This window comes from Bacillus sp. EB106-08-02-XG196 (assembly GCF_013396335.1).
In the GTDB taxonomy this organism is placed as follows: Bacteria; Bacillota; Bacilli; order Bacillales; family Cytobacillaceae; genus Neobacillus.
In genome coordinates, this window is record NZ_JABWSY010000012.1 from 173,015 (window position 1) to 215,518 (window position 42,504).

At 37.9% G+C, this 42,504-nt stretch carries 45 protein-coding genes and 2 rRNA genes (1 of these 47 running past the window's edge); 11 read left to right on the forward strand and 36 right to left on the reverse strand.

Annotation, left to right across the window (positions count from 1 at the left end; all coding sequences use genetic code 11):
• Together MLOOGBEN_RS19365 and MLOOGBEN_RS19370 are read right to left on the reverse strand one after the other, a co-directional pair.
• Positions 1 to 293: the beginning of an LLM class flavin-dependent oxidoreductase gene (locus MLOOGBEN_RS19365; RefSeq protein ID WP_179159914.1), read on the reverse strand. It extends 766 nt beyond the left edge of the window; only the first 293 of its 1,059 coding nucleotides appear in the window; it begins with the start codon at positions 291 to 293; the stop codon falls past the left edge of the window.
• Positions 294 to 536: 243 nt separating this feature from the next.
• Positions 537 to 692: a hypothetical protein gene (locus MLOOGBEN_RS19370; protein ID WP_179159915.1), complete on the reverse strand. Its 156-nt coding sequence runs from the start codon at positions 690 to 692 to the stop codon at positions 537 to 539.
• 158 nt (positions 693 to 850) lie between these two features.
• Here MLOOGBEN_RS19370 and MLOOGBEN_RS19375 point away from each other — a divergent pair, with 158 nt between their 5' ends.
• Positions 851 to 1,039: a hypothetical protein gene (locus MLOOGBEN_RS19375; RefSeq protein ID WP_179159916.1), complete on the forward strand. Its 189-nt coding sequence runs from the start codon at positions 851 to 853 to the stop codon at positions 1,037 to 1,039.
• A 57-nt stretch (positions 1,040 to 1,096) separates the two neighbouring features.
• On the opposite strand, the gene MLOOGBEN_RS19380 is transcribed toward MLOOGBEN_RS19375, so the two are convergent.
• The 5 genes from MLOOGBEN_RS19380 to MLOOGBEN_RS19400 all read right to left on the reverse strand — a co-directional run bounded on the left by MLOOGBEN_RS19380 (position 1,097) and on the right by MLOOGBEN_RS19400 (position 5,401).
• Complete coding sequence (locus MLOOGBEN_RS19380) at positions 1,097 to 1,273, reverse strand: DUF2187 family protein (protein WP_179159917.1); 177 nt, start codon at positions 1,271 to 1,273, stop codon at positions 1,097 to 1,099.
• Between the two features lie 89 nt (positions 1,274 to 1,362).
• Positions 1,363 to 1,518 (reverse strand): hypothetical protein, encoded by a 156-nt coding sequence (locus tag MLOOGBEN_RS19385; protein ID WP_179159918.1) that lies wholly within the window; start codon positions 1,516 to 1,518, stop codon positions 1,363 to 1,365.
• Position 1,519: 1 nt separating this feature from the next.
• On the reverse strand, positions 1,520 to 2,770 hold the full coding sequence (locus tag MLOOGBEN_RS19390; RefSeq protein WP_179159919.1) for a Ger(x)C family spore germination protein: 1,251 nt from the start codon (positions 2,768 to 2,770) through the stop codon (positions 1,520 to 1,522).
• A complete protein-coding gene (locus tag MLOOGBEN_RS19395) occupies positions 2,745 to 3,854 on the reverse strand; it encodes a GerAB/ArcD/ProY family transporter (RefSeq protein ID WP_179159920.1) in 1,110 nt (369 codons plus the stop codon). Before MLOOGBEN_RS19395 ends, MLOOGBEN_RS19390 begins: the two co-directional genes overlap by 26 nt.
• A gap of 5 nt (positions 3,855 to 3,859) precedes the next feature.
• Positions 3,860 to 5,401 (reverse strand): spore germination protein, encoded by a 1,542-nt coding sequence (locus tag MLOOGBEN_RS19400; protein ID WP_179159921.1) that lies wholly within the window; start codon positions 5,399 to 5,401, stop codon positions 3,860 to 3,862.
• Positions 5,402 to 5,551: 150 nt separating this feature from the next.
• Here MLOOGBEN_RS19400 and MLOOGBEN_RS19405 point away from each other — a divergent pair, with 150 nt between their 5' ends.
• Positions 5,552 to 6,481: a DMT family transporter gene (locus MLOOGBEN_RS19405; protein WP_179159922.1), complete on the forward strand. Its 930-nt coding sequence runs from the start codon at positions 5,552 to 5,554 to the stop codon at positions 6,479 to 6,481.
• Positions 6,482 to 6,569: 88 nt separating this feature from the next.
• On the opposite strand, the gene MLOOGBEN_RS19410 is transcribed toward MLOOGBEN_RS19405, so the two are convergent.
• The 4 genes from MLOOGBEN_RS19410 to MLOOGBEN_RS19425 all read right to left on the reverse strand — a co-directional run bounded on the left by MLOOGBEN_RS19410 (position 6,570) and on the right by MLOOGBEN_RS19425 (position 10,733).
• The gene (locus tag MLOOGBEN_RS19410) at positions 6,570 to 7,763 is read right to left on the reverse strand and encodes a M20 metallopeptidase family protein (RefSeq protein WP_179159923.1); all 1,194 of its coding nucleotides are present in this window, start codon (positions 7,761 to 7,763) and stop codon (positions 6,570 to 6,572) included.
• 427 nt (positions 7,764 to 8,190) lie between these two features.
• Positions 8,191 to 8,649 carry a hypothetical protein gene (locus MLOOGBEN_RS19415; protein ID WP_179159964.1) on the reverse strand — a complete coding sequence of 153 codons (459 nt, stop codon included), beginning with the start codon at positions 8,647 to 8,649 and terminating at the stop codon, positions 8,191 to 8,193.
• Positions 8,650 to 8,654: 5 nt separating this feature from the next.
• Entirely contained in the window at positions 8,655 to 9,443 is a 789-nt protein-coding gene (locus MLOOGBEN_RS19420) for a hypothetical protein (protein WP_179159924.1), read from the reverse strand.
• Between the two features lie 126 nt (positions 9,444 to 9,569).
• Positions 9,570 to 10,733, reverse strand: coding sequence for a DUF3800 domain-containing protein (locus MLOOGBEN_RS19425; RefSeq protein ID WP_179159925.1), 1,164 nt, complete (start codon positions 10,731 to 10,733; stop codon positions 9,570 to 9,572).
• Positions 10,734 to 10,932: 199 nt separating this feature from the next.
• Here MLOOGBEN_RS19425 and MLOOGBEN_RS19430 point away from each other — a divergent pair, with 199 nt between their 5' ends.
• Complete coding sequence (locus MLOOGBEN_RS19430; protein ID WP_179159926.1) at positions 10,933 to 12,717, forward strand: LysM peptidoglycan-binding domain-containing protein; 1,785 nt, start codon at positions 10,933 to 10,935, stop codon at positions 12,715 to 12,717.
• Positions 12,718 to 13,137: 420 nt separating this feature from the next.
• On the opposite strand, the gene MLOOGBEN_RS19435 is transcribed toward MLOOGBEN_RS19430, so the two are convergent.
• The 4 genes from MLOOGBEN_RS19435 to MLOOGBEN_RS19450 all read right to left on the reverse strand — a co-directional run bounded on the left by MLOOGBEN_RS19435 (position 13,138) and on the right by MLOOGBEN_RS19450 (position 16,525).
• Complete coding sequence (locus tag MLOOGBEN_RS19435; RefSeq protein WP_026568674.1) at positions 13,138 to 13,338, reverse strand: cold-shock protein; 201 nt, start codon at positions 13,336 to 13,338, stop codon at positions 13,138 to 13,140.
• A gap of 167 nt (positions 13,339 to 13,505) precedes the next feature.
• Positions 13,506 to 15,020, reverse strand: a complete 1,515-nt coding sequence (locus tag MLOOGBEN_RS19440; RefSeq protein WP_179159965.1) for a succinyl-CoA:acetate CoA-transferase ScpC — start codon at positions 15,018 to 15,020, stop codon at positions 13,506 to 13,508.
• Positions 15,021 to 15,140: 120 nt separating this feature from the next.
• Positions 15,141 to 15,785 carry a LytTR family DNA-binding domain-containing protein gene (locus MLOOGBEN_RS19445; protein WP_179159927.1) on the reverse strand — a complete coding sequence of 215 codons (645 nt, stop codon included), beginning with the start codon at positions 15,783 to 15,785 and terminating at the stop codon, positions 15,141 to 15,143.
• Positions 15,782 to 16,525, reverse strand: coding sequence for a DUF2161 domain-containing phosphodiesterase (locus tag MLOOGBEN_RS19450; protein ID WP_179159928.1), 744 nt, complete (start codon positions 16,523 to 16,525; stop codon positions 15,782 to 15,784). The genes MLOOGBEN_RS19445 and MLOOGBEN_RS19450 overlap by 4 nt, the downstream gene beginning before the upstream one ends.
• A gap of 201 nt (positions 16,526 to 16,726) precedes the next feature.
• Here MLOOGBEN_RS19450 and MLOOGBEN_RS19455 point away from each other — a divergent pair, with 201 nt between their 5' ends.
• The gene (locus MLOOGBEN_RS19455) at positions 16,727 to 18,295 is read left to right on the forward strand and encodes an ABC transporter ATP-binding protein (RefSeq protein WP_179159929.1); all 1,569 of its coding nucleotides are present in this window, start codon (positions 16,727 to 16,729) and stop codon (positions 18,293 to 18,295) included.
• Between the two features lie 193 nt (positions 18,296 to 18,488).
• Here MLOOGBEN_RS19455 and bioB read toward each other — a convergent pair whose 3' ends face one another.
• Together bioB and MLOOGBEN_RS19465 are read right to left on the reverse strand one after the other, a co-directional pair.
• The gene (gene bioB, locus MLOOGBEN_RS19460; protein WP_179159930.1) at positions 18,489 to 19,481 is read right to left on the reverse strand and encodes a biotin synthase BioB; all 993 of its coding nucleotides are present in this window, start codon (positions 19,479 to 19,481) and stop codon (positions 18,489 to 18,491) included.
• A 12-nt stretch (positions 19,482 to 19,493) separates the two neighbouring features.
• Entirely contained in the window at positions 19,494 to 20,090 is a 597-nt protein-coding gene (locus tag MLOOGBEN_RS19465) for a biotin transporter BioY (RefSeq protein WP_179159931.1), read from the reverse strand.
• Positions 20,091 to 20,312: 222 nt separating this feature from the next.
• Between MLOOGBEN_RS19465 and MLOOGBEN_RS19470 the strand changes: the two genes are divergently transcribed.
• Positions 20,313 to 20,753, forward strand: coding sequence for a GNAT family N-acetyltransferase (locus MLOOGBEN_RS19470; protein WP_179159932.1), 441 nt, complete (start codon positions 20,313 to 20,315; stop codon positions 20,751 to 20,753).
• Positions 20,754 to 21,133: 380 nt separating this feature from the next.
• Here MLOOGBEN_RS19470 and MLOOGBEN_RS19475 read toward each other — a convergent pair whose 3' ends face one another.
• From MLOOGBEN_RS19475 to MLOOGBEN_RS19490, 4 genes are all read right to left on the reverse strand, one after another.
• Positions 21,134 to 22,150, reverse strand: coding sequence for a S66 family peptidase (locus MLOOGBEN_RS19475; protein WP_179159933.1), 1,017 nt, complete (start codon positions 22,148 to 22,150; stop codon positions 21,134 to 21,136).
• Positions 22,151 to 22,220: 70 nt separating this feature from the next.
• A complete protein-coding gene (locus tag MLOOGBEN_RS19480) occupies positions 22,221 to 22,856 on the reverse strand; it encodes a GNAT family N-acetyltransferase (protein ID WP_256989185.1) in 636 nt (211 codons plus the stop codon).
• Positions 22,802 to 23,470, reverse strand: coding sequence for a phosphatase PAP2 family protein (locus MLOOGBEN_RS19485; RefSeq protein ID WP_179159935.1), 669 nt, complete (start codon positions 23,468 to 23,470; stop codon positions 22,802 to 22,804). Before MLOOGBEN_RS19485 ends, MLOOGBEN_RS19480 begins: the two co-directional genes overlap by 55 nt.
• A 152-nt stretch (positions 23,471 to 23,622) precedes the next feature.
• Positions 23,623 to 24,708, reverse strand: a complete 1,086-nt coding sequence (locus MLOOGBEN_RS19490; protein WP_179159936.1) for an FAD-dependent monooxygenase — start codon at positions 24,706 to 24,708, stop codon at positions 23,623 to 23,625.
• 349 nt (positions 24,709 to 25,057) lie between these two features.
• Between MLOOGBEN_RS19490 and MLOOGBEN_RS29400 the strand changes: the two genes are divergently transcribed.
• Positions 25,058 to 25,219 (forward strand): hypothetical protein, encoded by a 162-nt coding sequence (locus MLOOGBEN_RS29400; RefSeq protein WP_256989186.1) that lies wholly within the window; start codon positions 25,058 to 25,060, stop codon positions 25,217 to 25,219.
• A 45-nt stretch (positions 25,220 to 25,264) separates the two neighbouring features.
• Here MLOOGBEN_RS29400 and MLOOGBEN_RS19500 read toward each other — a convergent pair whose 3' ends face one another.
• The 5 genes from MLOOGBEN_RS19500 to MLOOGBEN_RS19520 form a co-directional block, all read right to left on the reverse strand.
• Positions 25,265 to 25,681 carry a DUF3147 family protein gene (locus tag MLOOGBEN_RS19500; protein WP_179159937.1) on the reverse strand — a complete coding sequence of 139 codons (417 nt, stop codon included), beginning with the start codon at positions 25,679 to 25,681 and terminating at the stop codon, positions 25,265 to 25,267.
• A 15-nt stretch (positions 25,682 to 25,696) separates the two neighbouring features.
• Positions 25,697 to 26,059 (reverse strand): DUF3147 family protein, encoded by a 363-nt coding sequence (locus tag MLOOGBEN_RS19505; RefSeq protein WP_179159938.1) that lies wholly within the window; start codon positions 26,057 to 26,059, stop codon positions 25,697 to 25,699.
• A 207-nt stretch (positions 26,060 to 26,266) separates the two neighbouring features.
• Entirely contained in the window at positions 26,267 to 27,199 is a 933-nt protein-coding gene (locus MLOOGBEN_RS19510; protein ID WP_179159939.1) for a D-2-hydroxyacid dehydrogenase, read from the reverse strand.
• Positions 27,200 to 27,224: 25 nt separating this feature from the next.
• Entirely contained in the window at positions 27,225 to 27,416 is a 192-nt protein-coding gene (locus MLOOGBEN_RS19515) for a hypothetical protein (RefSeq protein ID WP_095251783.1), read from the reverse strand.
• A gap of 72 nt (positions 27,417 to 27,488) precedes the next feature.
• Positions 27,489 to 28,934, reverse strand: coding sequence for a DEAD/DEAH box helicase (locus MLOOGBEN_RS19520; RefSeq protein ID WP_179159940.1), 1,446 nt, complete (start codon positions 28,932 to 28,934; stop codon positions 27,489 to 27,491).
• A gap of 361 nt (positions 28,935 to 29,295) precedes the next feature.
• Here MLOOGBEN_RS19520 and MLOOGBEN_RS19525 point away from each other — a divergent pair, with 361 nt between their 5' ends.
• Together MLOOGBEN_RS19525 and MLOOGBEN_RS19530 are read left to right on the forward strand one after the other, a co-directional pair.
• Positions 29,296 to 29,886: a guanylate kinase gene (locus tag MLOOGBEN_RS19525; RefSeq protein WP_179159941.1), complete on the forward strand. Its 591-nt coding sequence runs from the start codon at positions 29,296 to 29,298 to the stop codon at positions 29,884 to 29,886.
• A 183-nt stretch (positions 29,887 to 30,069) separates the two neighbouring features.
• On the forward strand, positions 30,070 to 30,522 hold the full coding sequence (locus MLOOGBEN_RS19530; RefSeq protein WP_179159942.1) for a S1 domain-containing RNA-binding protein: 453 nt from the start codon (positions 30,070 to 30,072) through the stop codon (positions 30,520 to 30,522).
• Between the two features lie 73 nt (positions 30,523 to 30,595).
• Here MLOOGBEN_RS19530 and MLOOGBEN_RS19535 read toward each other — a convergent pair whose 3' ends face one another.
• Positions 30,596 to 30,871 carry a hypothetical protein gene (locus MLOOGBEN_RS19535; protein ID WP_179159943.1) on the reverse strand — a complete coding sequence of 92 codons (276 nt, stop codon included), beginning with the start codon at positions 30,869 to 30,871 and terminating at the stop codon, positions 30,596 to 30,598.
• Between the two features lie 277 nt (positions 30,872 to 31,148).
• Positions 31,149 to 31,940, reverse strand: a complete 792-nt coding sequence (locus MLOOGBEN_RS19540) for an HAD family hydrolase (RefSeq protein ID WP_179159944.1) — start codon at positions 31,938 to 31,940, stop codon at positions 31,149 to 31,151.
• 245 nt (positions 31,941 to 32,185) lie between these two features.
• Between MLOOGBEN_RS19540 and MLOOGBEN_RS19545 the strand changes: the two genes are divergently transcribed.
• The 3 genes from MLOOGBEN_RS19545 (at position 32,186) to MLOOGBEN_RS19555 (ending at position 36,273) form a co-directional block, all read left to right on the forward strand.
• Positions 32,186 to 33,922, forward strand: a complete 1,737-nt coding sequence (locus tag MLOOGBEN_RS19545) for a sensor histidine kinase (RefSeq protein WP_179159945.1) — start codon at positions 32,186 to 32,188, stop codon at positions 33,920 to 33,922.
• Positions 33,923 to 34,654, forward strand: coding sequence for a LytR/AlgR family response regulator transcription factor (locus MLOOGBEN_RS19550; protein ID WP_179159946.1), 732 nt, complete (start codon positions 33,923 to 33,925; stop codon positions 34,652 to 34,654).
• Between the two features lie 170 nt (positions 34,655 to 34,824).
• Complete coding sequence (locus MLOOGBEN_RS19555; protein ID WP_179159947.1) at positions 34,825 to 36,273, forward strand: carbon starvation CstA family protein; 1,449 nt, start codon at positions 34,825 to 34,827, stop codon at positions 36,271 to 36,273.
• A gap of 53 nt (positions 36,274 to 36,326) precedes the next feature.
• Here the strand turns inward: MLOOGBEN_RS19555 and MLOOGBEN_RS19560 are convergent, their stop codons facing one another.
• The 8 genes from MLOOGBEN_RS19560 to MLOOGBEN_RS19595 all read right to left on the reverse strand — a co-directional run.
• Positions 36,327 to 37,013, reverse strand: a complete 687-nt coding sequence (locus tag MLOOGBEN_RS19560; protein WP_179159948.1) for a BsuPI-related putative proteinase inhibitor — start codon at positions 37,011 to 37,013, stop codon at positions 36,327 to 36,329.
• Between the two features lie 97 nt (positions 37,014 to 37,110).
• Positions 37,111 to 37,818 carry an ABC transporter ATP-binding protein gene (locus tag MLOOGBEN_RS19565; RefSeq protein WP_179159966.1) on the reverse strand — a complete coding sequence of 236 codons (708 nt, stop codon included), beginning with the start codon at positions 37,816 to 37,818 and terminating at the stop codon, positions 37,111 to 37,113.
• Positions 37,811 to 38,593, reverse strand: coding sequence for an ABC transporter ATP-binding protein (locus tag MLOOGBEN_RS19570; protein ID WP_368737808.1), 783 nt, complete (start codon positions 38,591 to 38,593; stop codon positions 37,811 to 37,813). Before MLOOGBEN_RS19570 ends, MLOOGBEN_RS19565 begins: the two co-directional genes overlap by 8 nt.
• A 1-nt stretch (position 38,594) precedes the next feature.
• On the reverse strand, positions 38,595 to 39,533 hold the full coding sequence (locus tag MLOOGBEN_RS19575; protein WP_179159949.1) for a branched-chain amino acid ABC transporter permease: 939 nt from the start codon (positions 39,531 to 39,533) through the stop codon (positions 38,595 to 38,597).
• Positions 39,534 to 39,546: 13 nt separating this feature from the next.
• Positions 39,547 to 40,425, reverse strand: a complete 879-nt coding sequence (locus MLOOGBEN_RS19580; protein WP_179159950.1) for a branched-chain amino acid ABC transporter permease — start codon at positions 40,423 to 40,425, stop codon at positions 39,547 to 39,549.
• An 86-nt stretch (positions 40,426 to 40,511) separates the two neighbouring features.
• Positions 40,512 to 41,693 carry an ABC transporter substrate-binding protein gene (locus MLOOGBEN_RS19585; RefSeq protein ID WP_179159951.1) on the reverse strand — a complete coding sequence of 394 codons (1,182 nt, stop codon included), beginning with the start codon at positions 41,691 to 41,693 and terminating at the stop codon, positions 40,512 to 40,514.
• A 494-nt stretch (positions 41,694 to 42,187) separates the two neighbouring features.
• Positions 42,188 to 42,303 (reverse strand): 5S ribosomal RNA (gene rrf / locus MLOOGBEN_RS19590).
• A gap of 75 nt (positions 42,304 to 42,378) precedes the next feature.
• Positions 42,379 to 42,504, reverse strand: a 23S ribosomal RNA gene (locus MLOOGBEN_RS19595); the annotation flags it as partial.

Below are 42,504 nucleotides of genomic sequence, written 5' to 3' on the forward strand. Positions count from 1 at the left end.
AGCGTTGCAAAATCCTGAAATACTCGCACTGGATCGGCAGAAGATAGAACCGTAACCGCACTGGTCAAACGAATTCTGTTAGTTTGAGCTGCCGCGGCAGCAAGCACGACAGCAGGAGATGACGCAGCATAATCCTCTCGATGATGTTCCCCTACTCCAAAGACATCTAGCCCTACTTGATCTGCTAATACAATTTCCTCAACGACTTCACGTATCCGTAGTGCATGACTTATGACTTTACCGGTTTCAACGTCCGGTGTTGTTTCTACAAACGTGCTTAACCCTATTTCCACAAAATGGCCTCCTACCTATATTGTCGACAACCAAAATAGTAGATTTCAATTATCATTTGATGTCAACAAAGCTATAGTGCTAGTAACACTACTCGAAGTTTATCATAGAGAATAGAGGCGTGCCAGGCAATGAGTTTGCTTCATGAAGATCACTTTTCAATTTCCCTTTGATTTTGTGCTGCATAAATCCCTGAAACCCCACCTCAGTTAACATAATATTATTACAGTAATCCAAAACACGCATTAGGGTCTATTCGCTGTCATATCGTTATATGGCAGGATTAGCTTTTTCACCTTATCATAGTTCATTGAACTAATTTCTCTCATTAAACGTGGAATTGCTTTTTCAGGGTAACCATAATCCCGAAGCAACTTTTCCATTTTTCTCATCTCTTCCATCCTAATACCTCCAATTACATTTTATTTTCATCTTTACTATTCCCTTAAATATGATTGAGCTAAATGGAAATATTTTATTCGATGGTTATTTCCAGCAATAAGACTGTATAGTCTAATCCAAAATACATAACCTATTGCTGTTTAGGAGGTGAAACAGGATGTCTAACCAAAAGCAAAACAACAAAGGTGTTGCAGATGGTATTAAAGAAACAGCGGGTGCTGCTTTTCACACACTTCATAGTGCCTTGGAAACCACGGAAAATGTCGCTATGAATGCTGTAGACGCGGCTAAAAATGCTGCAAATGATTTAACAGGAAATGGTAAAGATCAACGAAATTGTGATTAAAAAAAATCCCTTTTACAGGGATTTTTTTTGCTAGATGTATTATTTTTTTGTATCTTATTATTTTGTAATTTTGTAATTTTTATGGTTTACAATCGTGATCAGGGGTTCATCCTTTTCTTTCGATACACCATATTGAACCATAACAGAATTTTCCCTTACGCCAGTAACAATACCTTCGAAAGGATTTCCCTCCCGTTTAAAGGAAATCTTATCGCCAACTTTAGCATTAGCCATTCTATCACCTCGACTATATATTTTCCAAAAATAACTGTTAAAATACTTGTTTGCCAGTGCTTAGTTATCTATTTCGGAGTAATTAATTTTTATAAAATTGAAAAAAACGGCAGGATGATAATAGTAAGAGTTAGGAAAAAAACAGCTAGTGCACCTATTTTCTGTTTCTCCTTCCAAAGAGTGACACCAAAGCCAAAGGTATACACCGTAATCAAAAATAAAGAAATGATAATCAATATTTGCAACTTACTCCTCCCCCACCTTTTTAATACTCTTTGTTTGATTCCCAAAATCAACAATCTCGATCTCCGCTTTTACATTAATGTCTGCATGAATGTATGATTTTGCCCAATTGAATTTTTGATATTCCTGAAGCGTTGCAAAATATTTCCTAGCATAGAGGGATAGAGGGTATGGTACACCTTTTAATTTTGTTTGTGTCTTTTTAAACAGTTTTTCCATCACATCTTCAATATGATTCGCTATATGTTTTTTTAAGATTTGCCGATTTTTTTCGTTTAAATAGTTGACCACGGAGGGATTTGACATAATTTCCACCTTTAAAGGGATGGTGATGGTGATTCTTGGTGTAACCCCCTTTAAATTCATTCTTACTTTATTGTTTTCTGTTTTTAGAATTCTTGCTGCAAATTGTTTCGAATCGGCAGAAAATGGGTCGGGTATATTCACCAATATATCCTTTATATTCGTTGTATCATCTAGAATATTTACCGTACGTGTTTCTTGCCCGGTTAGTTTACTAATCATTACGCCATTCTTGAAAACAGCAGACCCAATGAATTGTGTGTTATCCAGTTCACCTGTTGCATTCAATTCACCTGCCAGATAGTCATCTTCCATTTTGATTTCAGGATTCTTCTCCCTTTTAGCCGTTGTGTACATTGCCAAAAAGAGATCAGTTCCTCTATCTGCAGTTAGAAAATAACGGAATAGTGTGGAATCGGGGATGAGCCCATTGTCAATTCCATGATTGACCATAAATTGAAAGTATTTATGTGGTCTTGTCTCCATTTTCGGACGATTATTTAGAAAATACTCATTCGCCTTTTCACTTGAAACCGCTAGATAACTATTTAGGCGAATTTCTTTATCTTTTAAAACTTCGGAAAAAATCACATGAAAATGGGAGTCACTCGCAAATTCCTCTGATACAACAAAAATTCTTAATAGTTCATAACTTATATTACGAGAGATAATAGAATTAGCAGTTGCTTTGGCTGCAATAAAATCATTGGCATCAAACGAGATAATTTCTCGCGGCTTCTCCGTTGATCCCCCGCCGCCTTGTATACTCCCCACTTCGGGATTGGCAAGTAACATGGTGACTTTTATTTTCCCATCTTGTTTAGAAAGATCAAGTCCTAGTCCAATGACATAGGATTTATCTTCCAGTTCTTCACGATCCCAACAGCCTGTTACTAAGCACACCATGACGAAAAGCAATAACATTCTACATACTGTTTTTGTTTTTTGCATGTTTAAATTCTCCCTTTATTAAAGCAGCCAGCCAAATACTAATCGAAATACCGGCGAACATAGGACCCGCAATATTTCTTATTATAGGTCTAAACCTTAGAGCGACATCAAGAGGTGCTTCTGGAATGATTCCAATCAACAAATAAATCGTTGCCAGCGACGGGATCAAGTATTCAAAATCTTTAATTTTAAAAAGATGACCGAACATAAGGGTATTTATGTATAAAAATGCAGTAAATCGAATAAATACGCACATAATCCAGACAATGAAAAAGATGATTTCGACATTCGGTATATAATCTCCTAGAGAAATAAAACGAATGGCTGTGTGGAATGGATAGGCAATTCCCGCTAATGAATGATCAAACATGCAGGTATAAATTAGAATGGCTGCACTAATTTGGATACTAACGTAAACAAACGCAATCCATGTGCCTTTTTTGAATGCTTTGTTTGACGTAAGATACGGGACTACCATGGTCAACAGAAAAAAATCAGCAAATAAAGTTAGATTTTTTGAACCTTCCTTTACTACTTCAAGTTGTCCTGGACCCCAAATGGGAAACATCGAATTTAAATTGCTATGCTTAGTAGCAAGCCATAACGCAAGATAAAAAGTAAGGATTGCTGAGAAAATGAGTAGATAGGAAGCCGAACCAATATGTTGAAGTCCTTTCTTAGCGCCATATGCGCTAACAAGCATTATAAGAACATAGATGATTAGATTAGGTGTTGTAGTAAAATAAAAGGTTCGAATGATATTTGTATACGTTCTTGTATCAAACGAAATAGCATATGAACTGATGATAAATATGCTAAGACAAACAATAAAACCAAGATATTTTCCGAGTAATAATTTAATAACGGAAAATAAGCCTTTATCTTGATACAACGATATCGTCTTTATTAATAAATAAAGAGGGATAAAAAAGAGTCCTGCTGATAGGATTGGGATCATCCAGGCTGCGTTTTGTACCTGACTATACAGATTGGCTGGCGTATCCTCTGTAGCTTTAGCACCCACCATTAAGATAGCGATCGAAACAAATTCACGAATTCCAAGTTTTCCAGGTTTCTGATTCATATGTTTTATCCCTTTCTTTGTTTAACCATATCCTTTGGTTTTAAATATCCTGGGCGAAACCTTTCTTTCATTGGTACATGACGGATAAGTAAGTCCTTTGACGATTGGGAATGTGGTGTCATCGGTGCAAAATATGGTGTTCCAAAGGATTTCAGTGAGAGTAAATAAAAGAGTCCAGCAATTAATAAAGCCATCACTCCATATATTCCGATAAATCCGGCAGAAAAAATAAATAAAAAACGGGTAATCCGAATCGCAAAATTCATGCTTATATCAATGATAATAAAAGAGCTTAGACCGCTTAAGGCAATAACAATAATGACAATGGGACTAATGATATTTGCTTGAACAGCCGCTTGACCCAAGATTAAAGCACCAACAATCCCAATTGTTGGACCAATTGGTGAGGGCACTCGTAGACCAGCTTCACGTATAAGCTCAAAGGCTATTTCCATCATTAAAACTTCCATAATTGACGGAAAGGGCACTTTCTCCCTTGTTCCGGCAATGGCCATTAATAAATCTGGCGGAATCATCCCAACATGAAAGTTTGTAATGGCAAGATAGAAAGGAGAGGTGAATAGGGCAACAAACAGAGCAAGAAATCGTAAAATTCGAATGAAATTACCATAGGGTGTACGTAAATAATGATCTTCTGGCGAATGAAACATCGCCCAGAAGGTTGCAGGCAGGATTAAACAACTAGGTGAATTTTCCATTAGCAAAATTATATGCCCTTCTTCGATAAATGCAGCCGCACGGTCAGGACGTTCGGTATAGACTATAGTAGGAAATAAAGACCTTGGTCGCTCTTCTAGATATTGCTCTAAAATACTTAAATCGATAATACTATCAACATCAAATGAATCTAGCTTATCTATTATGGTTTTTAGCAGTTCTTCATTTACAAGGTCATTTTGATAAACCAGAAATACATTGTTCCTGGATCGTTTTGAAATAGTCTGAGTTTTAACGAGAAGATTTTCATTTTTTATTTTTTTACGGATTAAAGCAATATTGTCGATTACCCTTTCATTAAAAGCTTCTTTTGCCCCTTTTACAATTACCTCATTTTCAGACTTTTCAATCGAACGGCCACTAATTTTGGTCGTTTCAAACAAATAACATTGGTCATCGCCATCCACAAATAAGGCGGTGTTCCCACTAGTAATAAATTCTGTAATCTCCCCAATATTTGTATTTGTAGTTATAATAGGATAGGAAACGATATCTAGAATTTTTTCTGACGGGTGCTCGTTATCAATTAATGGCTCCTGGATACTCTGCATAATAATTTGTAAATCTACCATTGTGCTCAAGTAAATAATAAAACCCTTGCGTTTAAGGGAAGTGATGGTGAACTCACGCACTTTGACATCAATATTATCGGGAACAGAAAAAAGAGACTTAAAAGTCGCTAAATTTCGCTCATAACATGTGCTTATGTCTTGTTCTTTTAATTCCAGTTCCTCAGTATTGGGTTTCTCCTTAAATTCTGGCTCTGTATTGAGACTTTTCATCAACAACTTGGAGATTTTTTTCCTCATCCTAAATCCCTCCCAGTTTTTATATCGTTTTCCATTTCTAGGAGTTTTATGTATGTATAGGGATTTAAGAAAAAATTGAAAATCATTATTTCGAATTACGAAAAAGATGGTACAATACATGTTATTAAATGATTGGATTAGGAGAATGTCATGAAAAAGAAATGGATGATATATGGGATGTTGTTTATCGCAACAGCTACATGGGGAAGTGCGTTTATAGCTGGTAAAATTGCGGTTCAAAGCTTTGAACCGGCAACGGTAGCATTTTTACGGTTTTTAGGGGCTGCAGTTCTTTTATTCCCACTTATGTGGATCATGGAAAAAAATCGTAAGAAACCTACACTCAAGGATTATGGATTATTTGCAATTCTCGGATTAACCGGTATTGCACTCTATAATATCTGCTTTTTTATTGCTACCAAGCAGGCACCCGTTATTAAGAGTTCACTATTTATTGCCTCAAACCCAGTTTTAATTGTTCTTTTATCTGGGTTATTTTTAAAAGAAAAAATCACGAAGAATCATATTATTGGCATGGTAATTGCCCTATCGGGAGCTGCCTTTATTATCACAGATGGACATATCCTCACATTGTTTCAACTTGGATTTGAAACCATTGATTTTGTTTTACTTGGTGCCGTCATTAGTTGGGCTTTATACAGTGTGGTGGGTAAAGTGGTGTTGAAAAAATATAGTGCTGTGGAATCCACTACTTACGCGGTTGCGTTTGGTACGGTATTTTTAGCACCGTTTGCTTTTTTAGAAACATCTTGGCAGGATATTACTCAAGCTAGTGTTTCAACCTGGGTAGCGATTGCCCATATGAGTATTTTTGTAACCGTCGTTTCCTTTATTATGTATTATTACGGAATCAAAGAGGTTGGTGCAGCCAAAGCTTCTATTTTTATTAATGTCATGCCGGTATCGGCAGTATTAATGGCTACCATCTATTTAGGAGAAACCTTCACCTGGGCACATGGGATTGGGGCTGCATTTGTATTAACCGGAGTTTATATTGGAACAAATACGAAGTTATTTAACCGGAAATTACCTGCTGCTAATGTGGTAGATTTCCATTAAAAAAACCAAGAATCAATGAAGTCCTTGGTTTTTCTAACTAAATTAACTATACTATTTATCTGCTAACTTCTCTAAGTGAGGTATCCTTCTATTCAGAATTTTCATTTCCTGCCAGGAGGTAGTTATAAACAAGACTCAAAAACGTTTTTCCGGCCATAAGCATTGCTCGTTCATCAAAATCAAAACGAGGATGATGGTGCGGGAAAACGAAATTTGGGTCTTCCATTGCTGCACCCGTAAAAAAGAACATTCCTGGGACATGCTGTAAATAGTAGGAATAATCTTCAGACGCCATTAAAATTGGCGGCTCCGTGACTTTACCTTCACCAAAATTATTTATAGCTACTTCTCTAAAAAACTCGACTTCTTTATCATGGTTTATAATAGCAGGATAGCTGCGTGTATAATTGATCTTTGCAGAAGCATGAAAGGCAGAACAAACTCCATTGATAATTGATTTGAATTCTCTTTCCATCAGGTCTCTAACTTCCGGACTTGTTGTTCGGACTGTTCCTTCAAATACAGCTTTATCAGCAATCACATTTGCTGCATCACCCGCATGAAAAGTCCCAATCGTTAACACAGCTGGTTGAAGTGGATCAACCTGCCGACTCACGACTAATTGTAATTGATTAACGATTTGTGTTGCTATAATAATAGAATCAACGGTTTCATGTGGGGAGGCACCATGTCCACCTTTACCCTGTATCGTAACTTCAAATCCGTCTATCGATGATGTTATAGCTCCTTTTCTCGTCCCTAAAATTCCTGAAGGAGTCATAGAAGATAAATGAGCACCGAAAATCACATCTACCCCATCCAAGCAGCCATCCTCAATCATTTGGATGGCGCCGCCGGGATGGTATTCTTCCGCGTGTTGATGGATGAGCACAACATTACCCGATAACTCTTCACGTACGTCGCTTAAAACTTTCGCAACTGCTAGGAGGGTCGCTGTATGTCCATCATGACCGCAAGCGTGCATGACTCCTGGAACAGTAGATTTATAAGGAACATCCTTTTCATCCTGAATTGGCAGGGCATCGAAATCTGCTCTTAATGCTACCGTCTTGCCGGGCTTACCGCCTCGAATCGTGCCAACAACCCCTCTTCCGCCGACACCAGTCCGGACTTCAATGCCATAACTTGTTAATATTTCAGCAATCATTTTAGGTGTTTCTATCTCCTCAAATGAAAGCTCTGGATGCTGGTGAAAGTGCCTTCTCCATTCCACCATTTGTTCATACATTTCTTCTAATTTCGTATGTAAGTTAGTCAACATTAGTAAACTCTCCTTAATAAAGACTTTTTCATGAATCATCAAAGGGCACGATATCGAAAGGGTAAAGGTCCTATCGTGTCATGCCCCAAGTTCTACTCAATAAAATGATTACTCAATATTTGACATATTTCGATTTTTGGCTGTCCTAAATAATACTCTTTAATTGCAGATAATTCAACATTTTGATCTTTAGCATATTTTTACAAACGTAAAAGCTCCATTCGTTTCATTTGGATTTTGAGGATTTGTGATACGCAGCAAATACGGATGGGGAATCGCCATTCATTTCAGCATATCAAAGGATTAGTTATAAAGTTACACACTCCCAAGTGAACCGTAATCCATAATATGGGAACAAAAAACTCGTGTAACGAACTTTTTATCGTGTCTATTAAACGGGTTATAATGTAAAAATAGTGATGCTTTTTCATTTTACCTTTGCTACTCCTAATGCAAAATAGTTCCAAAGTAAATTTTCAACTAATTCAGCTTGGGTTTCTTCACAATCAATAATGAGTATAACCTCTGAATGCTTTCCTTTTAAAACCCTGTTTTTCTTCTTTAAAACTCTTTCAGTAAAAAGTCGAATCGAAAGTCCTAGCAAAAATCCGATAAAGGCACCAATAAGTCCCCAGTAAATGGGACCCCAAGCTAATTTAAATCCGATACTAGCACCAATTACCGAAAAAGCAGTTGCGAGTGCCATCCCTATATCACTAAATGAGGTACCGTCTGAATGATGCGTGGAGTCAAAAATCTTACGTTCCTCTGTTCTATTATCTAGTGGGATCGCAAATATAGCTTCTTTTTTAATCCCCTTTTTCTCCAATTGTGAAATAGCTATTTCTAAAAAAGCGTTACTTTCAAAAGTGGAAAAGAGCTGCAAATGGATCACTTCACCTTTTGTCCTTTTAGTAGTCGAAAACCTGTTGCTTGGTAATTCTTTTTTAAATATTTCTTTTGTTCCTCTTTGTAGAGTTTATTGCTTTCGATTGCACTCATGTAAGCATCGAAAGCTGCAAAACCATAATGAGATGGAAGGAATAAGAGCCATTCAGCATTTAATACAGAGGTAGCCTGACTGACTTTACCTAAAAATAAGAGGGAAACGGCCTCTTGGGCATGCGAAAAATAATAGAAAGTAACCACCCAAAAGATAACAAAAAAGGAAGTCATAATCCTATGTGCATAAAGCTGCCCAAGACCAGGCACAAATAGCGACCATACTACGGCTATTATAGGGTTTCTTTTATCAAGATAATTTATTTCCACTGCTCCTAGGCTGAAGGTATTGAAACTGTGATCCTCACTGTCTGCCAGCAGATAAATTTTGTTCATATCAACCGTTGTTCGATAACTATCCCATATGGTAAAAAGGTAAACTGGAATATACATTAAAAGCCATCTTGTGTCTAATACTTCCTTCGCCATATCGATATTTCCTTGAAAGGAATAAATCATAGCTAGATTAACATGGGCTTTAATATTCACGATAACTTCCCAAATAAATAGTACATACCCTCTAAGGTACTTTGATAAAAGCAAATGTCCGAATCCTGGAAAGGCAGCGGACCACCAGGCAATTATATAAGGGTTACGTAAGTGAATTTGAGAAATGCCTAAAATGCTAACATGTGCTTTGTATCGTCTAGCAGTGTTATCATTGGTATAGTTGTTCATTTATGCACCTACAGAAAACAATTAATTTCCAATAGTTTCCCAAATAAAATATTTATTATCCTATTTTTACTTTTATCCTACTGACTTTAATCCAAAATAAAAACTCGTCCAAGTGAACGAGTTGTATTACGAATTATTTATCTTAACGGTGTTTTTTTCCATTTCAATCATTCTTTTTAAGTATTCATATTCTGATTTTTCGAGAATATCTATTTCCCTGTTTGTTGCCAGCAGGATTTGGTCCCTGCATTTAGCGACTCTTTGAATCATCGGATGTATGGTTAAACTTGATAGATTAACAAAGTCATATAAATCATTTAAACACACGGGCAGTTTATAGCCTTTATTGCTGGAGGCAATTAATAATCCCTGATCGCGCAGCTTCGAAACAATGTTGGAGCGAAAATAATGTTGTTTGATTTTGTTGATTCTGATGGCATTCAGGTTATCAAGAATTTCCTCAGTATACACATACTCATCCGGATTTTCCTTCAGATTAAATAGAAGAAACTTTAGTAAATCAATTCGGACTCTTTCATCCTCTTCTTCACTTTTTCGATGTTCCTCAATGTATTGATAAGCCAAATTAACAGCTTGTTTAATGATAATCTGATCGGTTTCTGAATCCGTTTTTTCAAAATGGTAGTCATAGAGATAGTGCTTATAATCATGCGGCCACAGATTTATGGTGATGATTTTGTTTTTCAAAAGTTTATAAAACGCTGGATACTGTTTAGAGTGATATTTTCCATCATACCCTTTTGCTATCGTCCCGGCAATAAACTCTGACAATTCAAGAAGAATTTGTGATTGGCTATTGTTAAAACCAAACGTTGAATAATTAAATAAATCCGGGATGCACCTCTGTTTTACGTAAGCGATAAATTCCTGCATAAACTCCTTTGGTCCATGTTCATCAGCGACAAGATCAAGGGTTTCAAAGGTACGATATAAATCTTCAAAAATCTTACGATTAAAAAATTTAATAAACGTCTTTTCATAGGTAACACCGCTGTCCTCCCTAATTTTCCGTTTATCAATGACATACGCATACACTTTAAAGGGTAAATCCTTTAGGTCTTTTAGGATTTCTATTCGAAGATTATCGTCTATTTCACCGTGTTGAAAGTGTTTTAATTTAATTCTTTCTACTTCTTGCTCAAGGATTTCTTTATCAGAACCTTTTAGTAAGATAGAAACGATTATAAAGTGGGTCGAAGTCTCTAGTTGCTCAAAATCGAATCCATAATGGCCATATTCATTTACAAAAGCATATTGGATATCATTCAATTTTATCCCACCTCGCCAATGGAAAAACTTATTATACTTAATTCAACAAAAAATCATCTAAACCCTTTTAAATCTGCTAATTTCCCCTTAAAACCCCTCCGGGACTTTAGTACCTATTGTAAAAAAAACTTATATTACAAATTTCTTGAAGGATACTATGGTATATATTTGTTTTTGCGAAAGGAGAATCATACGCAAGGTGAATGTTCAAAAATACGAAATTAGAAAGTTAAATCCTCATAGTGACGAATTTACTTTATTACTTTACCTGGATGATTCGTTAACTGAGTTTGCTAACGAACTGGGCAGCGAACCCTCTACAGATATAAGCCTGCAAGCAACAGCCAAGCAAATTATCAAAGAACGGTACCCTGGTTTAAAAGTAACGTTGATTAAGGTAATCCTAGGAGGTATGGCGGTAACATCAATCTCGTTAAGTACAAATGATAATAATTCTGCTCAAGCAGCAGAAACCCCTGCAATTGCAGCTCAAACCGATGGAGGTTCGATCACTTCCTACACCGTTGTGGCAGGCGATACTGTATATGGTATCTCGAAAAGGTTTGGAACAACACCTGCGGCTTTGAGAAGCACAAATCATTTAGTAACTGATTTTCTTAGAATTGGTCAAGTATTAACCATCCCTTCATCGGAAACTAAACAATACACTGTGGGCGCGGGCGATAATTTATATAGTATTTCGAAACGCTTCCGGTCGACTGTTGCTGCCTTGAAAAATGCGAATAACTTAACTAGTGAGATTCTTTCAATCGGACAAACGTTAACGATTCCAGGTGCCGGCGATACACCTGCTCAGCCGTTTGCTCCTGCACCTGCACCTGCACAATATACAGTAGCTGCTGGGGATACTTTATATAGTATTTCGAAACGCTTCGGGTCGACTGTTGCTGCCTTGAAAAGTGCGAATAACTTAACTAGTGACATTCTTTCAATCGGGCAAACGTTAACCATTCCAGCTGCTGGCGCAACACCTGCTCAGCCGTCTGCTCCTGTACCTACACAATATACTGTGGCGGCAGGGGATACTTTATATAGTATTTCGAAACGCTTCGGGTCGACTGTTGCTGCCTTGAAAAGTGCGAATAACTTAACTAGTGACATTCTTTCAATCGGACAAACGTTAACGATTCCGGCTGCTGGCGCAACACCATCCCAACCATTTGCTCCTGCACCCGCACCACTTAACAAAGAACAAAGAGATACCTTTACATATGCCGTCAAATCAGGGGAAAGTCTTTCCGTCATCGCGAAACAATTTGATGTTACTGTTGACAGTATTCGAGCCGCGAACCATTTAAATAGCGATTTTTTACAAGTGGGTCAAGCTCTAACAATTCCTGATGGATTGAATACACCTTCTCAGACAGGAATCAACACCATTACCTACACCACACATACCATTGCATCTGGTGATAACATATGGGATTTAAGCGTACGGTATGGAGTTCCTCAGGCCGATTTATTAAAAGCTAATAACCTGACAACGAGAAGTATGCTTTCAGTTGGTCAAAAATTGAAAATACCTGTACACAATATTGGAGTAAAAGAAGTTGTCAGTGAAAGACATGGGGAAATGATGGATTGGTGGACCGAGGCTCAATATATTTTTACCATTGGAAAGACAGCAAAAGTGACAGACTTTGAAACAGGGAAAAGTTTTTATATAAAACGAACGATTGGTGCAAACCATGCTGACAGTGAGACAGTTACTACGAATGATTCCAACATTGCAAGAAGTATTTGGGGAGGATTTTCCTGGACACCACGAGCAGTAGTCCTCGAGGTAGACGGGAGAAAGATTGCGGCCAGCATGAGCTTTATGCCCCATGAACGAGAGTATATTGCAAACAATGGCATTACCGGACATTTTGACGTTTATTTTGGAAATAGCACACGTCATGTCGATGGGAAAGCGGATGCCAAACATCAAGCGCAGGTTGAAAAAGCCGCTGGCATTCGGTAAATGGGGCGTTTTTTGGTTATTTTCAAAAATAATTAGGGATTGCGATGATTGTGTGCTATACTAAGTCTACCATTTGCTTTACGTTTTACGTTTTTCGATTACCCGCCCTGCTCAATTTTTGAGCAGGGTTTTTTGTTAAAATATTTTCTATTCGTGACCGTTTAAATTGTTTTTTTGAGATGATGGGAACGATTCGCTCCTAATCTTACCGCTATCCAGACAATTCCTTGTTCATGGTAACGAAAAACTCTTAATCGTTACTGATAATCCGACTTTTCCTCGTCCAAGGGCACGATTCACTCCTTATCGTTACCGCCACTCCTATTTTCCCTAATAAACGGGCACGATTAGTTTCAGAGCTTTTTCAGACATAAAAAAAAGACTCTCAATTGAGAGTCTTTTTATATATGTCGGTTCTAATTATGCCTTACGAACGTTAGTAGCTTGGGGTCCACGTTGACCTTGTTCTACTTCAAAAGTAACTGCTTGACCTTCGTCTAAAGTTTTGAAACCTTCGCTTTGGATAGCTGAGAAATGTACGAATACATCGTCTCCTGCTTCTCTTTCGATGAATCCGAAACCTTTTTCTGCATTAAACCATTTTACTTTACCTTGTTCCATTTGTTGTTTCCTCCTCGTGTGCTGTGCACACATTGTGTTACTATCCTTGCTCAGTTCTTTAGACGTAAAGTTTGAAAACTTTTTAATCCAACTGACAAACAAAAATAATTCTTCTTTACTATAACAGAGATATCCATTTAAAGCAAATTAATATCCCAAGATTTTTTCTACACTGTTTCCAATACCTTTTGTAACATTGTTCCCTGCTGAGAAAAATTGATATGCCAAGAGAAGGCTTTTTCTAATACATGCGGGGTTTGACCGCCTCTAGTCAAAGCTTCTTGGTAATATTCACGAAGCTGCTCACGGTACATTGGATGGGTACAATTCTCAATAATTAATTCCACCCGTTCTCTTGGTGCAAGACCACGTAAATCTGCATAACCCTGCTCCGTCACAATCACATCCACATCATGTTCCGTATGATCCACATGTGAAACAAAAGGAACGATACTTGATATGTTACCGCCTTTTGCAATCGATTTTGTTACAAAAATGGCCAAACGGGCGTTGCGGGCAAAGTCTCCAGATCCACCAATACCGTTCATCATTTTTGTACCTAACACATGGGTAGAATTCACATTTCCATAGATGTCTACTTCTAATGCTGTATTAATAGAAATCAATCCAAGTCGACGGATAATTTCCGGATGATTTGAAATTTCCTGCGGTCTCATGATTAATTTGTCACGGTACTTTTCAAAATGAGCAAATACCTCTTTCATTTTTCCATCCGAAAGAGTAATCGAGCAGCAAGAGGCAGTCCGCACTTTCCCGGCATCAATCAGATCAAACACCGCATCCTGTAATACTTCTGAATAGACCTCTAAATCTTGAAATTCGGAATCAATCATCCCATGAAGAACTGCGTTAGCGACGGATCCAATTCCTGACTGGAGCGGTGCCAAACGTTCTGTTAGTCTGCCAGCAGCCACTTCCTTGCGTAAAAACTGAATCAAATGCTGAGCCATGATTTCCGTTTCCTCATCAGGCGGGACGATTGTTGACGGAGAATCAAGCTGGTTGGTAAAAACGATGCCTTTTACCTTTTTGACATCAATATTAATACCGTATGTTCCAATGCGGTCATTCGTTTCGGTTAATGGGATTGGTTCCCTATCCCCTTGTTTCCCAGGTTCATATAAATCATGGAGTCCTTCAAGATTTTCATTTTGAGCTAAGTTGATTTCAATGATGATTGACTTTGCATTCAAGGCAAACGACAATGAATTTCCTACGGAGGTAGTTGGAATAACCATTCCATCCTCTGTAATTGATACCGCTTCCAAAATAGCAAAATCAATAGGGGCAATCACATTGGCACGTACCATTTCAGCAGTGTGTGACAAGTGTTGATCGACAAATAATAGCTCGCCGCTATTAATCTTCTTTCTCATTGTCGGATCTGCTTGAAACGGAAGTCTTTTTCCAAGAATCCCAGCTTCTGCAAACAATTTATCTACATCAGAGCCTAAGGAAGCGCCTGTATAAACGTTGACTTTAAAGTTTTCGGACTTAGCCCGATTTACCAATGCAAACGGAACTGCTTTCACGTCACCTGCACGTGTAAAGCCGCTTAGCCCCAATGTCATTCCATCTTCAATCCACTCCGCTGCCTCTTCCGGTGTCACGACCCTGTCCCAAAGTCTTGGATCCCTAATCCGTTTTAAATTGTTTTCCATCATCCATCCCACTCCCCTTTATCCTTATTTTAACTGAAGATGTTTATCAAAAAGGGAAATGGGGGATTAACTACGGAATTTTCAGACAAAACAGCGAATTCGATTTCTAAAGCAGCAGAATTAAAAACCAAGCAGTCTGCGAAAATAGCTGGAGTACGATTGACTGACTGGCACTCTGTCCCCGTTATCCATTGACAGAATAAAGGTGGAATGCGTATCAGGAAATATCTCTTTTATATGATCGACATTGACAATAAACGAGCGATGGCAACGGATAAAATGATCTTTTGGCAGCAAAAATTCAAAATCCTGTAAGGTGTTTTTATGGGTACCAGAATGTTCCTTACCATTTACAACCGTTTTTTTCTCCTTGGCTTCTAAATAAATTACCTCGGAAAAAGGCATGGGAATCCAGCCATCCTCCGTTTTAATCGTTACAACTAATTTTCCACTCGTTAAAGCAGGAAAAATCGCTGTAACACACCCTTCCAACTTCCCTTCATGGAAAAATGGCACCGCCATTCCATGATACGGGACGCCAAAGACATCCCGGTCGATAAATTCCGATACCTTCTGCCTAGAAAATATCGCTTTATGAGCAATGGTCCCTTCCTTCAAAAGGTCACCTCGCCGGATCTTCAAATCCACCCTTTTACTAGGGCGATAATAGATATACTCACAAGTATCCGAGACCGCAATCGAAATTTCCTCTGAAAATAATTCACTAATGACATCTAACAGGGAAACAACCGTAATACTCTTCAATTGGAATCTCCCCCGTCCCTTAATTCTAGTTTTTCTAAATAATATTTTATTAGATCCTGATACTCCTGCATCTCAAGTTTGCCTTTTTCATTAAGGATGTAGGTTCCCCTTTTAATCCTATCAAACCATCCATAATAGTTTTTTGTTAAGATAGAGGGTATTTTATCACCTGCTCCCAGATATTTTAATGCTTTCGGGGATAACGGTCCCATTTTATTTAGGAGACAAGCAATTTGAATGCAATTTTCTTTGTAGGCAGTCATGATTTTCGTCCGATTACTTCCCCCCACATTGAAATCGGCACTGCGTCCGCTAATTTCCTTCAAGATGGCTTCTCGTTTCAACTTATTTCTTGCAGTGCCTTTGGTGCGATTATAGGGGATTGGATGGATAAGAATATCTGCTGTTGAACGGTTTCCTGAGAAGGAAACGACAATTAAACCCAGCTCAAGCCTTTTAATTAACTGACATTTATCTGCCCATTGTTTAGATTTCATCCGAACTTTTGGTTTAGGAATCGCTATATATACTTGATTTGTTAACCTTTGCCGTTTGGCTGCTTGAATAAGAAGATCTACACTTAATGTGAGCTTTAATTCAATAATGACCAGCTCCTCCTCTTTAACTGCGACGATATCACAGTCCTTTACTTCACCATAAACTTCATAGCCCTCGCCTGAAAAGTACCTCTGTATCGGTTTATATAAATCTACCTCTTGTAGTTTTTTCTTCTCTTTCATTTGTATCTCCTACTAATCTTTTTCTCCTAGTAATCTTAACATGAATAGGTTAGAGGTTTAACTTAGATTTTAAAGGAATTACTATATAACAATTTTTTACAAGTCAATATTATTTGAAATAGCCTATTCTGTCAGAATTATGTTACTATTATTTTTGTTAGAATAAATAGAGAATTTGAAGTAGTAACATGGGGGTTTAAAATGAAGAATAAATTCTTAGCACAGCTACATTGGGTAATTCCTGGGTTTATCCTTATTTTTGGATTACTATTATTATTTTATCAAAACTTTACTAAAGTGACAGAACCGCCTGCCTCAGATTGGAGCAGGGCCTTAACGGTTGGAGTCACCGATCTAAATAAACTGCCTTCTGTACAAGTAACAGAAGATGGAGAATTTGTTTTTACTAGATTCGAGGGTGGAAAATTAGCCACTACAACACTTGGAAAAGACTACAAGGTTAAAGATCAGAATACATACGACATTCCAGTTGATAAATGGACACAATTATATCAGCAAGATGATACAATCATCTACTTTGATTTTAAAAATATTTATGATCAAGATAAGAATACTATTATTACAGATGTTGAGAAGTTTTATCCTATGGAAAACAGTATTCTGTATATAAAAGAAAACTCACTCTTTCAACTTACACCGGATAGTAAGAAATCCGAAAAGATTATGGATGTTGATTTAAAGAAACTAGATATTATTCCTCAGGAAAACGAAGAGGGAGTAAGTATACTAGCCTATGCTTCAGATCCAAACGGTGTCGATCTTACACTCCACCAATTCATTAACGGGAAAATAAATACCGTCTATCAAACAAGATTAAAGGTTGACCCAGGAAAAATTGTTAACGATATTTCCTTTGCATTGGAGGATCAAACCGTAGCATTTTTACTTCAGGAGGAGCTGCAATCCACTCAAGGAAATCCAGAGTTTTTCAATTATTTTATGCAGACAAAGGTTACGAGCCAGGATATGCCGCAGCTATTTGAATTACATTTTCAAGACCCAGCCGGTACAAAAAAACTGACTGAGGTTTCAGATGTCGTTCTTAAATTAAAAAATGATAAACCAACTATATTATTTCATGCTAATGGGCGAACAGAAACTCAATTCAATGATAGCTCAACCTTTAATATCTATACTGCTGATATAAACGAAGAAGGGAGAACGAAAACAGAGAGACGCAGCAATACTCCAGAAATCTCAACTAACCCGCAGTGGATGAATGATGAAACCATTGCTTGGGTGGATTTGGATGGTGACGGACATAAAATAAAAATTTCATCATCTAATAAAGACGCTATAAGTGATTTAATTGAGTTCACGCAAGACGTTTGGCTGCATGCACTTGGAAAAACACTTGGCATGGTAACTTCGTCATTTTTTGGGATTGCCTTTTCTATTACTTGGTTTATTTGGCCCATACTTTTCATTGTGTTTATGTATATGTTCAGAAATAGAATTGCTGACCGTGACCCTGCTTGGTACTTTTATACAGGAATTGGGCTTTATGCTGTAGCAGCAGTTATTTGGAGAGATCGATTTTTTGTTGACAACATTTATAGTAACGCACCGAATTACTTAACTTTTACCGGCGGCTCATTTTTTTACATGATTTTATTCGCAATCATTGCTTTTTGGTTAACGATTCAGACGAAAAAAACAAATCATTGGGCCGGTACTGTAAGAATTATGTATTTTGTTGGTGTTCACATCTTACTCTTAACCATATTCTTCGGTCCTTATATCATTTAGCATAATAAACTCCCCATTTTCAACTCTGAAATGGGGAGTTTATTTTTATATGGGTGAAGTTAACTTTCGTTGATTCCCTCATTTTTTCATCAAGAATTTTGAAAACCTTCGTCTGACCTTAAAGTAATTATGACACGAAAAAAGGACATCACCTAAAGGATGATGCCCAGATATATCTTCAACTATGTTTTAGTTAAGCATTAAGGGTTTCTTTAACAAAATCCACCTCAAAACCTAAATCCTCAAGCATTTGATGATCTGCAGTAGTTTCTTGTCCTGAAGTGGTTAAGTAATCCCCTACAAAGATGGAATTCGCTGCATATAATCCAAACGGCTGCAAACTTCCTAGGTTAACTTCTCGTCCACCCGAAATTCTGATTTCCTTCGTTGGATTCACAAACCTCATAAGCGCTAAAACCTTTAAGCAGTATCTAGGATTTAACTCCTTTGTTCCTTCAAGAGGAGTACCCTCTATTGCATGTAGAAAATTAACGGGAATGGAATCTGCATCTAATACCTTTAGACTCATTGCCACGTTTACTACATCCTCTTTTGTTTCCTTCATACCAACAATTATCCCTGAACAAGGAGAAATCCCTGATTCTTTTACTAACTCAACCGTATTAACTCGATCATCATAAGAGTGTGATGTGGTGATGGAGTCGTGGTGATCTTCTGAGGTGTTTAGGTTGTGATTGTAGCGATCAACACCAGCTTCCTTCAGCTTAGCTGCCTGGTCTGGTTTTAAAATTCCAAGGCAGGCACAAATTTTCATTTGATATTTGTCCTTTATTTCCTTTACTGCTGTAACAACCTGGTCTAATTCATGATTACTAGGACCGCGTCCACTTGCCACTATGCAATAGGTACCGGCATGAAGCTGATAAGCTTGGTCTGCTCCTTTAAGGATGGTATCTTTATCCACCATTCGATATTTTTGAATCGGAGCATTAGAGATACTTGATTGCGAACAATAGCCACAATTCTCAGGACAAAGACCTGATTTCGTATTAATTAACATATTAAGCTTAACCTTATTTCCATAATAGTGATGGCGAATTAAGTAAGCTCCCTGTAATACCTCTAATAACTCCAAATCCGAGGAATTTAGAATACTTAATGCTTCCTCTTTCGTAATTTTATGACCATTTAGCACTTCTAAAGCCAATTCATTCCATTTACTCATATAATCCCCCCGTTAACTCACTTTTCTAGCATTGCTAAATTGACTTCTCGCCAAGGTACGTTTTAAACGATGTCCCATAACACCTGCTAAAATGGCTAGAATAATATCCTTTGGAAGAGGAACAACCATCCATAACCAAGCGAGCTTATAGGTAAAGCCATCTGGTGCGGAAGCCCAAACTTTATAAGCTGCGTACATCCAGTTCGTCCCGAAAAGATAGTTGATTACCATCCCAACAAGTGCTGCGAAAACAAATACCCCAACAGTGTTTTTCATTTTTTCAATTATGTAACCTGTTACATACGCTGTAAAAACATAAGAAACAATAAATCCAAATGTTGGCTTCAAGAACATGCCAAACCCCCCGCCAAATTGAGCAAATACAGGTACTCCTACTAATCCAACGAAAGCATAAACCATCATAGCGATTGCTCCTAATCTACTGCCAAGAACAACTCCTGCTAAAATCGCAAAAAATGTTTGCAGCGTTATAGGTACTCCCCCCACGACCATGAATGGAGCTAGTGATGTAATGTTAGCCCCCACAGCCATTAGAGCCACAAACATTGCCGCTAATGTAAGTTCAGAAGTTTTAAGTTTCATAACCATTCCCCCAAAATATTCTATAAATTAAGATTAATTGGTTCGTGCATTTATGTCAACTATAAATACAATTAGGTTTACATATAAATTTTTAATTATGACCGGAGTTTACCACTCTGGCCCAAAATGCAGTATCCACTTAAAATTTAATTTCATATTATAAGATAGGTATTTGACTAGATAAAGAGTAAGTATTTGTTCTAGTTTTAAAAGGAGCTGCAAAGGGAAATGACGATTAGAAGAGCAACCTTCGAGGAGACTCAACGAATCTTGAATTACCATTTAGAGGTATTAAAAGAAGCCACAATGGGCTACGTAAAGCCAAGCCGTGAAAAAGCAATTGAAATGATGACACCTTTTTTAAATGGCGGTGGTTATTATCTTGTTCGAGTTAAAAATAATGTTATTCAAGGCTGGGTGGGATTAGGTCGTATCATCGATCAAAACAGTGATGAAGAGGTAGGCTTTATCAATGAGATGTATGTGCTCCCACCCTATCGCAAACAGGGAGCTGCCGAAAAATTATGCAAGGCCGCATTCATACAATTACGTGCAGAGGGCCATAAAAAGGTTCAATTGAATGTTTATGCCGGAAACCCTGCCAAGCATCTTTATGCAAAGCTGGGTTTTAAAGACGTTTCCACCCTAATGTCAGTAAACTTAGATTAACTTTTGTAATGTTTTAATTTAAGGCTGTGTTATTATTCATTGTTGATTTTCGTGTAGGCTTGATTATTCATAGGCGGAGAATTTCCGGCTATTGTAGATAAAGGTACCTTATGAAGCAGATATAAGCGGAAATATTACGGTTACCAGCTTTAAATAAGACAAAATCCAATGATTTGGATACCATAAGCGGAAAACCTCCGCTTATTTTCCAAACACAGTAAAATCAACATTCAGATTTAACACAGCCTAATTTTAAAAAAAGGGTCAGCAGAAAAATCTGATGACCCTTTACACCTTTCAACAGAATTAAAGGGAATCAGATATCCTCTTTGATTCACTCAGCCTCCATTTTTTGATGCGTAGGGGACGAGTATACTATTCTACTCTTTAAAGTATTGCACTATTGTCCCTTTCCTATCTTCCACTTCAACAATGCCATATGCTCCATTTATAAATGTAATTTGTGGGGGAACATGTCCACAATCAATGTCATAAACTATCGGGATTTCGAGCTCACCAGATAAGTCTTGGTAAACATCCTCAATCGTATAGTTTTCAACTGGTTCATTGGCAGGACTTCGACCAAATATGATACAAGTACAGTTTTCAAACCATCCTGCTAATTTCATTTGCATTAAAGATCTGCGCAAATCAGTTGTTTTTAACTCACAATTTTCAAAATACCACATGATGGGTTCATCATGAATATGCTTTTCCCTAAAGTTCTGTAAATCCCCATAAGGAGTACCAATTAAATGTCTGATAATATCAATGCAGCCTCCCAGCAAACGCCCTTCAGCCTTTACCTTTACACCCGAAACGATTTTCCATTTGGTTTCCTCTGTTAAGTGAAAAACACAAGGTGATGGGTTGTCATGCTGCCACTTCTGTTGATATTTTTCAGATGAATATTGGGTAATCGATGACCCTGTTTTTGTAGATAAAACACTTACCCACATAGCAGTTGTATCATCAGAAAATTCGCCTCTTAAATCAATTAAGTTCGTTCCATGTGCAGTAGCTATACCTGTCTTTAACGTAATAGCCAGCAGCAACATGCTCGTATCCGAATAACCGAGCACCCACTTGTTTTTCATATTATCAAAATCAAGCTCTTCAAGGATTTCAATGAGCAGTTCTCCACCCCACGGCGGAAGGATGAGATCGATTGCTTCATTTTTCATCATTTCATTAAACTCTTGGGCACGCTTTTTTGCAGGAGAAGATTTTGCTTTGTCCTGAGTCCATAAGGTATCACCACATAAAATGCAATAGCCGTTTGCTTCTAATCGGCTGCATGAAAGTTTCACCAACTCGTGCAGCTCTTCTTCTACACCTGATGAAGGTGCTGTTACTCCTATAGTTGCCCTTTTTTTCAAAAATGGATATGTAATCATCTCAACTCTCCCATCCCCTTAAATAGTAGAAATTCATTACCATTATTCTACAGTTTTCAAGGAGATGGGACTAGTCCAATTTGTAGGATTCTTTATGAAATGTGGCCATATATTTGAGGCAATCTTCCCCTTTTAATGGAGTAGCAGGCTTACTTTTAAGGTAAAGAACCATTGCCATATAATGTTGTGGCCCCCATTTATAGCAATGCTTATAATCATCTAACAAATGAAAACCACATTTTTCCCAGAAATGAATTCTTGCTTGATTTTCAGACGTTTCATCACATTCTACCTCAACCAGAATACGTTTGAATTGAGGCTCTGACCGTGCCCACTCTATGATGTAATCACAAATCTCTTTTCCAATCCCATGACCACGCAAGTCCTTCCGTACAGCTAAGTAATCCAGCAGCAGTACACTTGAACTGGGTATCGAGCCCGTCAGTGCCATGGCAAAAACCTCATCGTTTTCCTTTAACACATGGAGAGAACTAAGCCCCCTTGCAAACATATTTCTAATAATCTTTTCAGGTTTGGTCGCATGCTCTCCAAAGGCGACATTATAGATATCCCTCGTCTTTTGCCAAAGGTCTTCGTCCCACTGTTTCGTTGTAATAAATTCCATGCTTCTAGTTCCTTTGTTTGAAATTTTTATGATCTTTTTAGCATCCTGCCAGCCAGATGCGGTTGTCTTTCCATATACCATTGAAAGAACCAAATTGATGCGGCCAGCCAGAAGCCGCTGGCAAAATACCCGCCGATTACGTCACTTGGATAATGGACGCCCAAATAAATTCTACTTATCCCTATCATAAAAACTACAAAGGCGCTAAACAGCAGTAAAAGGCTCCGTCCTGCTGAATTAAAGATATGGCGCCAAAGTAGGAAGGTTAGTATTCCATACACCGTAAAAGCATTCATGGCATGCCCACTTGGAAAGCTATATCCACCAATTTCAATCAGATGATGTAAATCAGGACGCGCTCTTTGGAAGATTTCTTTGAGTAATAGGTTAAGTAAAGGTGAACCTGCGACAACAGCGATAAATAATATCAACTCTCTGCGGTGGTGCAGTACCTTATATAGAAAAAAGATAATCAATAAACATAATACGACTACTACTTGTGTTGAACCAACCACGGTAAAAAACTCCATGACCCTGGTGAGGAAGGGAGACTCCTGGGATTGAAGTGCTCTAATGACGCTATGATCAAAATCCACAATCACATCTGCCCTTATGAGAATCGCCACTAACCCAAAAGCCACGAGTGACACTAGGCTAATAATAAAGGCACGAGTAAGTTGAAACTTCAAATTCATATCATTACCCCTTCATAATCGATAAACATATAATTTCCCATCCAAACCAATCCTACTAATACATCACAAACAAAAAAGCACCAAATATACAAAAACCGCTGCATAAAAGCGATTTATTGTATATTTGGTGCCTGTCACCGTATTATTGTCACCTATGCGAATTTCTCCGCTAAGGTTGTTTCTTGTTTTACTTGCATGATTTGTTGTGTTTTGATTTCGTTTTTTCTGTTCATTTCAAATATTTTTAGATGCTCTGATTGAATTTTATTATCTGATAATGCTTTGGTTAGGATTGGTGCTAAGATATGAGCGTCTTTCATTCCACAATTAATCCCGATTGCACCGGTAGGAGTCATGGTATGAGCCGCGTCCCCTATTAAGATTAATCCGTCCTCCACCCAGGTTTCACAACGAGAGCTTTGTACCTTTAAACATACAAAATCGTTCCAAGAAAAAAGGTTCTTATTAACACTTTCCTCAAGTTCTGGAAAACTTTCAATCAATGGTTCTAGAAAGGGCTGAATGGAACCTTTTCTTAGGGTTGGAAATGACCCCTCCGCAATATTCCAGCCGATTTGGATGAGTCCTCCCGTCTGTGAAAACAATGCCAACTGATGTCCGTTTACCAGAACCATTCTTGTTGTAGGTTCCCACCCTTCTGGAGCCGGAATTTTTGCCCATAGAACGTCATACCCGTGTGTCATTTCAATCGTTGGGATTTTTGCAAGCTTTCTGACTGTTGAGTACCGTCCATCTGCACCTATCGTAACCTTGCTTGAAATGTGGATTGCTTCCCCATTCTGTAATGCTTTCACACCTATATAGTATCCTTGTTCATCTTGAATCAGTTCTTTCACTGTTGTGTTAAATAATAGTTGAAAATGATTATTTTCCTCTGACTCTTCGATGATTGCACTTAATAAATGTGCTTGAGGCACATGAATTCCTACATGATCTTCGTGGTTTCCGGGAGTAATACTTTTTACTATATTTCTACCAGCGAAGTATTCTACTTTTTTCATTTTAAGTATACCTAGCTCTTCTATTCTCTCAAATAATTGATGTTCTTTTAGAATTGCCTCAGTTTCAGCGTTAATATGCTCGCCTCTGAATTGACGATTAACTCCAGCAGATCGTTCAATAATAATGGTAGATACCCCGTTTTTAGCTAATAAATGTCCGAGTAATGTCCCTGCAGGTCCGCCGCCAACGATACAAACATCTGCTTGTAAGTTCATTTTACCCACCTTCTATTGTTATTTTATCTTATCAATATATCATAAATGTATTATCAACAATTAGTTTAGTTTCAAAAGTTTCTTAATAAGAAAAAAAGTTAAGTATAGAGTAACAAATTAATAGTACTTGGTCAATCTTTATTTGTTTATGTAGCAAACAAAATAATCACCACTTAAATGTTCGCAATTTTATTAATAATTTGTAAAATTTACTTCATTAAGTTTGAAGTTATTTTAAGATGATGTTAATGAGTGTTAAGAAATGGAAAATTGCATCTATTTTTTTTCAAAAGCTTGTATGATAATCCTGTAGTACAAAATTGCAAGCATTCAAGGAGGAATTTTAAAGATGAAAAGTTACAAAACATGGTTAGTTGCTGTAATGTCCGTTTTTATGTTACTTGGAGTTGCCACTGGATGTGCTGATGCTGGAAATGATGACACAGAAACAGAAGAAACAGAACAAAACGAAGAAGGTACTGAGGAAGGTACTGAAAATACAGAGGAATAGGTAATTATTTGTACATTATATATTTAACAATACACAAGGCGGCTGTTAGCCGTCTTGTTTTGTACTTAATTTATGTTTTACTAGAATATTTGTCCTAAAGGTGTTTTTTCTAACATTCCTAAGCTTATCCCTTAATGAAGAAACAATGATGGAACAAATCAACCAGAGCAAAAGTCCTAATAAAATACTTAAAGACCAATTTCCGTTGACTTGCAATACGGTCCAAACCGTTGCCACACAGACAACACCGCCAATCATTCCAAAAACCGAACCATTTGCAATCTTAGCGGCCTTCTTTGAACCAGAAGCAATTCCTACCATTAAAACGGCTGTAATCATCACGGCTGGAAATGCGGCAAAGATTCCAGCAAGGATTTTCCAAGGAGAAATGACCGTTATTAAATAGCTTACCATCACCGCTGTCCCGCCGAGAGTAAAGCGAATCATTAAATCTTTATACATAAGTAGCACCCTTTCTTATGAGTAAGTGGTAATCATCACAACTGCCATTGATACAACTAACCAAAATCCCATAGCCTGGATAAGTCCACGTTTCCAACCTTGTCTTGGCAGGAGGTATCCTGCAAGAATCGCCACGAGAATATTAATTCCCATGCCGACGATGGCGCCTTTTGATAATAGAATGGAATGGGCTACTAAGTCATCTCCACTGAAGTCCAAACCAACTGTCAACAAAGCCGCTAAATACACGGCTGGAAAAGCTGCAAAAATACCCCCAGCTTTTTCACCTAAATTCCTAGCAACAAGTGTTGAAACAACAACAGCTGCTCCGCCTAATAAAAATCTAATAAGTAAGGCACTTATTGAAAGTTCTCCCATGGTGCTTCACCTCTGTTTTTTTGTGAAATACTAAAATGATTTATTCTATCATTTGTGAATTTATTCACATGAAATGATACAAGTTCATTTTACCGCATTTTCTCTTCTCCATATGTGAACATTTCCTAACTTTTTTTAAAGCGTTACCATACTAAAGAAAAAAACCCTTCAATTAGGGTTTCCGTTTGTTTCCTCTATTCTCAATCATTAATAACCTTTTTTTGTATCAACTTTATTAGTCAAAAGCTTGTTTTCGTCGATGTTTTTAAGAGTTTCTAAAAAGCAAGCTGCCCCCTCATTTGCTGATGTAACCGCAGAAATATGTGGAGTAATTTGAATCCTTGGATGACTCCATAATGGATTGTCTTCTGGAAGTGGTTCTTGTGCAAGGACATCGAGTACGGCAAAGGTGACTTGGTTGTCTGTCAAAGCCTGCAGTAAGGCTTCTTCATCTACTGAAGCCCCTCTCCCCACATTAATAAATCCCGCATTCGATAGTTGACCAAAGATAGCACCGTCGAATAATTTCTCCGTCCGTTCTGTCAACGGCAAAGTATTGATCACATAATTCATTTCACTTAATAGAGAAAAATGAGAATCAAGCTTCAAGACTTCAGTATAATATTCTTTTTCCTTCCCACTTAAAGAAACCCCATAGACGTCTACCCCCAGCCGAGAAAAAACCTTTGCAATCATTTGACCAATTTCACCGGTTCCATAAACTAAAATTTTTTGTTCACCTAATAATTTCGGGGTACGCTGCTCCCATCTTTTTTGCTGCTGTTTTTCTAGGAAGGTATCATGAAATTGTAAATCCTTTAGGATGTAACTTAAGCAATACTCTGCAATTCTCTGCCCAAACGAACAAATCGTTCTGGTTAATAGGATCTCATCATTCCATTCCTTCTTAAATAAAAAACGGTCAACCCCTGCACCTAGCGAATGAACCCATTTCACTGAGCTATAATCATAGTCAGCTTTTAGATTAAAAGAAACTAACGCATCTGCCCAGCTTAAATCAGCTTGGGTCAGTTTTTCCTCAGGAATAAAACGAAAGGACTTTCCTGGGACTTCCTTTTCTATTAATAATTGAAGCTCTTTATACATTGGGCTGACTAGTAAAATATTTCTAATATCCATGGCTTTCCCCTCTTCTCAATAAAGCTTACTCTTTCGGCACATCGAGTGCTTGATAGGCTGTCTGATACCTGCCGCCATCTGCTACTTCTGAATGATACAATGCCTTAAGTGCAAAGTTCTTTTCAAGATCATGTTCATTTATTAACTCTTTTAAGTGCATCTGCAGTTCTTTATTTTCTTTTACTAATTGTTTCATTTGTGATTTAAAATACTTCATTATAGTAACTCCTTCTTTATTATAAAAATAAGGACGATTATTGTATATTTAATCGTCCAAAATTAGTTAAAATTATTTTAAAGCCTTACTCACTTTGAGCTTCTTTCCTTTGACGGTTGTCTTTTCCATTGCTTGGAGGACTACTGAGCCTTTTCCATTAAGGATGTCAACATAGGTTAGGTTGTCCTGGATGGTGATAATGCCAATATCTTCAGCTGTAACTCCAGGGATATTGGAGATTGTCCCAACAAAGTCTACCGCGCGAAGCTTTTTCTTCTTACCGCCACCAAAGTGGAGCTTGGTAATATCCTTGTTAATTCGAGCTGTTTTATTATTTCTTACAACTCTCCGGCCGCTAAGTTTTTCTTCAAATGCTGCTTTTCCACTCGTAACTTCATCCTGGGTTGGAACTTCCAACTTAGGGATTTCAAAGCCAATATATCTTTCAATTGCCTTAACAAATTTCTCTTCATATGGTGTCGCGAAGGTAATCGCTTTTCCTTTGTTTCCGGCTCTTCCTGTTCTTCCTGTTCGGTGAACATAACTCTCTTTTTCCATTGGAACATCGTAATTAATAATCAGTGTCACATTATCAATATCGATTCCCCTAGCGGCGACATCTGTTGCTACAAGATAGCGGAAGTTCCCCATTTTAAAGCCATCCATTACGCCAAACCGATCCTCTTGTTCAAGCCCTCCATGCAGTCTTTCACAAGAATAATTGGCTTTTTCCAACTCTGTATAAACATTTTCCACATTTTCTTTTGTTCGGCAAAATATAATGCAGCTGTCTGGATTCTCAACCACTGTTAAATCTTTCAACAGTGAAACCTTATCTTCATCCTTTACTTCAACGACAGCATGTTCAATCGTATTCGTTGTGACACCCGTAGCTGCAATTTCAATATGGATGGGATCTTTCATATATTGATGACAAAGTTTTTCAACATCCTTTGGTAAGGTTGCTGAAAACACCATCGTTACTCGGTTCTCTGGGAGTTCTTTTATGATGGCTTCCACTTCATCAATAAAGCCCATATTTAACATTTCGTCCGCTTCATCAATAATTAGATATTTGATTTTATCTAATTCAAGCGTTCCCCTTTCGATATGGTCCATCGTACGACCAGGAGTCCCGACGACTACATGTGTTTTTTGTTTCAACTCTTCCTTTTGTTTTGAGAAAGGTTCTTTTCCATAAACCGCCATCGCTTTAATTCGTTTAAACCGGCCAATATTCGTAACATCTTCACGAACCTGGACAGCCAGCTCACGAGTAGGTGTAAGTATTAATGTCTGGGGCTTTCTTTCCTCCCATTCCATCATCTCACAAATAGGAATTGCAAAAGATGCAGTCTTACCGCTGCCTGTTTGTGATTTTACAACCAAATCTAGATTCTCTAATGCCTTTGGTATCACTTCTTTTTGTACTTCAGTGGGATTATCGTACTTTAACACTGTAAGCGCCCTTCTTATTTCCTCGCTTAAATGATAATCCTCAAACTTTTTTTCACTCATGTTGTAACCTCATTTTTTTGTATTATCCAACTTCTATATAGGATTTCTCTGAAAGAATTATCATATGCAAAATCTGAATATGTTCATTATACTTGAAATACAAGACATTTCGACTTTTTATTTCAACACACTGTTACACAACAGCTTTACAAGACTCAAGAGAACGGGTACATTAAATAAAGAAGCTGTTTAGCACTTTTCTCTATATAAATATCAGAAAAGTCAAAAACGCAGTGAAAAATCTGTTATAATGTAAGTATCCTGTTTTTAGGATAGTATAGATCACTCACTTAACAGTAATTTTATACATCTGTGGATCTCTTTTTTTAATTAAACTAAATTTTCTACTAGGAGGTAATCTATGTATAAAATCAAGGATAAGGAAAAGCTTTTCATTTACACTGGACCCGATGGATCTGGAAGAAAGACCATTGCCAAGATGGTCGCGACCGCGTTTGATATGGAAACAGTCCTTTCTTACACGACTCGTCCTCCCCGCCATTATGAACAAGATGGTGTTGACTACCATTTTGTTACTGACGAAACCTTCAACAAACTGAAAGACAACCAAGAATTTCTTGAGTGTGTGGATATCGATGGGATTCATTATGGAATCCGCGAAGAAGATATCGTCAAAGCCTTTGAAGATCATAATCTTGTCTACTTAACGCTAAATCCTGAAGGCACAGAAAAGTTGAAAGAAATGTATGGTGACAAGGTGATGCGCTTATTCATCTATTCTGATCGTGACACCGTTATCGAAAGACACAAAGCACGAAATGATAAAGAAGAAGATATCCAAAGACACTTGGCACACTATGATGAAATCATGGCTTATAAAACTCAATGTGAGCAAGTTTTTGAAAATTATGACTCACCACAGGTATCTTATCAGGTTAGTGAAGTCATTGAAGCTTACCTTGACCGAAATAGAATTGTCACCGATTATTAAAAAAAGGTCCATTTGATGGGATATTTTAGATCCTGTCATTGGATTTTTTTTTATGGGGATGTATGTGATAACAATTTTTGAATGTATTATTATTGTGCCCAAATAAAACAGAATACAGCTTGATATTGTCTTTATAACACTGTATAATTAAGTGTTGAAAACATTATTTAGGGGGAACTCTTTTTGTCGATCGAAGTAGGCAGCAAAGTACAAGGTAAAGTAACGGGTATTACTAATTTTGGAGCGTTTGTAGAATTACCAGGTGGCACAACTGGCCTTGTGCACATTAGTGAAGTAGCTGACAGCTATGTTAAAGACGTTAATGATCACCTCAAAGTTGGAGATCAAGTTGAAGTTAAGGTAATTAGTGAGAAAGACGGAAAAACTGCCTTGTCTATTAAAAAAGCTATTGATAAGCCAGAAGGGCAAACTTCTTCTTATTCCCAGCGTCCACAACGCCAAGGTAGAGATAATAGGCAATCAAAAGACTTCCGTTCAAAAGGCGGCAACTTTAAACCAAAAGAAAACTTTGAAGATAAAATGGCTAAATTTTTAAAAGCGAGTGAAGAAAATTTATCCAGCTTAAAACGCAGCACCGAAACAAAACGTGGCGGCAGAGGCGGAAGACGCGGATAATTATAGATAAAAGAAGGCAAGCCCCAATACGGCTTGCCTTCTTTTTTATTATTCTGATTTTGCTCCTTAAATCCTACACAGCGATTTCTTTGATTGATTTATTAACAGCCTGTCTAAATGCCCAAATGATGTCTGTTAAAATACCTGATTCCACTTTTATTTCTTTTATGTCCCAATACAATTCATTCTTTCGGTGATAATAAAAAGCACCATCAGATGATTTCATAATCGTCAGGATTCCCTTAGGATTCTCTGTTTCCATAGTAAGAAAGTGTTTTTCTCCATCCCAATTTGCAAATGCTTCGAAAATTTTTAGAAACACCTGAACTTCCCTTTTACTCCTAAGCACAATATCCACTCCCCTTTTTTAAAAATCATGTATGAAAAGTCTCCGAAGTGATTACCTTCAAATCGAGTATGGTTCTGATTATAGATAATAATACAGGCAGCATTCCATCATTCTGTTATAAAAACTAGCATGGTTTTCATCTTTTCACAAAATTTCTCATTAATTTCTAATAATTTTATCATCAAACTCTAACTCCGATCCGAGATAATGAGATATTAATAAATTAATAAAAGGCTGTCCAATAGTCTTTTAAACTTTTGAACAGCCTTTTATTAATTTATTTCTTATTCAATTCATCTAAAAGTGGAAAAAGCTCTTCTAAGTGTTGAATTTCATAGGTTGGTATGACTTCATTTCTATCTTTATCGTGACGGTTGATCCAAACGGATTTAATCCCGACCCTATTTGCACCTAAAATATCAGTCATTAAGTTATCCCCTACCATTAGGACTTCATCCTTCTCTAAGGACATGAGTGACAATGCATGCACAAATATCGATGGGTCAGGTTTCCCCTTTCCAAACGCACCTGAAATAAGTATTTCGTCGAAATATGGAACAAGGTCAGGGGTAATCGATAGTTTTGTATGCTGTAGATCCGGTGAACCATTCGTTAACAGAAGAAGTTGATACTTTCCTTTTAGCGTATCTAGGATAGTAAACGTCTCTTCGTACACAAATGGCAGGCTCCTGCGCTCTTGCGGGAATCTTTCCGCCAATTCATGCCCAAAAGCAGGATCCTCCACTCCCATTGCCTTAAGTCCCGCTGTCCATGCTTCTTTTCGATAGCTTGGGACGATTTCTTTCATTTTTCTAAAATCATCATGATCATCTAAAAAATTCCCCCATAATCCCTCAAATGGATTAATACCAATCATTTGTGTAAATGAATAGGTTTCATAGGAAGAATATAAATTTCTTGCAGCCTCACGTACCGCAACTTCCAGTTCACTTGCATCTACTCCATACCGTTCTTCTGCTACTTTACATGTCGCAACAAATGCTTCCTTGATACTTTTTTGATCCCAAAGCAGTGTATCATCTAAATCGAAAAAAATTGCTTTTATCATTTTCGCTGCCTCACCTTTCACCTAAATATATTTTACTAGTTTACCACTTTTCGAATTAAATGAATATTCTTTCACAAAAATAAAATAAATTCAACGAACATAGCCAATTATATATATCTAAAAGGTACATAAGAGTTTAGGCACCTTCCGATAAAACCAAAATACTATTTCGAATATTTCTAATACTGGTATAATAAAAAGGTATATAGACTGGGGGAAGATTAAACCCATAAAGGGGTAATGACATGTTGACTTTGTTGGTTACCATGGTGGAACGGTTAGGAATTCTTGTAATGATTGCCTTTATTTTAACGAGATTTCCATTCTTTCGAGACATGATTTATCAGGAGAAATTAAACGGCAAGCAGCAGTTGACGGCCATTGTTTTCTTTGGTTTCTTTGGGATTATTGGCACCTATTCTGGTCTAACTCTTAGCACCGACAGCCTTGAAATCAATCGCTGGACTTCCGATTTAAACGCCGATGAGGCAATTGCCAACTCGCGGGTGATTGGTGTGGTATTAGCCGGTCTCCTCGGAGGCTATAAAGTCGGACTGGGTGCAGGATTAATTGCAGGGATTCATCGTTTTACCTTAGGAGGATTCACAGGGCTAGCCTGTGGGCTTGCCACTATAATCGCCGGGGTTCTTGCGGGAATCTTTCATCGGAAAAATAAATTGGTAAAACTAAGATCCGCTTTTTTCATTGGTGCTCTAGCAGAAACAATGCAAATGGCAGTCATTCTACTCCTTGCCCGTCCATTCGAAAAGTCATGGACTTTGGTAGAAATCATTGGAATGCCAATGATCTTAGCAAACGGATTAGGTTGTGCACTTTTTCTACTTATCATTAAGAGCGTTATCAGTGAGGAAGAAAAAGCTGGTGCCATGCAGGCACAAAAGACATTGAGAATCGCTGAAAAAACACTTTCCTATCTTAGAAACGGCCTTACTTCAAATTCGGCTAAAATTGTCTGCCATATTCTCCATAATGAAATGAATACGAGAGCGGTGGCAATGACAAATTTGTCAGAAATATTAGCACATGTTGGACTTGGTCATGATCATCATCGTTCTGAAAGTCCCATCCAAACTGAAATTACAATGGAGGCTATCGACAAAGGTGAAATGGTTGTGGCAGATCAGCAATCCATTCACTGCCGTGTTAAGAGCTGCCCTCTTGGTGCAGCCGTTATTGCACCATTGAAACAGCGTGGAGAAACGATTGGAACTTTAAAGTTTTATTTCGCTTCTGAAAAAGAAATAACACCCGTTAATATGGAACTGATATCAGGGCTTAGCTCCCTATTAAGTAACCAGCTTGAACTAGCTGATGCGGACAAGTCTTATCAACTGGCAAAGGAAGCTGAGATTAAAGCACTGCAGGCGCAAATTAGTCCTCATTTTCTATTTAATACACTTAATACCATCCTTTCACTTGTCCGGGTTGACCCGGCTAAGGCACGAAAATTACTACTTTCTTTGTCCCATTTCTTGCGCCAGAATTTATCTGTCACAACCCAAAGGATGACTACATTAGAGCAAGAATTAAACCATGTCAAAGCCTATTTAGCAATAGAAGAAGCTAGATTCAAAGATAAATTACAAGTAGTTTATGATATCGAAGAGAGTGCTCTTTTAGAGACAATCCCCCCTCTTACACTTCAGCCCATCGTAGAGAATGCGATCAAACATGGCATGAAGGATACGGAAAGGAACGGTATCGTAAAGATTACTATTCATAAACAAAATCTAGCGACGTATGTAAAAGTTGAGGATAACGGGATTGGAATGAATATAGAACGCACAAGTCAAATCTGCAAAAGTCCCATTAATTCTGAAACAGGAAGCGGTCTAGCCCTTTACAACGTTAATCGAAGGCTGACCATCATGTATGGTGACCATGCAGGCCTTCAAATTAATAGCGAGCTGCATAAAGGAACGGAAATTGGCTTTTCTGTCCCCTGTACGGAGGTAAGGTAAATGGAAACTTTTATTCGAACATTAATTGTTGATGACGAACCCTATAGCCGCGATGAATTAAAACACTTATTAAGTGCGTTTCCAACAATTAAGGTTGTTGGTGAAGCTGAATCAGGGGAATCCGCCATCATAAGTGCAATTCAACTTCAGCCTGATGTAGTTTTTTTGGACGTAGAAATGCCTAAAATGAATGGTATGAAAGCAGCAAAAGCACTATTGGAACTTAAAAAAGTTCCATCGGTTGTCTTTGCTACCGCTTATCCGCAATTTGCAGCTGAAGCTTTCCGATATGACGCGATTGATTATCTATTAAAGCCCTATGATGAAGAGCAATTACAAGAAACAGTTCATCGTATTGAGAAAAAGTTTACTACTCCTTTCGAACAGGATATAGGAAAACCTCAAGGAAAACTTGCCGTCGAAGTAGAAGGTGAAATTATTTATCTTGAACCAAAAGAAATCCTCTATATAGTCAGAGACGATAAAGTAACAAAACTCATTACGAAAAGTAGTGAATTTGAAACCAAAACACCGCTTAAGGATTTGGAGAGCAGATTATTAAGCTATGGATTTTTTAGAATTCATAAAAGCTTTCTTGTAAATCTGGAGGTTGTTAACAGGTTGTCACCATGGTTTAACGGTGCCTATCAGTTGGAAATTGAAGGAAGAAAAGAATTGCTATCGGTTAGCAGGAATTATGTTAAAGCATTACGGTCTCGTTTAGAAATTTAAACCAAGAAAGCGTTTTAACTATTCTTAATTTTTTTGCATCTTAATTCATCTGACGAGCATGATATTCTTATTTTTCTACCTTTTAATCTAAAATCGCTCTATTCTTCCTCTCACTCTTTTAAACTTATATGTGAAAACGTATTCATTTTTTAAAAAGGGGGAGAAGGAATTTGTATACTTTTTTAGCAGGGATTGCACTCTTAATTATTGGTTATTTTACCTATGGTAAATTTATTGAAAAAATGTTTGGTGTGAAGGAAGATCGAGCAACACCCGCCTATGTTAATAACGATGGCGTTGACTATGTACCAATGAGCACACCTAAGAATTCCTTAATACAGTTATTAAACATTGCTGGAACGGGTCCAGTTTTCGGTCCAATTATGGGAGCTCTTTACGGTCCTGTTGCCTTTATCTGGATTGTCATTGGCTGTATTTTTGCAGGAGCTGTCCATGATTATTTAACAGGAATGATATCTATCCGCAACCGTGGTGCCCATTTACCGGAGCTAGCAAGTAAGTTTTTAGGAAAAGTGATGAAGCACGTAGTAAATGCTTTTGCTGTCCTGCTTCTCCTATTAGTAGGTACCGTATTTGTTTCTACACCTGCAAGCCTTCTTCATGTATTAATGGATGGGAAAATAGCATTAGGATTAATAATTGGAGCCATTTTCATTTATTACATTGCAGCTACTCTTCTTCCGGTTGATAAAATCATTGGTCGCTTATATCCGTACTTTGGTGCATTGCTATTAATCAGTGCATTAGGTGTAGGAATTGGTATGGTTGTAACGGGTGCACCGATTCCTGAATTATCGTTAACGAATTTCCACCCTGCTAATGCACCTATTTTACCTTTGTTATTTTTCACGATTTCATGTGGCGCACTCTCTGGGTTCCATGCGACACAAACACCAATTATTTCACGTACTACTCAAAATGAAAAACAAGGCCGAAAAATTTTCTATGGCATGATGATTACAGAAGGTGTCATTGCGATGATTTGGGCAGCTGCAGGAATGAGCTTATTTAATGGCTATAACGGATTGAATGATATTTTAGCCGCAGGCGGCCCTGGAGCGGTGGTTAGCCAAGCCTCAACTGCCCTGTTAGGAGCCATTGGCGGAACGCTAGCTGTTCTTGGAGTAGTTGTTCTACCGATTACATCAGGGGATACTGCCTTCCGTAGTGCCCGTATGATCATTGCAGAATACATTAACGTTGCTCAAAAGAAATTTTCAAGCCGCTTATGGATTGCAGTACCATTATTCGTGATTTCAGCAGTCCTTACGCAAATTGACTTCAACTTATTGTGGAGATACTTCAGCTGGGCTAATCAAGCCACAGCCGTCATTGCACTCTTTGTCGGGGCTATGTACTTGTATATCGCAAGGAAAAATTACTACGTTGCCCTAGTACCTGGTTCCTTCATGTTAGTAATGGTTATAACTTATATCTTAAATGCACCTATCGGTTTCGGATTGTCGATGTCAATCTCTTGGATTGGCGGCTTTATCGGCGCAGCCGTACTAATTGGGTTATTCTTCCGTGCAGCTAAAAAGGCACGAGCCAATAATCTTCCACTTGAAGAAGACGTGACGGGCTGGAAGGCTGCCTAATCAGTCGTTTAATAAACTGAAAGTGCACTCATTGAGTGCACTTTTTTCTTTCCCTATTCTATTAAAAACCTTTCAATGATCTTTTGTATTTCATTTTCTGTATAAATAAATGAAATTTCACTAGCTTCTTTTAAGGATGGCAATTGCCCAATAGCTTCTTCCGTTAATTGGAATGCGACCTTTTCCCCCTTAACATCCACCTCTATGGTATGCGGATCCATTTGTCCGACGAGTATCCCTGAAGCTTTCGTATATAACGATTGTTCAACGATTAAATCGGTTACCACTTTAGCCTGTTCTTCCTTTGCTGTTAAAAATACTTCAATACGATAACGACCATTATAAAGATCGGAAATGGTAAACGAGTTTTGAATCTCTTGATTATTCTCTAACGTCACCTCGCTGATTGCCTGCGTAGACATGACTTCCTCAGAGTATTGCTTGACCTTCTTTCCTTCTTCATCATAGATAATGTAATCAGCTTGAAGCCCCGTTAGAAACGATAATTTTTGAGGTTCACCCGATAAATTTTTCACTTTGTAATGAATAATGATAGAATTTTTTTCTTCTTTTGTCTCAATTGATGGATGAATACTTGCAACAATTTCATTTTGTTTTGGGGACTCTGTTAAGTTCTCCTTTTTCACACCCTCACCGTTCCCGTTTATATTATTTCCCGTACCACAAGCACTTAATAGTCCTGCTGCTAATACGATCATCATCATTTTTTTATATAACATAAATGAAAATCTCCTTTTAATCGAATTACCTTAATAGTCGATTAAAAGGAGATTGGCGTTACATAAAATATTTATATTTTTAAAAGATTTTTGAATCCTACAAACCACCAAGGTACGCTTTTTTGATTTCCTCACTTGTTTGCAATTCTGCAGCTGTTCCTGAGATTTCGATCCGACCCGTTTCAATAACGTAGGCACGGTCTGCTACAGATAGTGCCATATTCGCATTCTGCTCCACCAGTAGGATTGTAGTTCCATCCTGATTGATTTTCTCAACGATTTGAAAAATTGTTTTAACCATTAATGGGGCTAGCCCCATTGAAGGCTCATCAAGTAAAAGCAGCTTAGGTTTCGCCATAATCGCTCTTCCCATCGCCAGCATTTGCTGTTCTCCCCCAGAAAGGGTTCCCGATAACTGCTTTCGGCGCTCTTGCAATCTCGGAAAAAGCTCGTAAACACTTTGAATATCTTTGCGGATTCCTGCACTATCTTTTCTTAAATAAGCACCTAGTTCCAGGTTTTCCTCTACGCTCATATTGGCGAACACACGGCGCCCTTCAGGCACATGTGAAATACCCGATTTCACAATAGCCTGGGGAGCTTTGCCAGAAATCGAACTGCCTAAGTATTCGATGGTCCCTGACTTTGGCTTAAGCAGCCCGGATAATGTCTTAAGAAGAGTACTTTTTCCTGCACCATTCGCTCCAATCAGTGTAACAATTTCCCCTTCATTAATTTCTAAAGAAAGGCCTTTTAGGGCATGTATATTTCCATAAAAAACATCTATTCCATTTACTTTAAGCATGGTCACTCGGAACCTCCTCTCCCAAATAGGCCTCGATTACTTTTGGATGATTACGGATTTCCTCAGGCGATCCCGCTGCAATCAGTTGTCCATGGTCTAAAACATAAATTCTTTCACATATTCCCATCACGAGTGCCATATCATGTTCAATTAATAGAATCGTTAAATCAAACTGTTTTCGGATAAAAGCAATTAATTCCATGAGCTCATGTGTTTCTTGCGGGTTCATACCTGCAGCAGGCTCATCGAGCAACAATAATTTTGGACTTGCCGCCAACGCTCTGGCTATTTCTAATCTACGTTGCTGACCATATGGTAAATTCTTTGCTTTTTCATCTTTAAATCTGTCCAACTGAAATATCTTTAAAAACTCAAGTGATTTTTCCTCCATTACCTTTTCCTCGGAGAAATGGGATGGAAGGCGGAGAATGGAACTTAAAATGGAATGCTTCGCTAAGGAATGATAAGCAACCTTTACATTATCTAATACAGATAATTCACTGAAAAGACGGATGTTTTGAAACGTACGGCTTATACCCTTTCGTGTTACTTGGTATGGAGCAAGTCCATTCAGCCTTTTTCCATCGAACAAAATGTCACCCTCTGTCGGGACATATACGCCCGTCAACAAATTAAAGCTTGTTGTTTTCCCGGCACCATTCGGACCAATCAAACCGACCAATTCACCTTGATTAAGTTCCATATTAAAGCCTGAGACCGCCTTTAAGCCACCAAACTGAATCCCCGCATTTTTTACCTGCAGTAGAGCTCCCACGTTAAATTCCTCCTTTCGCATTTTTCTTTTTGCCAAAGAAATCTGTAATCTCACGAGTTCCCATTAACCCCTGAGGACGATAAAGCATGACAACGACCAAAACCAAACTGTAAATAATCATCCGAGTCTCAGGATATTGCTGTAAATAGGTTGAAATAACCGTTAACAGAATCGCAGAGATCACAGAACCAGATAAACTTCCAAGGCCGCCTAAAACAACAAAGATTAAAATATCAAATGATTTTAAGAACCCAAAGTTGGTTGGTTGGATAATATAAAAGTTATGAGAAAACAAACCGCCGGCAATACCTGCAAAGAAGGAACCAATGGCGAAGGCCGCAACTTTGTAAAATGTCGTGTTGATTCCCATTGCATCTGCCGCGATTTCATTTTCCCGAATCGCTATACACGCTCTTCCATGCCGCGAGTTGGTAAAATTCGATATCACTAGAATCGTGATAACGAGACATACAAATGCACTTGTCCAAGTCGTCATATTAGAAACCATCATTCCGGCAGCTCCGCCAACATACTCAATATTTAAGAAAACAATTCTAATAATTTCACCAAATCCAAGTGTTGCAATAGCCAGGTAATCTCCTCGCAGTCTTAAAGTAGGTATGCCAACAAGTAGTCCTGCTAATGCAGCCACAATTCCTCCGATGATGATTGCTAACACGAAAGGCAGTTCAAATTTCATCGTGATGATTGCTGATACATACGCCCCAACAGCAAGGAAACCAGCATGTCCAATTGAAAATTGTCCGGTGATCCCAATTACCAAGTGAAGACTCACCGCTAATATAATGTTAATGATCATAAGGGTCAACATATTGCTATAAAAAGCGTTTAATATCCCAGTTTGAATTAAGACTTGGCCAATTCCATAGATAACCGCTGCTAAAATGAGAAATAGCCAGAATTTAGTTACTTTTTTCATCTGTCTATCCCACCTACACTTTCTCTCTTGTATTTTTACCAAAGATGCCTGTTGGCCTAAAAATTAGGATAAGGATTAATATGATAAACGCTGCTGCGTCTCTCCATAAGGAAAATCCTAGGGCACTAACAATCGATTCAACAACCCCTAAAATAAGACCGCCGACCATGGCTCCTGGGATTATTCCAATTCCACCTAATACCGCCGCAACAAACGCCTTTAATCCAGGGATAATTCCCATTAGTGGTTCGATTTTTGTATAATAGACACCAAAAATGACACCTGCTGCCCCAGCTAAAGCAGAACCAATCGCAAAGGTATAGGAAATGGTTCTGTCTACATTAATACCCATTAATCTCGCTGCATCGATGTCATGTGATACTGCTCGCATGGCTTTACCGACCTTTGTACGGTGTACAATAATTTGTAAAATAATCATAAGTCCAAGTGACACAGCCAGGATAAAGAGGGATTGACTGTTAATTTGTGCACCAAACAAGTTAAATGTTGTGCTCGGTAATACATTGTCAGGGTAAGCCTCGGGTTGGGCTCCTCGGACGTAAATCACACCGTATTCAATTAGTAACGACATTCCAATTGCCGTAATTAAGGCAGCAATTCTCGTTGCATTTCGAAGACGTTTGTAGGCGATTCTTTCAATCAATACTCCAAACACCGCACAAAACGCCATTGAGAATAATAATGCTGGAAAGAAGCCCAGCCCCCATCCCTTAATCGCATAAAACCCGACGAACGCACCTACCATAAAAACATCACCATGAGCAAAGTTTATTAATTTTATGATTCCATAAACCATGGTATAGCCTAATGCGATTAAGGCATAGATGCTGCCGAGTGAAATTCCGTTTATCATTTGTTGTAGCCACTCCATCGTTCTCACTCCTTTTTCTTCCAGAAATAATTCTTTACAAAAGTAAAATGGAAGGAGTATCCTTCCATTTTACTTAACTAGTACTTTTAAGGATTTACTTTTGTGTTAAACACTTGTTTACCATCTACATATTCTAAAATGGTTGCTGTTTTGATCGGATGATGGTTTTCATCAATCGTTACTACTCCAGTAACAAGGCTTAAATCTTTTGTTTTTGCTAATTCTTCCTGAATTTTACTAGAATCTGTGCTGCCTGCACGCTTTATGGCATCCGCTAAAAAGTAAACCGTGTCATAGCCAAGCGCATTGAAAGCGTTCGGTGCTTCGCCATTGTTCTGTTCTTTAAATGCTGAAACGAACTTTTGGACCTTTTCATCTGGATCTTCAGATGAGTAATGGTTGATTAGGTAGGTATTATTTAATGCTTCAGCTCCAGCCAAATCAACTAACTTTGGAGAATCCCAGCCATCAGCTCCAACTAAAGGAACATCGATTCCTAATTCACGCGCTTGCTTTACAATTAAGCCAACTTCTTCATAATATCCAGGGATAAAAATGAATGAAGGATTTTTTGCTTTGATACGAGTTAAAGTCGCACGGAAGTCTGTATCCTTTGCTACATATGCTTCTTCCGCAACGATTTTAGCACCTGCTGCTTCAAAAGTTTCCTTGAAGGCATCGGATAAACCTTTTGCATAATCACTTGAGTTGTCGGCAAAAATAGCTGCATCTTCAACTTTTAATGTATCTAGGGCAAAATTGGCAGCCACTGTACCTTGGAAAGGATCAATGAAAGAAGTACGGAAAACGAATGGTCTTACTTTCCCTTTTTCATCTACTGTAACACTTGGGCTTGTACCGCCTGGAGCCATTAGAACAGTCTTCGTATCATTCGCAATCTGAGCTTGAGCAACTGTATTACCGCTTGTTGCTGCTCCAATAACAGCTGTTACCTTATCTTGGCTTGTCAACTTAATAATACCGTTTGTAGCCTCTGCTGCTTCAGATTTATTATCTACTTTCACAACATCAAACTTCTTACCGTCAACGCCGCCATTATTATTGATCTCTTCAACAGCCATTTCAACACCTTTTGCCATTGATTCACCATATGACGCAACATTACCTGAAAGCTCTAAATTCACTCCCAATTTAATGGTATCTGAATTGCCGCCCTCTGAACTATCCTTCGCTCCTCCTGCACACCCTGCTAATACTCCAGCAAAGATGGTAGAAGCCATAAACACACTTGCTAATTTCTTTTTCATGGTGTTTCCCCCCTTGATTGAATTTTCAGATACCAATAACCGTAGTATAGTATCTTCTTAGACCCCAGATATTTGTTTACCGCCTAAATTAATTAACATAAGTTATTGTAGTACTTTTTTCATTGTTAGTCTAGTATATTATTTCAATATTTCAGAAATTTTTATTTCTTATAAAAATTAAAGCGCTTTCTTGCTGTTGCAGTACATTTTAATAAACTTTCATGAAAGGTCTTTTTTAATTTACCTAAAACCTAAGTTAACTATTATACCAAAAAATGTATTATTATGGTGACATACCATTTTGATATTTGCTTTTCTTAGCTGGAAATCGAACTTTAAGGGAATCAAAAGCGTGGACTAAGAGCTATTCGTTACCATTTTTCTCTAAAAGTGCCGCCGCGCGGTCACGAATCTCGATCCGATCCTGTTTACAACCTATTGGTCCTTTCGGACAAAACAAAAAAACACAACCCTAGTCAGGTTGTGCTTCGTTTGCCTGGCAACGTCCTACTCTCACAGGGACAAAGTCCCAACTACCATCGGCGCTGAGAAGCTTAACTTCCGTGTTCGGTATGGGAACGGGTGTGACCTTCTCGCCATTGCTACCAGACTATAAAATTGAGGTATCATTCCCTCAAAACTAGATAATTCAGAAGAAGTTGTAAAACGAGTTCGCTTTTAAAAATTGGTTAAGTCCTCGAACGATTAGTATCAGTCAGCTCCACATGTTACCACGCTTCCACCTCTGACCTATCAACCTGATCATCTTTCAGGGTTCTTACTAGCTTGACGCTATGGGAAATCTCATCTT

Excerpts from the sequence above, each read along its gene's own strand:
- MLOOGBEN_RS19370 (WP_179159915.1), bottom strand. The coding sequence starts at position 692 with ATGGAAGAGATGAGAAAAATGGAAAAGTTGCTTCGGGATTATGGTTAC.
- MLOOGBEN_RS19375 (WP_179159916.1), top strand. The coding sequence starts at position 851 with ATGTCTAACCAAAAGCAAAACAACAAAGGTGTTGCAGATGGTATTAAA.
- MLOOGBEN_RS19380 (WP_179159917.1), bottom strand. The coding sequence starts at position 1,273 with ATGGCTAATGCTAAAGTTGGCGATAAGATTTCCTTTAAACGGGAGGGA.
- MLOOGBEN_RS19390 (WP_179159919.1), bottom strand. The coding sequence starts at position 2,770 with ATGCAAAAAACAAAAACAGTATGTAGAATGTTATTGCTTTTCGTCATG.
- MLOOGBEN_RS19395 (WP_179159920.1), bottom strand. The coding sequence starts at position 3,854 with ATGAATCAGAAACCTGGAAAACTTGGAATTCGTGAATTTGTTTCGATC.
- MLOOGBEN_RS19400 (WP_179159921.1), bottom strand. The coding sequence starts at position 5,401 with ATGAGGAAAAAAATCTCCAAGTTGTTGATGAAAAGTCTCAATACAGAG.
- MLOOGBEN_RS19405 (WP_179159922.1), top strand. The coding sequence starts at position 5,552 with ATGAAAAAGAAATGGATGATATATGGGATGTTGTTTATCGCAACAGCT.
- MLOOGBEN_RS19410 (WP_179159923.1), bottom strand. The coding sequence starts at position 7,763 with ATGTTGACTAACTTACATACGAAATTAGAAGAAATGTATGAACAAATG.
- MLOOGBEN_RS19420 (WP_179159924.1), bottom strand. The coding sequence starts at position 9,443 with ATGAACAACTATACCAATGATAACACTGCTAGACGATACAAAGCACAT.
- MLOOGBEN_RS19435 (WP_026568674.1), bottom strand. The coding sequence starts at position 13,338 with ATGGAACAAGGTAAAGTAAAATGGTTTAATGCAGAAAAAGGTTTCGGA.
- MLOOGBEN_RS19440 (WP_179159965.1), bottom strand. The coding sequence starts at position 15,020 with ATGGAAAACAATTTAAAACGGATTAGGGATCCAAGACTTTGGGACAGG.
- MLOOGBEN_RS19450 (WP_179159928.1), bottom strand. The coding sequence starts at position 16,525 with ATGAAAGAGAAGAAAAAACTACAAGAGGTAGATTTATATAAACCGATA.
- MLOOGBEN_RS19455 (WP_179159929.1), top strand. The coding sequence starts at position 16,727 with ATGAAGAATAAATTCTTAGCACAGCTACATTGGGTAATTCCTGGGTTT.
- bioB (WP_179159930.1), bottom strand. The coding sequence starts at position 19,481 with ATGAGTAAATGGAATGAATTGGCTTTAGAAGTGCTAAATGGTCATAAA.
- MLOOGBEN_RS19465 (WP_179159931.1), bottom strand. The coding sequence starts at position 20,090 with ATGGTTATGAAACTTAAAACTTCTGAACTTACATTAGCGGCAATGTTT.
- MLOOGBEN_RS19470 (WP_179159932.1), top strand. The coding sequence starts at position 20,313 with ATGACGATTAGAAGAGCAACCTTCGAGGAGACTCAACGAATCTTGAAT.
- MLOOGBEN_RS19475 (WP_179159933.1), bottom strand. The coding sequence starts at position 22,150 with ATGATTACATATCCATTTTTGAAAAAAAGGGCAACTATAGGAGTAACA.
- MLOOGBEN_RS19480 (WP_256989185.1), bottom strand. The coding sequence starts at position 22,856 with ATGGTATATGGAAAGACAACCGCATCTGGCTGGCAGGATGCTAAAAAG.
- MLOOGBEN_RS19485 (WP_179159935.1), bottom strand. The coding sequence starts at position 23,470 with ATGAATTTGAAGTTTCAACTTACTCGTGCCTTTATTATTAGCCTAGTG.
- MLOOGBEN_RS19490 (WP_179159936.1), bottom strand. The coding sequence starts at position 24,708 with ATGAACTTACAAGCAGATGTTTGTATCGTTGGCGGCGGACCTGCAGGG.
- MLOOGBEN_RS29400 (WP_256989186.1), top strand. The coding sequence starts at position 25,058 with ATGAAAAGTTACAAAACATGGTTAGTTGCTGTAATGTCCGTTTTTATG.
- MLOOGBEN_RS19500 (WP_179159937.1), bottom strand. The coding sequence starts at position 25,681 with ATGTATAAAGATTTAATGATTCGCTTTACTCTCGGCGGGACAGCGGTG.
- MLOOGBEN_RS19505 (WP_179159938.1), bottom strand. The coding sequence starts at position 26,059 with ATGGGAGAACTTTCAATAAGTGCCTTACTTATTAGATTTTTATTAGGC.
- MLOOGBEN_RS19510 (WP_179159939.1), bottom strand. The coding sequence starts at position 27,199 with ATGGATATTAGAAATATTTTACTAGTCAGCCCAATGTATAAAGAGCTT.
- MLOOGBEN_RS19515 (WP_095251783.1), bottom strand. The coding sequence starts at position 27,416 with ATGAAGTATTTTAAATCACAAATGAAACAATTAGTAAAAGAAAATAAA.
- MLOOGBEN_RS19520 (WP_179159940.1), bottom strand. The coding sequence starts at position 28,934 with ATGAGTGAAAAAAAGTTTGAGGATTATCATTTAAGCGAGGAAATAAGA.
- MLOOGBEN_RS19525 (WP_179159941.1), top strand. The coding sequence starts at position 29,296 with ATGTATAAAATCAAGGATAAGGAAAAGCTTTTCATTTACACTGGACCC.
- MLOOGBEN_RS19540 (WP_179159944.1), bottom strand. The coding sequence starts at position 31,940 with ATGATAAAAGCAATTTTTTTCGATTTAGATGATACACTGCTTTGGGAT.
- MLOOGBEN_RS19545 (WP_179159945.1), top strand. The coding sequence starts at position 32,186 with ATGTTGACTTTGTTGGTTACCATGGTGGAACGGTTAGGAATTCTTGTA.
- MLOOGBEN_RS19550 (WP_179159946.1), top strand. The coding sequence starts at position 33,923 with ATGGAAACTTTTATTCGAACATTAATTGTTGATGACGAACCCTATAGC.
- MLOOGBEN_RS19560 (WP_179159948.1), bottom strand. The coding sequence starts at position 37,013 with ATGTTATATAAAAAAATGATGATGATCGTATTAGCAGCAGGACTATTA.
- MLOOGBEN_RS19565 (WP_179159966.1), bottom strand. The coding sequence starts at position 37,818 with ATGCTTAAAGTAAATGGAATAGATGTTTTTTATGGAAATATACATGCC.
- MLOOGBEN_RS19575 (WP_179159949.1), bottom strand. The coding sequence starts at position 39,533 with ATGAAAAAAGTAACTAAATTCTGGCTATTTCTCATTTTAGCAGCGGTT.
- MLOOGBEN_RS19580 (WP_179159950.1), bottom strand. The coding sequence starts at position 40,425 with ATGGAGTGGCTACAACAAATGATAAACGGAATTTCACTCGGCAGCATC.
- MLOOGBEN_RS19585 (WP_179159951.1), bottom strand. The coding sequence starts at position 41,693 with ATGAAAAAGAAATTAGCAAGTGTGTTTATGGCTTCTACCATCTTTGCT.